84 protein-coding genes are annotated in these 55,573 nt (G+C 25.8%); 77 read left to right on the top strand and 7 right to left on the bottom strand.

Features of this window, described 5'->3' with window-relative positions; all coding sequences use genetic code 11:
• Positions 1-250: 250 nt before the first annotated feature.
• The 77 genes from tnpB (at position 251) to KGF41_RS13870 (ending at position 51,094) form a co-directional block, all read left to right on the top strand.
• Complete coding sequence (gene tnpB / locus KGF41_RS14240; protein ID WP_227856832.1) at positions 251-1,369, top strand: IS200/IS605 family element RNA-guided endonuclease TnpB; 1,119 nt, start codon at positions 251-253, stop codon at positions 1,367-1,369.
• 174 nt (positions 1,370-1,543) lie between these two features.
• Positions 1,544-2,281, top strand: a complete 738-nt coding sequence (locus KGF41_RS14235; protein ID WP_227856831.1) for a tyrosine-type recombinase/integrase — start codon at positions 1,544-1,546, stop codon at positions 2,279-2,281.
• Positions 2,282-2,432: 151 nt separating this feature from the next.
• Positions 2,433-3,326, top strand: a complete 894-nt coding sequence (locus KGF41_RS14230) for a hypothetical protein (RefSeq protein ID WP_227856830.1) — start codon at positions 2,433-2,435, stop codon at positions 3,324-3,326.
• 158 nt (positions 3,327-3,484) lie between these two features.
• Positions 3,485-3,823: a hypothetical protein gene (locus tag KGF41_RS14225; protein ID WP_227856829.1), complete on the top strand. Its 339-nt coding sequence runs from the start codon at positions 3,485-3,487 to the stop codon at positions 3,821-3,823.
• A gap of 171 nt (positions 3,824-3,994) precedes the next feature.
• On the top strand, positions 3,995-4,135 hold the full coding sequence (locus KGF41_RS14220) for a hypothetical protein (protein ID WP_009900685.1): 141 nt from the start codon (positions 3,995-3,997) through the stop codon (positions 4,133-4,135).
• Positions 4,136-4,145: 10 nt separating this feature from the next.
• Entirely contained in the window at positions 4,146-4,379 is a 234-nt protein-coding gene (locus KGF41_RS14215; protein WP_227856828.1) for a hypothetical protein, read from the top strand.
• 18 nt (positions 4,380-4,397) lie between these two features.
• On the top strand, positions 4,398-4,811 hold the full coding sequence (locus KGF41_RS14210) for a YopX family protein (RefSeq protein WP_227856827.1): 414 nt from the start codon (positions 4,398-4,400) through the stop codon (positions 4,809-4,811).
• A 9-nt stretch (positions 4,812-4,820) separates the two neighbouring features.
• Positions 4,821-5,015: a hypothetical protein gene (locus KGF41_RS14205; RefSeq protein WP_227856826.1), complete on the top strand. Its 195-nt coding sequence runs from the start codon at positions 4,821-4,823 to the stop codon at positions 5,013-5,015.
• Positions 5,016-5,221: 206 nt separating this feature from the next.
• Positions 5,222-5,764, top strand: coding sequence for an RNA 2'-phosphotransferase (locus KGF41_RS14200; protein WP_227856825.1), 543 nt, complete (start codon positions 5,222-5,224; stop codon positions 5,762-5,764).
• A 48-nt stretch (positions 5,765-5,812) separates the two neighbouring features.
• Positions 5,813-6,181 carry a hypothetical protein gene (locus tag KGF41_RS14195; RefSeq protein ID WP_227856824.1) on the top strand — a complete coding sequence of 123 codons (369 nt, stop codon included), beginning with the start codon at positions 5,813-5,815 and terminating at the stop codon, positions 6,179-6,181.
• 19 nt (positions 6,182-6,200) lie between these two features.
• Positions 6,201-6,977, top strand: coding sequence for a hypothetical protein (locus KGF41_RS14190; RefSeq protein ID WP_227856823.1), 777 nt, complete (start codon positions 6,201-6,203; stop codon positions 6,975-6,977).
• On the top strand, positions 6,967-7,371 hold the full coding sequence (locus KGF41_RS14185) for a hypothetical protein (RefSeq protein WP_227856822.1): 405 nt from the start codon (positions 6,967-6,969) through the stop codon (positions 7,369-7,371). The genes KGF41_RS14190 and KGF41_RS14185 overlap by 11 nt, the downstream gene beginning before the upstream one ends.
• Before the next feature lie 83 nt (positions 7,372-7,454).
• Positions 7,455-8,465 carry a DNA polymerase beta superfamily protein gene (locus KGF41_RS14180; protein ID WP_227856821.1) on the top strand — a complete coding sequence of 337 codons (1,011 nt, stop codon included), beginning with the start codon at positions 7,455-7,457 and terminating at the stop codon, positions 8,463-8,465.
• Positions 8,466-8,485: 20 nt separating this feature from the next.
• Positions 8,486-8,632, top strand: coding sequence for a hypothetical protein (locus tag KGF41_RS14175; protein WP_227856820.1), 147 nt, complete (start codon positions 8,486-8,488; stop codon positions 8,630-8,632).
• A gap of 53 nt (positions 8,633-8,685) precedes the next feature.
• Entirely contained in the window at positions 8,686-9,969 is a 1,284-nt protein-coding gene (locus KGF41_RS14170) for a hypothetical protein (RefSeq protein ID WP_227856819.1), read from the top strand.
• 25 nt (positions 9,970-9,994) lie between these two features.
• Positions 9,995-10,498: a hypothetical protein gene (locus tag KGF41_RS14165; RefSeq protein ID WP_227856818.1), complete on the top strand. Its 504-nt coding sequence runs from the start codon at positions 9,995-9,997 to the stop codon at positions 10,496-10,498.
• Between the two features lie 239 nt (positions 10,499-10,737).
• Entirely contained in the window at positions 10,738-10,938 is a 201-nt protein-coding gene (locus tag KGF41_RS14160) for a hypothetical protein (RefSeq protein ID WP_227856817.1), read from the top strand.
• Positions 10,935-11,522, top strand: a complete 588-nt coding sequence (locus tag KGF41_RS14155; protein ID WP_227856816.1) for a hypothetical protein — start codon at positions 10,935-10,937, stop codon at positions 11,520-11,522. The genes KGF41_RS14160 and KGF41_RS14155 overlap by 4 nt, the downstream gene beginning before the upstream one ends.
• A 21-nt stretch (positions 11,523-11,543) precedes the next feature.
• Positions 11,544-11,720: a hypothetical protein gene (locus KGF41_RS14150; RefSeq protein WP_227856815.1), complete on the top strand. Its 177-nt coding sequence runs from the start codon at positions 11,544-11,546 to the stop codon at positions 11,718-11,720.
• A 14-nt stretch (positions 11,721-11,734) separates the two neighbouring features.
• Positions 11,735-12,142, top strand: a complete 408-nt coding sequence (locus tag KGF41_RS14145) for a hypothetical protein (RefSeq protein WP_227856814.1) — start codon at positions 11,735-11,737, stop codon at positions 12,140-12,142.
• Positions 12,143-12,162: 20 nt separating this feature from the next.
• Positions 12,163-12,699, top strand: a complete 537-nt coding sequence (locus tag KGF41_RS14140) for a hypothetical protein (RefSeq protein ID WP_227856813.1) — start codon at positions 12,163-12,165, stop codon at positions 12,697-12,699.
• A gap of 20 nt (positions 12,700-12,719) precedes the next feature.
• Positions 12,720-13,064, top strand: a complete 345-nt coding sequence (locus KGF41_RS14135; RefSeq protein WP_227856812.1) for a hypothetical protein — start codon at positions 12,720-12,722, stop codon at positions 13,062-13,064.
• 31 nt (positions 13,065-13,095) lie between these two features.
• Entirely contained in the window at positions 13,096-13,317 is a 222-nt protein-coding gene (locus KGF41_RS14130; protein WP_227856811.1) for a hypothetical protein, read from the top strand.
• A gap of 51 nt (positions 13,318-13,368) precedes the next feature.
• On the top strand, positions 13,369-13,692 hold the full coding sequence (locus KGF41_RS14125) for a hypothetical protein (protein WP_227828928.1): 324 nt from the start codon (positions 13,369-13,371) through the stop codon (positions 13,690-13,692).
• Positions 13,693-13,718: 26 nt separating this feature from the next.
• Positions 13,719-13,952 carry a hypothetical protein gene (locus tag KGF41_RS14120; protein WP_227856810.1) on the top strand — a complete coding sequence of 78 codons (234 nt, stop codon included), beginning with the start codon at positions 13,719-13,721 and terminating at the stop codon, positions 13,950-13,952.
• 158 nt (positions 13,953-14,110) lie between these two features.
• The gene (locus KGF41_RS14115) at positions 14,111-14,254 is read left to right on the top strand and encodes a hypothetical protein (RefSeq protein ID WP_227856809.1); all 144 of its coding nucleotides are present in this window, start codon (positions 14,111-14,113) and stop codon (positions 14,252-14,254) included.
• Between the two features lies 1 nt (position 14,255).
• Entirely contained in the window at positions 14,256-14,444 is a 189-nt protein-coding gene (locus KGF41_RS14110) for a hypothetical protein (protein ID WP_227856808.1), read from the top strand.
• A gap of 14 nt (positions 14,445-14,458) precedes the next feature.
• The gene (locus KGF41_RS14105) at positions 14,459-15,982 is read left to right on the top strand and encodes a CCA tRNA nucleotidyltransferase (RefSeq protein ID WP_227856807.1); all 1,524 of its coding nucleotides are present in this window, start codon (positions 14,459-14,461) and stop codon (positions 15,980-15,982) included.
• A gap of 53 nt (positions 15,983-16,035) precedes the next feature.
• Positions 16,036-16,245 carry a hypothetical protein gene (locus tag KGF41_RS14100; protein WP_227856806.1) on the top strand — a complete coding sequence of 70 codons (210 nt, stop codon included), beginning with the start codon at positions 16,036-16,038 and terminating at the stop codon, positions 16,243-16,245.
• Entirely contained in the window at positions 16,238-16,420 is a 183-nt protein-coding gene (locus KGF41_RS14095; RefSeq protein WP_227821965.1) for a hypothetical protein, read from the top strand. Before KGF41_RS14100 ends, KGF41_RS14095 begins: the two co-directional genes overlap by 8 nt.
• Before the next feature lie 25 nt (positions 16,421-16,445).
• Positions 16,446-16,796 carry a hypothetical protein gene (locus tag KGF41_RS14090; protein ID WP_227856805.1) on the top strand — a complete coding sequence of 117 codons (351 nt, stop codon included), beginning with the start codon at positions 16,446-16,448 and terminating at the stop codon, positions 16,794-16,796.
• Positions 16,797-16,807: 11 nt separating this feature from the next.
• A complete protein-coding gene (locus KGF41_RS14085) occupies positions 16,808-17,260 on the top strand; it encodes a hypothetical protein (RefSeq protein WP_227856804.1) in 453 nt (150 codons plus the stop codon).
• Between the two features lie 99 nt (positions 17,261-17,359).
• Positions 17,360-17,644 carry a DUF5052 family protein gene (locus KGF41_RS14080; protein WP_032544662.1) on the top strand — a complete coding sequence of 95 codons (285 nt, stop codon included), beginning with the start codon at positions 17,360-17,362 and terminating at the stop codon, positions 17,642-17,644.
• Between the two features lie 11 nt (positions 17,645-17,655).
• Positions 17,656-17,823, top strand: coding sequence for a hypothetical protein (locus KGF41_RS14075; protein WP_165483977.1), 168 nt, complete (start codon positions 17,656-17,658; stop codon positions 17,821-17,823).
• A 17-nt stretch (positions 17,824-17,840) separates the two neighbouring features.
• Positions 17,841-17,975, top strand: coding sequence for a hypothetical protein (locus KGF41_RS20930; protein WP_255611433.1), 135 nt, complete (start codon positions 17,841-17,843; stop codon positions 17,973-17,975).
• A 26-nt stretch (positions 17,976-18,001) separates the two neighbouring features.
• Positions 18,002-18,169: a hypothetical protein gene (locus KGF41_RS14070; protein ID WP_227856803.1), complete on the top strand. Its 168-nt coding sequence runs from the start codon at positions 18,002-18,004 to the stop codon at positions 18,167-18,169.
• Positions 18,156-18,761 (top strand): class I SAM-dependent methyltransferase, encoded by a 606-nt coding sequence (locus tag KGF41_RS14065; RefSeq protein WP_227856802.1) that lies wholly within the window; start codon positions 18,156-18,158, stop codon positions 18,759-18,761. Before KGF41_RS14070 ends, KGF41_RS14065 begins: the two co-directional genes overlap by 14 nt.
• Positions 18,762-18,769: 8 nt before the next feature.
• Positions 18,770-18,979, top strand: a complete 210-nt coding sequence (locus KGF41_RS14060) for a hypothetical protein (RefSeq protein ID WP_227856801.1) — start codon at positions 18,770-18,772, stop codon at positions 18,977-18,979.
• A gap of 200 nt (positions 18,980-19,179) precedes the next feature.
• The gene (locus tag KGF41_RS14055) at positions 19,180-19,431 is read left to right on the top strand and encodes a hypothetical protein (protein WP_227856800.1); all 252 of its coding nucleotides are present in this window, start codon (positions 19,180-19,182) and stop codon (positions 19,429-19,431) included.
• Complete coding sequence (locus tag KGF41_RS14050) at positions 19,431-19,739, top strand: hypothetical protein (RefSeq protein WP_227856799.1); 309 nt, start codon at positions 19,431-19,433, stop codon at positions 19,737-19,739. The genes KGF41_RS14055 and KGF41_RS14050 overlap by 1 nt, the downstream gene beginning before the upstream one ends.
• Positions 19,740-19,814: 75 nt before the next feature.
• A complete protein-coding gene (locus KGF41_RS14045; RefSeq protein ID WP_227856798.1) occupies positions 19,815-20,951 on the top strand; it encodes a PcfJ domain-containing protein in 1,137 nt (378 codons plus the stop codon).
• On the top strand, positions 20,945-21,382 hold the full coding sequence (locus KGF41_RS14040; RefSeq protein ID WP_227856797.1) for a hypothetical protein: 438 nt from the start codon (positions 20,945-20,947) through the stop codon (positions 21,380-21,382). The genes KGF41_RS14045 and KGF41_RS14040 overlap by 7 nt, the downstream gene beginning before the upstream one ends.
• 17 nt (positions 21,383-21,399) lie before the next feature.
• Positions 21,400-21,555, top strand: coding sequence for a hypothetical protein (locus KGF41_RS14035; protein ID WP_227856796.1), 156 nt, complete (start codon positions 21,400-21,402; stop codon positions 21,553-21,555).
• A 43-nt stretch (positions 21,556-21,598) separates the two neighbouring features.
• On the top strand, positions 21,599-22,159 hold the full coding sequence (locus KGF41_RS14030) for a hypothetical protein (RefSeq protein ID WP_227856795.1): 561 nt from the start codon (positions 21,599-21,601) through the stop codon (positions 22,157-22,159).
• 11 nt (positions 22,160-22,170) lie between these two features.
• Entirely contained in the window at positions 22,171-22,824 is a 654-nt protein-coding gene (locus tag KGF41_RS14025; RefSeq protein WP_227856794.1) for a hypothetical protein, read from the top strand.
• 189 nt (positions 22,825-23,013) lie between these two features.
• On the top strand, positions 23,014-24,273 hold the full coding sequence (locus tag KGF41_RS14020; protein WP_227856793.1) for a hypothetical protein: 1,260 nt from the start codon (positions 23,014-23,016) through the stop codon (positions 24,271-24,273).
• A 37-nt stretch (positions 24,274-24,310) separates the two neighbouring features.
• Positions 24,311-25,270 carry an AAA family ATPase gene (locus tag KGF41_RS14015; protein WP_227856792.1) on the top strand — a complete coding sequence of 320 codons (960 nt, stop codon included), beginning with the start codon at positions 24,311-24,313 and terminating at the stop codon, positions 25,268-25,270.
• Positions 25,271-25,317: 47 nt separating this feature from the next.
• The gene (locus KGF41_RS14010) at positions 25,318-25,761 is read left to right on the top strand and encodes a hypothetical protein (RefSeq protein ID WP_227856791.1); all 444 of its coding nucleotides are present in this window, start codon (positions 25,318-25,320) and stop codon (positions 25,759-25,761) included.
• A gap of 7 nt (positions 25,762-25,768) precedes the next feature.
• Positions 25,769-27,247 (top strand): DnaB-like helicase C-terminal domain-containing protein, encoded by a 1,479-nt coding sequence (locus tag KGF41_RS14005; protein WP_227856790.1) that lies wholly within the window; start codon positions 25,769-25,771, stop codon positions 27,245-27,247.
• On the top strand, positions 27,223-28,338 hold the full coding sequence (locus KGF41_RS14000) for a DNA primase (protein WP_227856789.1): 1,116 nt from the start codon (positions 27,223-27,225) through the stop codon (positions 28,336-28,338). Before KGF41_RS14005 ends, KGF41_RS14000 begins: the two co-directional genes overlap by 25 nt.
• Entirely contained in the window at positions 28,322-29,470 is a 1,149-nt protein-coding gene (locus KGF41_RS13995) for a PD-(D/E)XK nuclease family protein (protein WP_227856788.1), read from the top strand. The genes KGF41_RS14000 and KGF41_RS13995 overlap by 17 nt, the downstream gene beginning before the upstream one ends.
• Before the next feature lie 28 nt (positions 29,471-29,498).
• On the top strand, positions 29,499-32,849 hold the full coding sequence (locus KGF41_RS13990; protein WP_227856787.1) for a PHP domain-containing protein: 3,351 nt from the start codon (positions 29,499-29,501) through the stop codon (positions 32,847-32,849).
• A complete protein-coding gene (locus KGF41_RS13985) occupies positions 32,849-35,116 on the top strand; it encodes an AAA family ATPase (protein ID WP_227856786.1) in 2,268 nt (755 codons plus the stop codon). The genes KGF41_RS13990 and KGF41_RS13985 overlap by 1 nt, the downstream gene beginning before the upstream one ends.
• 2 nt (positions 35,117-35,118) lie before the next feature.
• Complete coding sequence (locus KGF41_RS13980) at positions 35,119-35,421, top strand: hypothetical protein (protein WP_227856785.1); 303 nt, start codon at positions 35,119-35,121, stop codon at positions 35,419-35,421.
• Between the two features lie 169 nt (positions 35,422-35,590).
• Positions 35,591-36,730, top strand: coding sequence for a DNA sulfur modification protein DndB (locus KGF41_RS13975; RefSeq protein ID WP_227856784.1), 1,140 nt, complete (start codon positions 35,591-35,593; stop codon positions 36,728-36,730).
• Between the two features lie 137 nt (positions 36,731-36,867).
• A complete protein-coding gene (locus KGF41_RS13970) occupies positions 36,868-39,048 on the top strand; it encodes an adenosylcobalamin-dependent ribonucleoside-diphosphate reductase (protein ID WP_227856783.1) in 2,181 nt (726 codons plus the stop codon).
• 94 nt (positions 39,049-39,142) lie between these two features.
• The gene (locus tag KGF41_RS13965) at positions 39,143-39,460 is read left to right on the top strand and encodes a hypothetical protein (RefSeq protein ID WP_227856782.1); all 318 of its coding nucleotides are present in this window, start codon (positions 39,143-39,145) and stop codon (positions 39,458-39,460) included.
• 12 nt (positions 39,461-39,472) lie between these two features.
• Positions 39,473-39,604 (top strand): hypothetical protein, encoded by a 132-nt coding sequence (locus tag KGF41_RS20925; RefSeq protein WP_255611432.1) that lies wholly within the window; start codon positions 39,473-39,475, stop codon positions 39,602-39,604.
• 12 nt (positions 39,605-39,616) lie between these two features.
• On the top strand, positions 39,617-40,426 hold the full coding sequence (locus tag KGF41_RS13960; RefSeq protein WP_227856781.1) for a hypothetical protein: 810 nt from the start codon (positions 39,617-39,619) through the stop codon (positions 40,424-40,426).
• Positions 40,423-40,575, top strand: a complete 153-nt coding sequence (locus KGF41_RS13955) for a hypothetical protein (protein WP_227856780.1) — start codon at positions 40,423-40,425, stop codon at positions 40,573-40,575. Before KGF41_RS13960 ends, KGF41_RS13955 begins: the two co-directional genes overlap by 4 nt.
• A gap of 1 nt (position 40,576) precedes the next feature.
• Positions 40,577-40,771, top strand: coding sequence for a hypothetical protein (locus tag KGF41_RS13950; RefSeq protein WP_227856779.1), 195 nt, complete (start codon positions 40,577-40,579; stop codon positions 40,769-40,771).
• Positions 40,772-40,806: 35 nt separating this feature from the next.
• The gene (locus KGF41_RS13945; protein ID WP_227856778.1) at positions 40,807-41,061 is read left to right on the top strand and encodes a hypothetical protein; all 255 of its coding nucleotides are present in this window, start codon (positions 40,807-40,809) and stop codon (positions 41,059-41,061) included.
• 20 nt (positions 41,062-41,081) lie between these two features.
• Complete coding sequence (locus KGF41_RS13940; RefSeq protein ID WP_227856777.1) at positions 41,082-41,432, top strand: hypothetical protein; 351 nt, start codon at positions 41,082-41,084, stop codon at positions 41,430-41,432.
• Between the two features lie 34 nt (positions 41,433-41,466).
• A complete protein-coding gene (locus tag KGF41_RS13935) occupies positions 41,467-42,108 on the top strand; it encodes a metallophosphoesterase (protein WP_227856776.1) in 642 nt (213 codons plus the stop codon).
• 9 nt (positions 42,109-42,117) lie between these two features.
• Positions 42,118-42,372 carry a hypothetical protein gene (locus KGF41_RS13930; protein WP_227856775.1) on the top strand — a complete coding sequence of 85 codons (255 nt, stop codon included), beginning with the start codon at positions 42,118-42,120 and terminating at the stop codon, positions 42,370-42,372.
• Positions 42,356-42,694: a hypothetical protein gene (locus tag KGF41_RS13925; protein ID WP_227856774.1), complete on the top strand. Its 339-nt coding sequence runs from the start codon at positions 42,356-42,358 to the stop codon at positions 42,692-42,694. The genes KGF41_RS13930 and KGF41_RS13925 overlap by 17 nt, the downstream gene beginning before the upstream one ends.
• Positions 42,695-42,871: 177 nt before the next feature.
• Complete coding sequence (locus tag KGF41_RS13920) at positions 42,872-43,912, top strand: site-specific DNA-methyltransferase (RefSeq protein WP_227856773.1); 1,041 nt, start codon at positions 42,872-42,874, stop codon at positions 43,910-43,912.
• Positions 43,912-44,478: a guanylate kinase gene (locus KGF41_RS13915; RefSeq protein ID WP_227856772.1), complete on the top strand. Its 567-nt coding sequence runs from the start codon at positions 43,912-43,914 to the stop codon at positions 44,476-44,478. Before KGF41_RS13920 ends, KGF41_RS13915 begins: the two co-directional genes overlap by 1 nt.
• Complete coding sequence (locus KGF41_RS13910; protein ID WP_227856771.1) at positions 44,475-44,966, top strand: crossover junction endodeoxyribonuclease RuvC; 492 nt, start codon at positions 44,475-44,477, stop codon at positions 44,964-44,966. The genes KGF41_RS13915 and KGF41_RS13910 overlap by 4 nt, the downstream gene beginning before the upstream one ends.
• 9 nt (positions 44,967-44,975) lie before the next feature.
• Positions 44,976-45,845, top strand: a complete 870-nt coding sequence (locus tag KGF41_RS13905) for a DNA adenine methylase (protein ID WP_227856770.1) — start codon at positions 44,976-44,978, stop codon at positions 45,843-45,845.
• A 4-nt stretch (positions 45,846-45,849) separates the two neighbouring features.
• Positions 45,850-46,365, top strand: a complete 516-nt coding sequence (locus tag KGF41_RS13900; protein ID WP_227856769.1) for a deoxyuridine 5'-triphosphate nucleotidohydrolase — start codon at positions 45,850-45,852, stop codon at positions 46,363-46,365.
• Complete coding sequence (locus KGF41_RS13895) at positions 46,358-46,498, top strand: hypothetical protein (protein WP_227856768.1); 141 nt, start codon at positions 46,358-46,360, stop codon at positions 46,496-46,498. Before KGF41_RS13900 ends, KGF41_RS13895 begins: the two co-directional genes overlap by 8 nt.
• Positions 46,499-46,521: 23 nt before the next feature.
• The gene (locus KGF41_RS13890; protein WP_227856767.1) at positions 46,522-46,695 is read left to right on the top strand and encodes a hypothetical protein; all 174 of its coding nucleotides are present in this window, start codon (positions 46,522-46,524) and stop codon (positions 46,693-46,695) included.
• Between the two features lie 94 nt (positions 46,696-46,789).
• Positions 46,790-48,205 (top strand): cell wall-binding repeat-containing protein, encoded by a 1,416-nt coding sequence (locus tag KGF41_RS21035; protein WP_285894917.1) that lies wholly within the window; start codon positions 46,790-46,792, stop codon positions 48,203-48,205.
• Positions 48,206-48,337: 132 nt separating this feature from the next.
• The gene (locus tag KGF41_RS13880; protein ID WP_227856766.1) at positions 48,338-49,087 is read left to right on the top strand and encodes an NERD domain-containing protein; all 750 of its coding nucleotides are present in this window, start codon (positions 48,338-48,340) and stop codon (positions 49,085-49,087) included.
• A 287-nt stretch (positions 49,088-49,374) separates the two neighbouring features.
• Positions 49,375-50,487 carry a tyrosine-type recombinase/integrase gene (locus KGF41_RS13875; protein WP_227856765.1) on the top strand — a complete coding sequence of 371 codons (1,113 nt, stop codon included), beginning with the start codon at positions 49,375-49,377 and terminating at the stop codon, positions 50,485-50,487.
• 229 nt (positions 50,488-50,716) lie between these two features.
• Positions 50,717-51,094 carry a BlaI/MecI/CopY family transcriptional regulator gene (locus tag KGF41_RS13870; protein WP_227856764.1) on the top strand — a complete coding sequence of 126 codons (378 nt, stop codon included), beginning with the start codon at positions 50,717-50,719 and terminating at the stop codon, positions 51,092-51,094.
• A gap of 75 nt (positions 51,095-51,169) precedes the next feature.
• On the opposite strand, the gene KGF41_RS13865 is transcribed toward KGF41_RS13870, so the two are convergent.
• The 7 genes from KGF41_RS13865 to KGF41_RS13835 all read right to left on the bottom strand — a co-directional run bounded on the left by KGF41_RS13865 (position 51,170) and on the right by KGF41_RS13835 (position 55,342).
• On the bottom strand, positions 51,170-51,547 hold the full coding sequence (locus KGF41_RS13865; RefSeq protein ID WP_227856763.1) for a BlaI/MecI/CopY family transcriptional regulator: 378 nt from the start codon (positions 51,545-51,547) through the stop codon (positions 51,170-51,172).
• Between the two features lie 134 nt (positions 51,548-51,681).
• Positions 51,682-52,032, bottom strand: coding sequence for a helix-turn-helix domain-containing protein (locus KGF41_RS13860; protein WP_227856762.1), 351 nt, complete (start codon positions 52,030-52,032; stop codon positions 51,682-51,684).
• A 313-nt stretch (positions 52,033-52,345) separates the two neighbouring features.
• On the bottom strand, positions 52,346-53,281 hold the full coding sequence (locus KGF41_RS13855) for a site-specific integrase (protein ID WP_227856761.1): 936 nt from the start codon (positions 53,279-53,281) through the stop codon (positions 52,346-52,348).
• Between the two features lie 33 nt (positions 53,282-53,314).
• On the bottom strand, positions 53,315-53,626 hold the full coding sequence (locus KGF41_RS13850; RefSeq protein ID WP_227856760.1) for a hypothetical protein: 312 nt from the start codon (positions 53,624-53,626) through the stop codon (positions 53,315-53,317).
• Complete coding sequence (locus tag KGF41_RS13845) at positions 53,627-53,878, bottom strand: phage holin family protein (RefSeq protein ID WP_009895116.1); 252 nt, start codon at positions 53,876-53,878, stop codon at positions 53,627-53,629.
• 11 nt (positions 53,879-53,889) lie between these two features.
• Positions 53,890-54,507, bottom strand: a complete 618-nt coding sequence (locus KGF41_RS13840; RefSeq protein ID WP_227856759.1) for a glucosaminidase domain-containing protein — start codon at positions 54,505-54,507, stop codon at positions 53,890-53,892.
• Between the two features lie 10 nt (positions 54,508-54,517).
• Positions 54,518-55,342 (bottom strand): N-acetylmuramoyl-L-alanine amidase, encoded by an 825-nt coding sequence (locus KGF41_RS13835; RefSeq protein ID WP_227856758.1) that lies wholly within the window; start codon positions 55,340-55,342, stop codon positions 54,518-54,520.
• Between the last annotated feature and the right edge of the window lie 231 nt (positions 55,343-55,573).

Raw genomic sequence — 55,573 nt, 5'->3', positions numbered from 1 at the left:
TGTGCTTACATGAAAGTGTAAGAAGTTCATAAGAGAACTGCATAGGTAGTAGCGAACTTATGTGAACGACAACCTCAAAAATGATAAAAGTTAGGACTTACGATTCTTAAATATGTTATTTAGAAATAAATATAAAACCTTCGAAATAATTGTTTTAAATAATTACGTTTGTTAATATTATAATGAGTGATGAAAGATAGAAGTTACTCGGATATGTATATTAATAATCATAAAAAATAAGTAAAGTGAGGTGGTAGTAGTGGAAAAAGCTTATAAGTTTAGAATGTATCCAAATAAAAAACAGCAAGAGTTAATTAACAAAACTTTTGGATGTTGTAGATTTGTATATAATAAATATCTTGCTAAAAAAATAGAAGTTTATGAACACAATAAAGAAACTTTTACTTATAAGCAGTGCAGTTCTAATTTAACCGATTTAAAAAAAGAATTAGAGTGGCTTAAAGAACCTGACAAATTTTCACTACAAAACACCTTAAAAGATTTAGAAAACGCATATAAAAAATTCTTTAAAGAAAATGTAGGATTTCCTAAATTTAAATCAAAGAAGACGAATAGATTTTCATATAGAACTAACTTTACAAATGGAAACATTATGTATTGTGGTCAATATATAAAATTACCTAAACTTGGTATGGTTAAAGTAAGGGATAAACAAGTACCTCAAGGTAGAATACTTAATGCTACTATATCTAAAGAACCAAGTGGTAGATATTATGTATCATTATGCTGTACTGATGTAGATATTGAAGCATTTGAAAATACTAATAATCAGATAGGTTTAGATTTGGGAATTAAAGAATTTTGTATCTCAAGTTGTGGAGAATTTATAGAAAATCCTAAGTATCTTAAGAAGTCATTAAACAAACTTGCTAAATTACAAAGAGAATTATCGAGAAAAACAATCGGTAGTTTAAATAGAAATAAAGCAAGGTTAAAAGTTGCAAGACTTCAAGAACATATAGCTAATCGAAGAAATGATTTTCTACAAAAACTATCTACTAAATTAATAAAAGAGAACGATATTATTTGCATAGAAGATTTACAAGTAAAGAATATGATTAGAAATCGTAAACTATCTCGCTTAATTTCTGATGTGTCATGGTCAGAGTTTATTCGTCAATTAAAATACAAGGCTACTTGGCATGGTAGACAAATTGTAAAGGTAGGTAAATTCTTTGCAAGTTCACAAATATGTAATAAATGTGGGTATAAAAACGAGGAAGTTAAGAACTTAAATATAAGAGAATGGATTTGTCCTAGTTGTAATGAAACTCACGATAGAGATATAAATGCAAGTATAAATATATTAAAAGAAGGATTAAGACTAATAACAATTCAAAATAAATAACTTATGTAAGAACCGTAGGAACTATGGGGATAGCCTGTGGAGAATTAGTAAGACATATTTTAGTATGCAAAATTCTGTGAAGCAGGAACCCTGTGACTTTAGTCATGGGAGGTTCAGAAAATACTTTTTACAGATATACAAGAAAAATGGCTTATCTTATTAAAAGAAAAAGGAATGAAAGCAGCTACAATAAATAGAAAAAAAGTAGCTTTTAAAGCATATTGTAATTTTCTTAAAGCTAAAGGAGAAATTAAAGATAATCAGGTTAATTATGTTAAATCAATACAAGATAAAGTTCAATTTGAAAAGAAGATATTAACTAAAGATGAAATTATTAAGTTATTAGAAACTATAAATAAAGCATATATTAATAATAAAAATTATAATACTTGTAGAGATAATTTAATTATAAACATCCTTGTTTCAACCGGCATGAGAGTACATGAAGTAGAAAAGATGAATATTAGAGACATAAATTTTTCTAATGGAGATTTTGAAGTGGTAGGAAAAAGAAAATTAAAAAGAAATGTAAGTTTGAATAAACAAGTATTAAAATTATATAGAGAATTTTTATACTTTAGAAACCAAATTAAAGGTAAGGAAGATAACAAGGATAGTAAAAATGCTTTGTTTTTATCTAAAAATAAAACAAGATTAACAACAAGGTCGATTGAAAGACTTGTAGAAAAAGTATTGGATTTAGCTGAATTACCTCATGTGACTCCACATAGTTTCAAACATAATTTTATTTCAATAATGTGTGAAAAAGGTATGACACTAGAAGAGATAGGAAAGTTTACAGGCAACATAAGTCTACAGACAATGTACTATCATTATCTGCATCAAGATAAAGATAGTAATACAAAAAAAATGACTGAAGATAATCCAATATATAAATTATTTAAAATTTAAAATAGGAGATGTTAATTAATATTGAAAGATAAATTTTTTGCATTAGAAAATTATAGTACAATTAAGCTAAATAAAACATAATAGTATGTACTTATAGATTATGTTGTACTATAATTTATTATATACGCTTAAAAGGGAGTGAATTAAAAAAATGATTAATAAATTAGAAAGTACAATAAGAGAAGAAGAAGCTAGATATAATAGAATTAGTGGATATTTAGAGGAATTTATAAATAAGGCTAAAATAGATAAAATAAGTAATTTAAATGAACAAAATATAGATAGTTTTATAAAAGGAAGGCTGATAGGTGAATCTGCTACAACTGTATATACTAACTTAAGAATTTTAAGAGAGATATTAAAAGAAAATAATTGTAATATAAATATAGATACTAATAAATATTCAGATATGATAAAATTTAATGCTAATAAATATTTTACAAGAAATCAAATAAAAAATATATGTAGTGCATTTTTAAATGCTCAAGATAAATTTATAGTATATGCTCTCTTCAAAGGCATCATGGGAAAAGATTATACAGAATTAAGGAATTTGAAAGTGTCAGATATAGCAAAAGATTATTCATATATAGACCTGCCAGACAGAAGATTTATTTGTGATGATTATATGAAAGAAATATTAGAAGATGTTATTGTGGAAGATTATTATACTAAAAGCGAAATTAAAGGAAGTAGTAAAGAAACAGAATATAAATTTAACATGGCTTGTGAATATGTCATAAAAACTAGACCTACTAAACTAACTGATAATGGTATGAAGGCTATTAGTAAAAATGGAATACAAAATAGATTAAAAACTTTATCAGTAGCATTTTCAGACTTAGATATACATCTGACAGGTAAAACATTACAAAAATCTGGAATAATATACGACATGTATGAGCAAGAGGCATATGAGTGTGTGTCTTGGTCTATTCCAGAGATAAAACGATATTTAGAATTAAAATGTTTAAAGGGAGACGCAAATAATATATACAAAGCATATCATCAAAGATATCATAATTTAAAAACAAATCGGGAATAATAGGATTTTTATAAATGTGCTAAATATGTGCATTTATAAAAATTCCTAACAAGTGTATAAAATCAAAAATGAAAATTTCAATAAAAAAACTTAAAAATATACAGAACAGTAGTTCGGTATGCTATAATATAATTATATCAAATTAGGGGGAGAGGCAAATGAGTATAATAAAAACGACAAATAAATTTCAAGGAAATACTTTAGAAAGAAATTTGCAACGAATTGAGATGATAAAGCTTATAAAACAAGATATTAATTTGCTAACCAAAATTAATAAATTTACATATTGTATAATAGAAAATGATTTACATGGATTACAACATATAATAGAAGATGAACTCTTCTTTGAAATAGTACCAATAAATATAATAAATAAATATATAAATAAATTAAATAAGTTTGATAATATAAATGATGTTTTTGAAGCAGTTTACAAAATTAAAGGAGAGAATGGATTTAGAAGAACAATGGATTATTTAGTTAGAAGAACACAATGATTAAGTTACTTGATAGGCTATTCTAAGGCATTATTCTTTTGACTAAATTTTGTATCTTAGAATAGCTATTAAAAATAATTAAGAAAATATAGAAGAAACTATAATGAATAATGACTTTATATTTTGATTATAAATTTCAATAAATAAATAAAATGCAAAGTGAGTGATTAGATGGAAGAATATCAGTTTAACTTAATAAAAAAGCTTTGTGCTGAAAGGAAAATACACAAAGGTTGGTTTAGGAATATTGAAAAATGTGGTTGTGGTGGTAAATGTAATAAGAAAAATTGTAAGATGCTAGAAAAACTATAGGGAGGTATATATGGAAAATGAGATTGAATTAACACAGGCAGATATAGAAAAAACTTTAATTGCTTTAAATGATATTAGATATATTTGTATAAAATCTAAATGTTGCAAAAAATGTCCTCTTGGATATATGAAAAATCTTGATGAACATAATTGTATGCTATATCAATTAATAGACATGGGTTTACTGCCATGTGATTGGTCTGTAAAGAAAGTTACAAGATTGTTAGATACAGCAGTTGAATAAAACAAAGGAGTTGGTCAAATGGAGTTAGATTTCAGAATTTGGAATGGATTTAGAATGATACATGGAGAAGAATTAAGATTGCTAACAGAAGATATGTTTATAAAAAGTGGATATTCTGAACAATACCATAACCATATTTGCATACCAAGAATGGAAGATTTAAAAGTAATGCAATACATAGGACTAAAAGATTGTTTTGGAAAAAAGATATTTCAATATGATATTATTAAATTCATATTTGATGGTGTTTGGAAAATAAGCTTAGTGGATTTATCTTTAATAAAAGGAACAACAGTTGCATTTGAAAGTATAGGTGGAAAATATACTTTTAATTTAAGTGAAATATTTTCAAAAGATAGGAAATTAGAAATCATAGGTAATTTTTATGAAAATAAAGATGTAATCGAAAAATATAATCTTAGTATTGGATAGGAGAATAAAATGGATGAAATGATAATTAGGTTGAAAATGGGAGAACCATTACCAATGATAGGAAAAATAATCAAATGTACTACATGTTTAACTAATGAAGAAAAATGTTTTAAGGTTAATAAGATATGCAAATTAAGTTGGATTACTGATAGGAATAATGAAGGGTTAATTGTTGAATGTAAAGGTAAATATATTAAATATTAATAAGAATAATGAAGTTAAAATCAAGATTTTAATAGAAAAGGAGTGATTAAAAATGAAGAAAAATCCAATAAGAATTAAAAAATGTGACTGTGGTGGAGATGTATATGAACTTAATACACAATTAGGTACTATGTATCAATGTAAAAGCTGTGGCGAGATGTACAGATAGTGCTAAAACATTAGTTAAGGAAGATGGGGTGAAGTAAATGAGTAAAAAAGATAAGCTATCTGTTTTTATCAGTTTAATATTAAGACATAAACCAGAAACTATTGGAATTAAATTAGATAATTATGGATATGCAGATGTTAATGAATTGATTGAAAAAATAAATAATACTGGTAGAAATATTAATATAGAAATCCTTGAGCAAATAGTTAAAGAAGATAACAAGCAAAGATACAGTTTTAATAAAGATAGAAGCAAGATCAGAGCAAATCAAGGACATTCAATTAATGTTGAGGTTGAATTGAAAGAATTAGAACCACCAAAATGTCTTTATCATGGAACAGCTACTAGATTTTTAAAGAATATTAAAAAGGAAGGTATTGTTAGACAAAGTAGATTGTATGTACACTTATCAAATGATATAGATACGGCTGCTAAGGTTGGGAAAAGGCATGGTGTACCTGTAGTTTTAAAAATTAATACAGGAAAAATGTATGAAAATGGTTATAAATTTTACTTATCTGAAAACAACATTTGGTTATGTGAGTATATACCATTTGAATATGTAGAGCTTTCTGAATAGTTAAATCGAATTATTTAGTGAAATAAAAATGAATGAAGGTGTAATGAAATGAGTAGGTGTAAAGATTGTTTTTACTTTGAAAAAAACAATACAGAAGAGAGTGGTATATGTAATAAGAAAGAAAAAGAAGTGTATAAGGGAAATAGAAAATGTGAGCTTTATGAAAATAAGAAGTGGAAATCAATGACTACAGATGAATTTTGGATTGAAATGGAAAAGTGGACAAATGAAAAAGTAAATAGGTATATAATATATTTTTCTGAACATGACAGTATTCAGATTGACATTGTTCAAGACATTAATAGACCTAATAATCCTACTGATGATGAGATTATAGAAGAATATATTGAAAATAACTATGGATATGTAAAATATGAAATCATTAATTTTGATACTATGGAACAAGTTAGGTTGTAAAATTAGGAGGATATTAAATATGGAAAATATAGAATTAACACCTAGAGATTATTTTGAGGATATAAAAAATAGAAAGCAAAAGAATACAAATGAAAATCTTGATATAGTATATGAAAATTCTTTGATTCTTTTAAATAAATATATTATAACTGGTCAAAAAAAGGGTGCTAAGAAATTAATGTTTTTACTTGAATGTATTGAAAAAGAAAGAAATGTGATAGAGCTGGGAATAGATACATTTATATATAAAGAGGACATAGAAAAATATATTGATGATATCTCTAAAAATACAGTAAAAATAATAGAGCTTGAAAATTATGAAAGAGAGATACCAGATGAGATAGTGGGAGTTATAGAAAAAATAAAAGATGTATTTGATAAAATGTATGTTTTGTTTACTGACTATACAGGTAAAATTACAAAGGAAATAAGTAAAGAAAGAAGAGATAAAGACCCAATACTATTTGGAGTTTTTTCAGATGAGAAAAGCAGAGCTATTGTAGATAGATTTTATTATCTTGGAGATTGGGAAGATGAGTATTGTGATTTAACATTAGAGAAAATGATAAATGATTATAAGAAAAAAGGAAAACAAGACATATCAAAGCATATAATTACACCTAAATCATTAGATGAATTAAAAAAAGAATTAGATTCTTTAGAAAAAAATAATGATACATATAAGCAGCTTACCAATATAAAACCATTACCTAGGACAAATAACTCTAGTGCAGAACCACCTAAATTAAATATATTTAAAAAAATAAAAAATAGAGTATTTAAAAATGAAAAGTAATGTTGATTTAACAGAAAATAGGGATTTTAGAGATGTAAGAGTAAAAGGCATCAGTATTTTAGGTATTGAAGAGATACCAAATAGAATGTTGAATGGTTTTAGTGATTTTGGAATTGGACATCTTTATGGTAAAAATTTAGAATTTGAATTTAATAAAAATGAAGTATTTTTAACTGGAAATGCGAATGATAGAGAGGAAAAAAAGTTTCTTATACTTTGTGAAGAAAATAAGGTGTGTGTCAGATGTGGAGATGAATTAAAAGAGGGATGGGATAAAGTGAGCATAGAATTGTGTAATAAATGCTATGAAATGTTGGATGTTGAGTATAAAAATAAAAAGATAATTAGAGAATTATTTTTTAGAGATAAAGATGTAAATATAGAGTTGTTTTAAAAGATGTTTGTTAATGAAAACTAGTATTTTTAAAGATGACAACAGTATGACAAGAATAATGAGTATATAAAGGAGGGATTAGTTTGAACATTAAATCAAGGTTAGAATCAAAAGAATATAATTTTCTTAGAGAAGAAGAAAGATTAAAAAATAGAATGATACTTCTTACAACTGGAGGAAGTTTTGCATATGGAACTAATATAGATACTCCTGAGCATATATCAGATTTAGATATTAGAGGAATATATTTAAATTCAGCACAAGAAATATTAACTATGAATTGTATAAATAAGCCATATCAAAATAAAGAAACAGATACAGTTCTATATCCATTAAAACAAATAATAACATTATTATTAAATGTAAATCCAAATGTAATAGAAATATTAGGTACAAGAAAAGAAGACTTATTTGTTTGTACTGAAGAAGGGAAGCTTTTAAAAGATAATGTAGATTTATTTTTAACTAAAAGAGCTGCTAATAGTTTTGGTGGATATGCAATATCTCAACTAAGAAGATTGCAAAATGCTTTAGCGAGAGATAATTATGAACAAAAAGAAAAAGAAGAACACATAATGAACAGCGTAAAAAGGCAAATGAAAACATTTGAGGATAGATATAAAGTCGTATCTGAGGAAGAAATAAAATTGTATATTGAAGAATCTAAAAGAACAGATTTAGAAGAAGAAATTTTTATAGATGTTAATCTGAAAAAGTATCCACTCAGAGATTTAAAAGGTATGTGGAGTGAAATGAATAATATACTAAAAGATTATTCTAAATTAAATCATAGAAATAATAAAAAAGATGAATTACACCTTAATAAACATGCTATGCATTTAATTAGATTATTTTTAATGGGTATAGAAATCTTAGAAGGAAAAGGGATTAATACATATAGAGAAAATGATAAGGAACTTTTATTAGATATAAGAAAGGGAAGATATACCTATAATGAAATATTTGAGATGGTAAATGAATTAAATAAAAACTTTAAGTATGCAGAAAAGAATTCTTGTCTACCTAATTCTCCAGATATGAATAAAGTAAATGAAATGGTAATGTATATGAATAATAGAGTATTAAATAGATAGAGAGTTGAGGAGGTGTAAAGATGAGTAAAATTAATAAGGAAGAATTAAGAAATAAAGAAATTCATTTTTATGGAGAAAAAATATCTATTCCGAATAAACTTTGGATTCATTTTAATAAATGGTTGAAAACTAGTCAGTTTAAAGCACATGAATATATAGAAAAGTAATTAAAACAGATATTTTAATATGATTTTACCTAGTAGATACAAGGAGGTTTTTAATGAAAGAACTTTTAGAAGTAAAAAAAATATTTGATAGTTTAGCAACTACATCTAGCAGAAAAGAAAAAGAAAAGATATTAGAAGAAAATAAAAATAATGGGATGTTTGTTGAATGTTTGCAATTTCTTTTAGATCCATATGTTGTAACTGGAATATCTAAAAAGAAGATATCTAAATCTTTAAATAATGTTGCTTATAATAATTTAAATAATATATACGATATGATTGATTATCTAATTGAAAATAATACTGGTAAAGATACCGATATAAAAACAATACAAGTATTTGCAAATCGAGATAAAGAATTAAAAGATATGATAGTTGGATTGGCTACAAAATCAATTAAGATAGGAGTAACATCTAAAACTGTAAACAAGATAATGCCAGCTCTTATAGAAGAGTTTAATATAATGAAAGCTAAGAATTATAAAGAAAATAAAGAAAGTGTAATTGGGAAAGAATTTATTTTAACAACTAAATTAGATGGAATTAGAATTATTGTAATAAAGAATAAAAATAGTATAGATATATTTAGTAAGCAAGGTAAAATAGTAAAAGGGTTGGTTGATATAGAACAAGAATTTAAAAAACTACCTATGGGTGTATATGATGGAGAACTACTTGCAGAAGGAATCTATGAAAACTCTGAAGAAAGATTCAAAGAAACCCTAAGAAGATATAGTAAAAAAGGAATTAAAAATGGTCTAGAGATGTATTGTTATGATTATATTCAAAACATAGATAGTTTCGATATAGGTAAGGATGAAACATTATGCTATCTTAGAAAAGATAATTTAGAAAGTATATTAGAGAAATGTTCTTTTAAGACAAAATTTATAAAATATTTAGAACCATTATATCAAGGCAAAGATATTGAGATGATTAATAAACATTGGAATGATGCTATAGCCAATAAAGAAGAAGGTATAATGATAAATTTAGCAGATGCTCCATATGAATGTAAACGTGTAAAGTATTTACTTAAAGCTAAAGAATTTTATACATGTGATATAAAATGTATTGCTATAGAGGAAGGTGAGGGTAAATACAAGGGACTGTTAGGTAATATAATATGTGATTATAAAGGATATAGATTAGGAGTTGGTTCTGGATTTACAGATGAGCAACGTAAGTACTATTTTAATAATCAAGATAAAATAATTAATAATGTTGTAGAAATTAAATTTTTTGAGGAAACCAATAATGAAAAAGAAGAATTGTCTTTGAGATTTCCAACATTTTTAAGAGTAAGAGAAGCTGGAAAAGAAGTTTCATATAATTAGTAAAAACAGAGAGGGGAAGAATTAAATGACTGATAAAATAATAGTAGCAAATGTAGATGGTGAAGAAATGATATTTAGAACTGAGATGAAAAAATTGGAAAAGGGAGATAATCTTATAGTTTCTGTAAGTGGTGTAAAAAGATTAGCTATATTTATTAGATATATAGATAACTGTGAAGAATATATAGAGGACATAGCTTTTCAAAAGGTAGATGAGATGCTTTACAAAAATATAATTGCTAAAGAGGAAGAAAGGATTAAAAAGGAATTTAAAGATAAATGTATGAAAAATTACAAACCTATTATTAATATAGAAGTAGATTCTTATTTAAGGGAATGTGGATTCAATTATAATGGTAAGCAATTTTCAAAAACTATAGATGGAGCGAAAATTTCAATTTGCAAAGTTTATAATGCAAGTGTATTAGAAGTATTTAATAGAGGCTCTTTAATTAAAACAGTTATAATGAATGGTACTTTAATTGAACTTATCAAAACAATAAATAGCATTATATTAATGATTAGATAGTAAATAATAATAGAAAAAATATAAACTAAATAAAATGCAAAATAACTATTGCAATACTTGGGTAGGTGTGGTAATATTATATTAAAGCAAGAGATTCATAACACAGTACATTATAAACTAAATAAAATACAAAATAAAAAATGAGAAAATGTGATGAATATTTTCAGATGGATTGATGTTCTAATGTATTATAAATTAATTTTAAAATAAAAGGAGTGATTTAATGATAGGTATGGAATATGAATAAATTTTATTTTGCAAAAAATAGAAATACAGAGGATTTTTATATAGGAAATGGTAATAAAGTTGGATTTAAAACGATAGGAGCGTTAAAGTCTTCAATGGTACTTAAAGACAAAAAAATTGAGCAATATGATTTATATTATATAGATTTGAGCTTAAATATTTATAAATTCAAAGATTGGGAGAAAATAAAATGATAAATGTGACTAATCATGCATTAAGAAGATATATAGAAAGAATAAAAGAGTGTGAGAAAAGTTGTGTAGAGCAGAATCTTAATTTAAACAAAGAGCAATATCAAATAGATTTAAATAAGATGTTCGAACAAAGTAGATTGATTTATACAGGAAGATTTAATGATAAGTACACTGAAACAAATTTTAGACTAGTTGACAATATCATACTAATAACAGATTTGAGAGATACAAAAATAATAACATTGTATAGGGTTGAATATGGAATTGACAGAGAAACTGACTTAATGATAATTGAAAATTTATTGAGAAAGTTAGATAAAACCGAAAAAGAATATATTAATATAATGGATGAAATATCATTTGAAAAGGAGAAATTGTTAGCTGAAAGAGAAGGATTAGTATCTGAAATAGAAACGCTAAAAGGGACTTTAGATACTATGAATGAAAGTTTAAAAGTACTTAGTAAGTATATTGATACATTTTCCTATAAAGAAAAACAAGCTAAATCAGAAATGGAGATAATAGCAAAGAAAATAGTTTATAGCAGTATATATAGAAAAGAAATGTTAGAGTGTATAAATTAAAAAAGTATTTAGGAGCGATTTATGAAAACAATAGAGCTAAATCAAAACGAAATAAGAGCTATAGATGCTTATATGTCATCAAATCCTTGTCGTAGTGGATGTGCTTATGATGAAATGCAAAATTCAAGAAAAGATTGTGAAGAATGCGAACTTGAAAGTGCGAGAATAAGTATATTGGAAAAGTTGAATTTAATATAAAAAGGAGATGTTACATGTATTTTGAAATAGACATTATAAAAAATAAAAATATTATAAATCAAATAATTGAGTGTTGTGGTGGAAGTACCAGAAGATTAGAAGATTGGCTTAAAGAAATGGAAAATAAAAACATCAATAATTTAGAAGAATTAAAAGAGTATCCATTGAAAAGAAATTACATATTTGTGTTTTCAAAAGAGGAAGCTCCTAATTTAAATAAGCTTATAAAAATAAAGTTAAGAGAAAATTATTTAGAAAAACATGAGGTTTGTAGTTTAGAAAATCTCTTAAGTATGTTGTATGATGAGGTTATAGATTTTAATAAGGATGATATCTCTTATGAAGATAATATTGAATGGATTGAGAATTGTAAAAAAGAACTTATTAAATTAAAAGTAGGAAGTGTTTGTATAGATTGGTAAAAAAGATGAGGAGTGAGGTTATGAGATTTTGGTGTGAGAATTGTAATAAATACTTCAATGTAGAGGAAACATTACAAGAATATAATTATTTCTTAAATGAAGATATAGTAGTATGTCCTAGTTGCAAAAGAGATTTAATACCTATAAATAGGAAAACAGAATTATCATTAGGTTTTGATAGTGATACAAAACAATTAACTTATGTTGAATATGATTCTAGTGATTATAGTTTACTTAGAAAGGTAAACGCAGAGGTTGAAGATGTAGTAAAACCTATAATACATTACATAAAAAGTTTAAACAAAAAGAGCTTAGATTTAAATGGAATTACAATAACAATGAATGGTAATAGAGAGGGGAAAAGACTTGATGGATTAAATTATGAAGAAGGAGTGATTATGGACAATTTGATAAATGCATGGAATGGTTTTTGTAAATTAAAAAAACAACATCCTTCTGAATTTAATGATTTTCAAAATGCAATACATCAAGCTCAACAAGTATTAGGATTAAGAGTTTTAAGAAATGATTATCCAGAAGGTTGGATTAAAAAATAAATATAATAAGGAGTTAAACTATGTCTACAAAAACTATATTAAAAAATATAGATATAAAAGATAAGAAAGCAGCAGAAAGACTAATATCAGCTTTGAAAGAATCAGAAAATAAGCAAGATTCAGATTTAGATGATAAAGAATTAAAGTTATATTACATCGCAGAAGAATTAATTTGTAAAGGCGAATTTAGACATGTGTATATGCATAGGGTTTGTACAGAAAAAGGAGCTAAGAACTGGATGGATAGAATGAAAGAAGAGTCCATCGAAAAATTAAGAGTATCTGAAGAAGATATAAGCTCTTATTGGTATGAAGCAATTGATATAGTGGATGAATATAAAATAAATCTATCTAAATGCGATTAGAAGACAGATTTTAAAAAGAAAGGATATTATAATGGAGAATAAAATAGAAGTTGGAAGTATATGGGGATTAGAAGATTGTATAGCACAACCTCAATGTGTAGGAACAAAAGTTAAAGTGATTTCTATTTCATATATAGAAGAATTTAATAAAAGACTTGTAACGTTTATGGAAATTGAAGAAAAAGAAGAAGATACTTGGATAGATGCAAATTGGGAAGATGTTTTTTTAGATGATTTCTTTAAATTAGACTAATTAAAACAACAGTTTTAAGATGAATAAAATTTAAAAGGAGGATTAATAAATATGGATAACAAAGTATTGATACAGTTAACGAATGGAGCAATAGTAGACATAACAACAGAGCAAGGATACTCAAGTGGATGTGAAACATGTGACTATGGTAGCTGTTATACAACAGACTTAATAATAATATATAAGAATAAAAAGAGGGATATTATAAGAGATGAGTCGATGTATGATTATGGGATGTCTTTGTCGTCTATTATGAAAGTTGTCTTAAATCATCAAGAAGATATAGAAAAGTTAAAAGAAGAGGAGTTAGCAGAATTTATAAAAAATAAATTAGAAAATGAGCATGGTTGTGATGAATTAAAAATATTCAATTAAAATCTTAATTTTAAATGGAGGTACATATGAAATTTGAAGATAACATGATTAAACATTTTAGAGAGGTTAAAGTTGGAGACATTATACTTGCAGGTAATAACAAGTATTTAATAACATCAAGATTAGGTTATTTTGGATATGTGAACCTAGATACTGGTAATTATAGTTCTGATTTTATATCAATAGAAGAATTAATAGACCGATTCGACAAACAAACACGATTTATTCAAAATGATAGATTTAAATTAATATTAGATTAATATAACATAAAATTTTACTTTTAATAGGAGGCATTATGGGATGTATTAAATGTAAAAAAATAAACGCAATTTGCTAGAAAGTGATGTTGGATATATTTGTGCTAACTGTATGTATAAAAAAATTTTTATTAGAAAATTATTAAAAGGAGATATTTAAAATGAATAAAGAAATTAAAAACTATATGACAGCAGTAAATTACTTACTTGATAACTTAGAATATATGATGGAGGATGACGAATTTGATAATGAAAGGCTACAGAAAAGAATTGATGTGATTAGAGAATTTGAGGGAGAATTATAAAATGGAAAAGACAAGAATTGTTAATTATAGAAATGTCGCTGATTTTTTAGTTTGGTTAGGATTTGAATATACAAAAAACGAAGAAGGGAAGTACATATTTAAAAGAGATAGTAAATTTGATGGAGCATGGAAAGATTTACATTACTTAAGAGCTAAGTATAATAAAAGAGCCAATATAAATAAAAAATAGTAAAGGTGATATTTATGATTAATATAGAAATTCCTAAAAAAGTAGACTATATAATTAAAGAATTAGAAACGAATGGTTATGAAGCTTATGTAGTTGGAGGATGCGTCAGAGATTGTTTATTAGAACGAATCCCAAATGATTGGGATATAACAACTAACGCTAGACCAGAAGCAGTAGTAGAATTATTCAAAAAAACAATTCCAACCGGTATACAACATGGAACTGTAACAGTTATGATTGAACATGAACCATTTGAAGTAACAACTTATAGAATTGATGGAAGTTATAGTGATGGTAGGCATCCAGATTCAATAGAATTTACAAATGATATAGTTAAGGATTTGTCGAGAAGAGATTTTACTATTAATGCAATTGCATACAATTCAAAAACTGGATTAGTTGACCCATTTAATGGATATGAGGATATACAAAATAAGTGCATTCGTTGCGTTGGAAATCCAGTAGATAGATTTGAAGAAGATGCACTTAGAATGCTTAGAGCAGTTAGATTTTCAGCACAACTCAATTTTAAAATAGCTGAAGGTACTAAGCAAAGTATTCATAAAAAAGCAGATTTGATAAAAAATGTTTCTATTGAAAGAATCCAGACGGAGTTTAATAAAATATTAGTATCTAATTCATCTAAATTAAACTTATTAAAATCAACAGGTTTGTTGAAATTTATAATTCCTGAAATATGTGAATTAGAAGATGTTACTCAACACAATCCATATCACATCTATGATGTACAAAAACATACTTTAATAGCTACAGAAGTAATTGAAGATGAACTGTATTTAAAACTTACAATGTTTTTTCATGATTTAGGTAAAAAAGTAACTAAAACGACTGACAAAAATGGTATTGACCACTTTTATACTCATAGTAGAGAATCTGCAAAAATTGCAAAGAAGATTTTGAAGAGACTTAAGTATGATAATTATACTATTAATAAAGTTTTAATATTAATACAATATCATGATTATAGGATAGAACCTAAAAGGAAGATAATTAAAAAGCTATTAAATAAACTTGAAAATGTTGAACTATTTGAAGATTTATTAAAAGTTAAATGGGCTGATATACTTGCTCAGAATCCAAAATATATGAAACAGAGAATATTAAACCTTATTGATTGTGAAAAAGAATTTGAATATATTATAAAGCAAAAAGAATGTTTTAATAGAAAAAATTTAGCTATTAATGGTAAAGATTTAATATCTATGGGGATTGAACAAGGTAAAAATATAGGATATGTATTAAATAAACTACTTGAATTGGTTATTGATAGTCCAGAGTTAAATGAAAAAGAAATTTTAAAAGAAAAAGCATTAGAAATATTAGAATCAGTTTGGAAAGTTTATGTTGGAGGTGTTCTTCATTCTGTACATCGCTTTAAAATAAGTGCTGAAAATAGAGAGAAGGAATTGACTAAAATAGGTGTAAAGGGAGTAGTAGAAATTGCTTATGGTGATGAAATACCTGATTTCATGAAACTATGTAGTTCTATTAAAAAATTAGAACTTTATGAGTACTAATTATAAATCTTGGTTATAAAGTGTTATAAATTTAATATTTGATTGGAGGAGTTATGGATTTTAAGAGAAATGTTATATTAAAAAATGGCAACTTACAAGTTACGTTAGTTAATGATATAAAAACAGATAGTTATAGTATAGGTCTTAGGCAAATAGGAGGGAAACCAGAATTTAAGTATATAAGTAGAGAACTATATAATAAATTACTAGAAGAATTGTTAAATCAGGAGGAAGTTAAATTTAAAGGAGGCACTAATGATTAAGACAATGGCTTATGATATGAGGACTAATAAGGAGTATCCATCAAGCGACTTAAAGTATGTAACATTTTTTGATGAGGATGGTATACTTAGAGGTATTCAAGATTGGATAAAATTAAGATATGAATTAACTGTAACTAATGATGAAGGTGACAAGGTAGTAATAGAATTAAAATAAATATTTTAATAGGAGAAAAATAATTATGAAATTAATAAATGGAAACAGAAGTAGTGGGAAAACTACTGCATTAATAAAGTATGCTTATGAAAATAATGCACTTATATTATGTCATTCTATTGCTAATAAAAATTACATAATTAGTTTAGCAAAAACAATGAATTTAGATATAATAAACCCAAGAACATTTAAAGAATACATGTTTAATAGAACTAAAATATATGATACAAAAGCCATAAATGGAATATCTTTAAAAATAGACCCTCATATAAAAATAGTAGTAGATGATATAGATTGTTGCTTAACATCCATTCTTGGGCAACATATAGATTGTGCTACTGGAACAATTCAAATAGAAAATCTAAATAATATTTAAAGGAGAGCTAAATGATAAAATATTGTAAAGAAAAGTGGATAAAAAATAAAACAAGATTGTATGAAGCATTGTTAGAGTCTGATTTCATTAATCATGATAATTACTGTAGTTATAAAGATTTGGTTAAATTATCTGTAAAATATATTTTGAATGACAATATAAATGAAGACGATGAGTGGGATGTCAAAAATATAAGTGAAATAGATGATGGAGATTATCAGGGTACTTTATTATATTTAATACCTAAAAAAACATACCAACCTGATGAATATGAATATCTTATGACATATGTTGGTTATGGAAGCTGTAGTGGCTGTGATACATTAACAAATATACAAGAGAGTGATTCAGAAGATAACATCGAAGACTATATGTCTTTATGTAAAGACATAATATGTAATATTATAAAACCATACAATTTTGGATGGAGAGAAGATGATAAATATAATGTTGTAAATGATTAATCAAAATTTCAATTCTAAGAAATTCATTTAAGCAATTCAAAAATTGTAAATATGTATTCTTATTTACAATTCAATTAAAAATAAAGGAGTGAAATTATATTGAAAAGATTTTTATTAATAGGGGTATTAGGAACAATGTTAATAGGAATGTCTGGATGTACAGGAATACAAAGTTCAATGAAAGATGCTGAAAGTGATGTATCAGGACTTAATAGAACTGTAAATGTATATTCAGATAATGGCGAGGTATTAAAAACATATACAAGTAAAAGCATGAGAGTTAAAGATGGAGATGGTGGTACTATAACACTAGATTTTGATGGTAAAAGGGTGATTATATGTAATGCTCATGTAGTAATAGAAGAAAATTCATCTAATAAATAAAGGAGAGTTAAATGTTTAAAGTCTTAAAAACAATTCTTATAATAATTTGGGTAGTAGATATTTTAAACTTCCCACAATTTCAATTCTTAGACACAACATATCCAATCAATACCTTAGCATGGTTGTTAATCTGGATTCTTATACCATCAAGTAGTATATATATCAATAAAGAAGAATAAAAGAAAGGAGTATTAATTTGATTTTAAATATCGCTGCAATTTTTAATTTAGGCTGTATGGGAATTAATTATTTAGGGGGAGATACTAATGGAATAATAGTTGGTGGATTTTGTGCTATAGCATTATTATTATTGAGTAATAACTTAGATTAAAAGTATTATTTTAAGGAGATTAAAAGATGATAGATAAATTGAATTTTATTGAAATATCAAAAGGTATATCTGATGATGAGCTTAATGATTTGTTTGTAAAATACCCAGATGCAGTCATGTTTGTAGATGAAGAAACGATAGGTAAGTGGAATAAACTAAAAAATAAAGATAAAGGGGAAGATGTTTATAAGTAGTACAAATAGAAGTAATGCTAGAGATTTTCATGTAAGTGATTATTATAGAACTCCGATTCCTAAAATAAAAGAATTTCTAAGTGAGTTCAGTAGATATGAAAATATACTCAATTCAAATATAAGGATATTAGACCCATGTGCAGGTGGAGATAATACAAATCCAATGAGCTACCCAACTGCAATTCAAGAATTTTCAAATCAAGATATTTCAATAGATACAGTAGACATAAGAGATGATTCAAGAGCAAATCTAAAGCAAGATTATCTAAAGTTTCAATCCAAAGAAAAATACGATGTAATCATTACTAATCCTCCATTTAATATCAGTTTAGATATAATTAATAAAGCCTTAAATGATGTTAAAGAAGATGGTTTTGTTATTATGCTACTAAGATTAAATTACCTTGGAGGAAAAGTAAGACAAGAACTGTGGAAAAATAATATGCCTAAGTATATTTTTGTTCACAACAAAAGAATGAGTTTTACAGATGATAAAAAGACAGACAGTATTGAATATGCTCATTTTGTATGGCAGAAGGGGTACAATCCAAAATTTTCAAAGTTAAAAGTATTAATAAGTCAAAAAAATTGAGGTACAAAATGAAAATTAAATATGTGGTAATTGAAGGATATATTACATCAAAAAATGATGGCCAAAAACATTTTATAAATTTTAGAGATTTAATTAAACTATATGGAGTGTCTCCAAGAGAATGTATAAGAGCAAAGGATTATTACGAGAGAGATGGTTTAGACCTTAAAGATATAAAATTTCTATATCCAAGGAGTGATGGAAAATATAAACTATAAAATCATGGTTTTAAATGATTATAAAATGTCAGTTTTAAATAGAATTTATTAATTGGAAGGTTTTATAAAAGAAGACATTAATAATTAATGAAGAATAAAAAAATGACTCCATATACGACATTCTAAGGATGTATATAAATGACTGCTTGTGTTTATACCTTGCAATCTTAAAATGGCGTATATTGAGTCTATGAAGGGCAGTGATTTCAATACTTATAGATGAACAAAGACATCATGATTTATTAGAGGAAAACAGGGAATTAAATATTAAAATTAGTGAATTAAAAGAAGAAATATTATTTTTACAAGAAGAGAATAAAGACTATGAAGAAGCTTTGGAGAAGTGGCAAAATGTAAAAGAAGAAATTAAATCTGCATATGAAATTAGAAGAAGATTAAATAGAAAACATGGAAAGTTAGAAAAGGTATGGCATAAAATCGAGGATTTATAATGGATGCAAATAAAATATATGAAAAAAAAGAATATATTATTATCAAATCTAAAACTGGATATATTGTCTACAATACAAATAAAAAATTTGAAGAAGGTCATACTCATTTAAAAAGTTATAATGCTGCCAGAACAGCAATTGATTTAGTTATTAGAAAGAAGATACCAAGAAGTAATTCTATTTACTTTATAACAAGTCTTAAGAGAATTTCTAATGATATGAACTATATAAAATCTATAAATAAACTCATAGATACAAGGAGCGATAAAGGTTTAAAAGAAAAATATATAAATTCTAAGAAAATCTAAAATGATTATTACATTAGGTAGAAAGATAACTTATGTCATACAATTGTCATCAAGATATAAAGGAGTGATTAATATTTGAAGTCTTATAAAGAAAAACAGTTTTTAGTATTTGAATTTGAAGATGGGAAGAATGTAAAATATAATTTAGCAACAGGAGAATGTATTGGTAAATCTGGAAGAAGAGTGAAAGATATATGTACTCAACTTAGAGGTTACAATTTATTGGAAGTAATAGATTCTTTTGAAAATGATAATTATAAAAGATTTTTAAGCTTTGTAGATATGGAAGTAAATAGAAGTTTTAATGATAGTAGTATAAGGGTCAATAAAATAAGAAATATAGGAAGCTTTTTAAATAAAATCAAAGATTATTCTAAGTATGAACAATTTTTTTCAGCAGGAATAAAAAAGGTTAAATGTTCAATTTCATACAACATAAGAGAGATACCAAGAGGGCTTATACTTCTTTGTAAGAAATATAACTTAATTTTAAGTGAAAAACTAATTAGTAATTATAAAGACAATCCAAGTCTATATAATAATTTACTGGATTTAGAACTAAACTCTATAAGTAAAAAAGAATTATTAGTATTTATTAATTCTAATGATTATTGGGATTCTGATTATTTTTATAGACAAAAATTTGATGAATTAATAAATAGATATAAGTACAAACCTCAGTCACTTGTAGTATATTTAGATAATTTAATGACATATGAAGCATTATCAGGATTTAATTCCACGCTAAGAGAGCTTTATGATTATGTAACTATGATGAGTGCAATAAGTGATAAATATGAAAAATATCCAAGACATTTCTTAACAACTCATAAAATAGCGTCTCGAAATTATAATCGTCTTAAAACTCAATTTGAAGAAGAAGTATTTAATAAAAGAATAGACAAGTCACTAGAATATTCATATCAAGATTATAAATTCATATATCCAAAAAGCACAAGTGAAATTAAAGATGAAGCAGTACAACAAAATAATTGTGTGAGTAGTTATATCCAAAATGTTATAGATGGAAAGTGTCATATATTATTTATGAGAAAAAATGATAATCTAAGTAAAAGTTTAGTAACAATTGAAGTTAGAGATGACAAAATAGTCCAAGCTAAAGGCAAATATAATAGAGATGTCAATGAAAGAGAGCAAGAAGCAATTGATAAATATAATAGTAGAATAGGAAGGATGAAGAAAGTATGTTAATAGAAGGAACTAAAATAAAACTAATGAAAGAAATACAAGGCTTTAGAATGTTAGAAATAGGAGATATATTTGTAATTACATCAGTAGAAAATAACGGAAATATACATTTTAAAACAGATTATGGAATGGGATTCATGAATTATAGTGAATTTGAAAAGTATTTTGAAGTTGTGATAGATATTAAGAAAAAAGAACATATTTGGAGTGAATGGAAAACTGCGACTGTACTTGGAACAAATAAGACTTGTAAGTATAGAACAAATGGAAAGAAAGTAGAAGTTAGAATTGGGGATTTTAAAGCATCAGCTACTTGCCATGATTCAGATGAGTTTGAATACAATAAAGGTATTAAGTTATGTCTAGCAAGAATTGAAGTTAAAAAAGCAGAACATAAATTAAATTTATTATTAGATGAAATAAACAATAAATAAATTTAGGAGGATTAAAAATGAGTTGCAAACTTAAAGAAATATGTGAGAATAAAAATAGAGATTGCGATTATTGTTGTTATAGTCCAAATGCATATTTAGAAGATGCTTTTGAATGGAATAGAGAAGGGAGAAAGCCAACAGACGAAGAGCTAGATGATGCTCTTGCAGAATAAATAAGTATTTAAAATTATCATTTTAATATAATTGGAGGTATTTATGAGGTGGAGAAATATAGCAGTAACAGGAGCTTTGATAGTTGGTAGCACGATACATGTATTTGCTAATACAGAAGATGTTATTAATAATAATATGAATAAAGAGCTTATTAGAGATACAGCAAAGAACATTAATTTAATGTATAAGTATGAGTGGGAACAATATAAAAACACTAAAGAATACAAACTAGAAATTAAAAGAATTAATTTAGAAAAAGAGTTAGAAATAAAAATAGAAAAATTAATTCCTGTGAGATGGGTAGTGAGTTATTATACTTCTTTGAATTGTGAAAACAGTAAATATGGAGATGTTACAGCTACAGGAGAAAAGTTACAATATGGGTTTGTGGCTAATAATCATCTTAAATTTGGAACTAAAATATTAGTTGATGGAAATTTAAAGGTGGTTAAAGATAGAGGTTCTAATAGATATTTTGGTAGTTCTAATGCTATAGATGTATTTGTACCAAGATTAGATGGGGAGAGTGATTATAAGTATTATAAAAGGGTGAACAATATGGGAAGGCATTATAAAGAAGGTTACATTATTGTGGAAGGTTAGGAGTTGATAAATTGAATAAAAAAATGAAATTTGAAAACACATGTGTAAGTGGATTTTACTCTTCAATAAAAGGTATGAGAAATCCTATGAACAGCTGGAATATAAGTGATAGCACCTATTTTTTAAATTATATATGTAATGATAATATGAGATATGAAAATTTTCATATTGGGAAAAAAGACATGAATTTAGCAAGACAGTTGATAATGGCAGGTTCAGAACATGCTAAGTTTCTGAGACAAATACAAGTGTGGGTCGATATAACAATGCCTAGATACTGGTGGAGTGAGGCAGATACATATAAATTTGGAACAAAAAATAGTTGTTCAACGATGCATAAATTGTTTGACAAAAATAAAGAACTCACATTAAGTAACTTTATCTTTGATGAAAGAGATAAGGAATTCATAGAATTATTAATAAAGAAAATAAATAATTTAGCAAAAACACATTTTGAAGGTAATGGAGATGGAACAGAACTTGTAAGAGCTAAAAGAATATTGCCAGAAGGTTATTTACAAAAAAGAACATTAAATACAAATTATGCAGAATTAAGAAATATGTATCATCAAAGAAAGTCGCATCATTTAAAAGAAGAATGGCAAGACATGTTTTGTAAGTGGATAGAAAAACTTCCATATGCAAAACAGCTTATCATAGAATAATTCAAAATATCAGGTCAATTGCAATACTAATAATATTTGAAGTATTCTATTATGTAGGATTTTTAATTAAAATAAATAAAATTAAAAATAAGTATTGAAATAATAAATAGAACATGTTATTATAAGTATATGGAAAAATTGAGTATGATAACAACTAAATAAAATACAAAAATAAAAAGGAGAATATATATGGCGAAAAAAAATGAGTTAACACCATTAAAAAAAGGAAAGGCAGAATTTAATTTAATAGGAAAAATAAAGATTAATGATTTTACATTTAATTTAGATATAGAAAGTTCAAAAGAAAATTCAGATTGGGTTTATAATCGCTTAAATTTAGGTGTTGATTGTGGAGAATTTGGAATTATATATTGTGAAATGATGGGCGGATATGGAACAGATAGAGACAATGTAATATATGTACATGGGAAAAAAGATAATAATGGTAAAAAACAAGATGATTTTGAAAATAGATATACAATCGCATGGGAAGATAGAAATGATAAAGAAGTATTAAATGAAATTGGAGATATGTGTTTTAAAACTGTGGGACTTGAAAAAGATATGCAAGGTAAAACAGATTATAAAAAATTCTTAACTGAATATGATGCAATTGCTTATATGAATGATGTTCTTAAAGATGAGATGATAGTAAATATAAAAGGAACTCTACAGTATAATACATATAAAGATACAGTGCAAGTAAAGAAAAATATAACAAGTATAGTATTATCAAAAGTAGAAGATTCAAAGGATTTTAAAGCTACATTTACTCAAAGTATATTATTGGATAATTTAGCAATAGGAAAATTAGATAAAGATGCTCGAAGTATTCCTATAACTGCTATGATAATAGATAATGTTCAAAAATATGAAGATAAATTAATTACTAAAAAAATTAATGGGAGAGTATCTAAAGGTATTAATTTACCATTAATAAAAACATTCAATTTTTTAATAGGGGAAGATGAAAATAAGGCAAAACAAATGTTGAAACAATTTAAAGTTAAATCCTCTAAAAATATAACCCAATTAACAGTTGATGGATATTTTACTAAAGGAAATATATCTACTGTAGAAATTACAGAAGATGATATACCAGAAGATATAAAAGAAATGATTGAATTAGGATTTTTAGATAAGGAAGAAATAATAGGGAAAATGGCTAAAGCAAATGGAACAAATGGAGTACCAGAACAAATGATAATAAAGTCTCCTCATATAGTGTTTAGAGGAGAAGAAACTAGACTTCCAGTTATAGATAAGATAATAGATATATACACTTTAGAGGATGTAAATATACCATTAATATTGAAGAACTGTGATATAGAAGACACTGAAAACGAATTAGAAGATAAAGAACTAACAGATGAAGAAGCTTTAAATGTAGCTTTAGATAATATTGATGAAGAGGATGAAGATATGGATTGGTTAGATGATTTAAACTAAATAAAATATAAAAATATTAAAAAAGGAGATTGATAGAATGGGATTGTTTAAAAAAGCTGCTGAAACAAAATCAGGTATAAAAATTTTAGTATTTGGAGGTACTGGTACAGGTAAGACTTTATTTGCATTGTCTTTTAACAATGGAACTATATGTGCTATAGATACAGAAGATGGTATGAGTTATTATAAAAATTCTTGCTCTAATTTAAAATATATATTAAATACAACCTCTGCTGATGAAATAGAAGAAGCATTCGATGAAATAGAGGATGAATTGATTGATGAAATAGGAACTTTTGTTTTAGATAGTGTTACTAAAGTTTATGAAAATATGCAACATTCAGCTTTAAACGTAGCTGAAAGGAGAGCAAGACAAAAAGGTCAATCAGTTGAAGATAGCTCTCTTTCACCTAGAGAGTGGGGGAAAATTAAATTAATTAACAAAAGAATACAAGCAGCAAAAATAAAATTAGCTTCGCAAGGGATAAATGTAATTACAATAGCTCAACAAAAAGAATTGAAAGAAAAAAAAGGTGAAAATTACATAATAACAGGATATGCTCCTGATTGTGCAAAAGGTATAGAATATGACTTTGATGTTGTACTTAGATTTTTTACTGAAAAAGATGCTAAAACCAATGAAGAAATATATAAGGCAGAAGTATGTAAGGATAGAACTCAAACATATAAAAAAGGAGCAATAATAGAAAATCCTTCTTATGAGAATTGGAAAAAAGTTATAGAAGGCAAATCAGGGTTAAAAACAGAAATTATAGACTTTAAAAAGGATATACATAAAGATGAAAATAAAATTCAATCAGAATTAGAAGAATTGGATGAGTTATTAAATGAATTAAAAACAAATATGAAAACATTAGACAAATCTAATCAATCAAAAGTAGTTTCCTTTTCAAAAGATTTAGGAGTGGATAATCCCCTGAAATGCTCTGACTTAGAGAAAATGAGAAAAATAGTAGAATATATAAAATCGTTATAAAACTAAATAGGGAGGATATTCTCCCTATTTTTATAGGAGTTGATATTTTGACAAAAAAAGAAAAAGAACAATGGAATGAATTATATGAATATGTAAGATGTGAAATATTACAATATGAAAAAACAAAGTCTTTATCAAAAAATATAGTTTTAAGATTAAAAGGCTTAAAAGATGGTAAGTTTATGGCAAATAAGAAAGTCAAAGCATTAGGAGAATATGACTATAGCACTATTTTGATGACTTTTAAACTTTGTAAGTTAGATATATTAATGGGTTTGAAATCTAAAGAATTTAATAATGAAAATCATAAAATAAATTATGTGATGTTTATAATTGAAAATAAAATAAATGACACAGTAGATATGATTAATAGGAAGAAATTATCTGAAGAAAAAAGTAAGAATATTTATATAGATACAGATATAGAGAAAGCAATATATAAAAGAAAAACTAAGGATTTAAAAAATAAAAAATTAGATAATTTATGGTAGGTGAGATATGGCAAAAGCTGATAATAATAAAGAAGAATTAAATGCTCTAAAACAAATTAGAGAATATAAATTAATTTGTGAGTCTAATATTGTTTCAGCACTATGGAAACATCCAGATTTATATTTTATGTATGATAATTTAACTTTGGATATGTTTTCACATAATGAGTGGAAAGTATATTTTACTATAGGGAAAGATATTATAGTTACAGAGCAAAAGAAAGTACTTGATGAAATGACAGTTAGTTTATATCTAGAAAAACACCCTAAACTAAGAGAGAAATATATTGAATATGGAGCTTTCACATCTATAGAATTAGCAAAAGGATATATAGAAGTTGATAATATAGATGGATATGTTTCTGAATTAAACAAATGGAACACATTAATGAATTTATCTAAAAATAATTTTCCTATCAGTAAAAGATTAAAAGAATTCATAGATATGTCAGTTGAGGATATTTATAATGAATATGAAGCAGTATTAAATCACGTATTTATTAATGTTGAAGGCGAAGATAAAACTTATGATATAGCTGATGGAATAGATGAATTAATTGATAAATTAGATGAAGGTTTGGCAGTAGGATTAGAGTATTATAATTCTCCAATTCTTACAGAAGAAACTGGAGGTAGTTTATTAGGTAATATAACTCTTATAGGAGGAATATCAGGAGTAGGTAAAACTGCATTGGCAAGAAATTTATTATTACCATCTATAGAAGCAACAAATGAAAAGATAGTAATAATGATAAATGAAGAAGGAAAAGAAAAATGGCAAAGAGAGCTATTGATTTGGGTTGCTAATAATATATATAAGAAAGATATTCAAAAATATAAATTAAGAAATGGGAAATATAGTCCTGAATTTAAGGATTTTTTAAAGAATAAGTGTGGCAAATGGATAAAAGACCATAAAAAAATGTTTATATTAAAGCCATTTCAAAGATATTCTACTGATAAAGCAATAAAATGCATTAAGAAGTATGCTCATATGGGAGTTAAATACTTCATATTAGACACTTATAAACAAGATTCAAATGCTAGTAATGAACAAGTTTGGATGAATATGCAACAGAATATGGTCAAAATACATGATGTGATAAAATCAGAATCTTTAAACGTAAGTATAACAATAACATTTCAATTATCTAAAAATAGTAGTAAGCAAAGATATTATACTCAAGATAATACAGGTATGGCTAAAAATATAATAGATGTAGCAGCAACTTGTATAATGGTTAGAGGGGTGTTTGAAGATGAATTTGAAGGAGGGAAAAGAGAATTAAAAGTATACAAAATGGGAGGGAAAAGTGGAAAAAGCAAAATACCAGTTAAATTGAATCCTGACAAACATTATCAAATATTATTTATAGTAAAAAATAGAGAAGGAGCTAGTAATGAATATCAAATAGTTTCAGAGCATGATTTGTCAAGAAATACATATAAAGAAATTGGAATATGTATTGTTCCTGTAGACTTCTAAAAGATAGGAGAGGGATAATTATAGATGTTTGTGAGCTAAAACAATATATAATAAAAAATAAACTAATAACAAAAATCTTAGAAAGTATAAATTGTTATAAAATTAAAGAAAGCACAAATGAATTTAGATTTTCAACTCCATTTTGTGAAAACTCTACTGCGACAAGAATTAAAAAAGATACATTATCAGTAAAGTGCTATTATTCTAATGTAGAGTTTAAGGGGGATATCTTTACACTAGTAATGGAGATAGAAAACATAAACTTTTTCAATTCCATTAAAAGGGTGCATGAGATATTAAATATATCTTTTAATAATGTAAAAAAAAGAGAAACACCTAAAGTAGATTTATTAAGAGTTTTCAAGAAAGTAAAAAAAAGAAGTATCTGTAATCTTTATGATATTGAAATATACAATGAAGATATTTGTAGTGAGTATATAAAAATTCCTTATATTGATTGGGTAAGAGAAGGAATTTTACCATCTACTCAAAATGAATTTGGTATAGGATATAGCATTAAAACAAATAGAGTAGTAATCCCACACAAATATTGGTGTGGTAATGAAAATGATTACTTAGGCTTAATGGGAAGAACATTAAATACTAATTTTAACATACTAGAAATACCAAAATACTTTCCATTAAAATCTTTTCTTAAAAGTATGAACTTATATGGACTTAATGAAAATTATAAATCAATACAAGATGCAGGATATGTGAATGTATTTGAAAGTGAGAAATCTACATTGAAAAGACATAGTAAATTAGATAAAACAGGGGTATCTTTATGTTGCCATGAAATATCAGAAGAACAGGCAAAGATACTTATAAGTTTAAATGTAGATATAATAATACAGATGGACAAGGATATAGAATTAAATTTTGTAAGAGGGCTTTGTGAGAAATTTTATAGGATTAGAAATGTTTATTATGTATATGATGACTTTGGATTATTAGATTCTAAAGAAAGTCCTGCCGATAAACACAATAAAATATATAATTTTTTATGGAATAGAAAAGTTAAATATGATGAGAAGGAACATAAAGAATATTTAAAATGGAAGGAGGAAAAATTTGAGCAGAAAAAGTGAAAAATATTTAAATAAAATAAAAGAAAAATATCAAGTAAAGAACATATATAGCTGGAGTAGATACAATTTATATAAGACTGATTCATATTCATATTTATTGAAATATATTTTAAATAAAAAAGAAACAAGACAAAATATATATGGGGTTAGTGGAGGTTATTGTCATTCTATAATTGAAGATTTATATAATGGAAAAATAAAGTATGAAGATATGATAGCTAAATATGAAGAAAAGTTATTTGAAATGAATTTAAGTGGATTAAAATATAATCGTAGTGATGAAGAATTTAATACTAGAATTGCTAAGAAATATGAAGACAATATAAGGTTATTTTTCAAACAACATAACCAAATAACTTATAAGTCAAAACTAGAACAATTTGTGATTATTGAGGTTGGAAAGTACATATTTCAAGGATATATAGATTTTATATATAAAGATGAAAATGGAATATATAATATTGTAGACTGGAAAACATCTACAATATATACAGGTAAGAAGATAGAAAAAGAAAGAGGGCAATTAGTTTTATATGCTGAAAGTTTAATTCAAAAAGGCGTTCCTATAGACAAAATTAAAATTAAATGGAATTTTTTAAAATATTGTACAGTTACTCAAACCCTATTAAGCATAGATAAGGAAACTAAACAACATAAATCTAAAAATAAAAATTGTTTAAGAACTGAATGGGTAAAGGGGATAGAACCAACTTTAAGGAAATGGTTAAAAAAAATGAGTTTTGATGAATTAGAAGTAGAAGATATGATAATTACTTCAATAGAAAATAATAATTTAGATAGTATGCCTGATAATGTTAAAAATAAATTTAAATTATCAGATTGTTATGTTGACATACCCCTAAGCCAAGAAGTAATAGATGATTTGAAGCAAGATATAATATTTACATTAGATGAAATAAATAAGAAAACTGAAGAATATAAAGAAACTAAAGATGACAATTTATTTTGGACAGAAATAGATAAAAGTAATGAATTTTATTTTTCAAATCTAATGGGATATTCTAAAAATGAACATATGCCATATAAAGAATATTTAGATGATTTAAATATGTTTAAAAAAGAAATAGAAATAAAAGAAGATGATAGCATGGATTGGTTAAATAATTTATAAAATAAATAAAATTTATAAAGGAGGTAATATGAAAGAAATAACAAGTTTACCTTTGGATTTAGATTCATTTCTAAGTAAATTGCCATTTCAAAATTACCACAAACATACAAGCTATTCAAATAGGTCTACCCCAGATTCAGGAGCAATTAATAAAGATTATGTAAATAGAGCATTAGAGTTAAATCATACGATTGTAAGTAGCTGTGAACATGGATTTCAGGGAAATTATTGGGAGGTATATAGTTTAGTTGAGGATATAAATAAACAATTAAAAGAAAAGAGAGAAAATCATGAAAAAGACATTCCTAATGATTTAAAATTTATATTTGGAGCAGAAGCTTATTGGGTTAAAAATAGACATGAAAAAGATAAAAAAAATAATCATATTTGCATATTTGCTAAAAATGAAAATGGAAGACAGTGGATAAATGAAATATTATCAGAAGCAAATGAAACAGGATATTATTATAAACCTAGAGTTGATTTAGAATTATTATTCAAATTGCCTCCTGAAGATGTATTTATTACAACTGCGTGTATTGGATTTTGGGGATATGAGTTAAATGAAACTGTAAAAATAATAAAAGAATTACATGAATATTTTAAAGATAATTTCATGTTAGAAGTCCAATATCATAACACCTCCTCTCAAAAAAAATTAAATCAGAGTATTTTAAAAATAGCAAATAAATTTAATATAAAAATGATAATGGGATGTGACAGTCATTATATATATACTAATGAAAAAGAAGAGAGAGATTATATATTAGAATATAAAGGAATTCATTACCCAGATGAAGATGGATGGTATATGGATTATCCTTCAACTGAGGAAGCATTTAATAGATTTAAAAAACAAGGTATATTAAGTAATTTACAAATATTAAATGCTATAAATAATACAAATGTGTTTTTAGAATTTGAAGATATTTATCTAAATAAAGATATTAAATTGCCTTCTTTGTTTAAAGACAAAACACAAAAAGAAAAAAATAATATATATAAAAAAATAATAAAAGATAATTGGAATATATATAAAAAGGAAAATAATCTGAGCAAAGAAGAAATAGAGAAATATAAAGAAGGAATAAAGCAAGAAGTAAAAACTGTTATAGATACAAAAATGGCAGATTACTTTATAATAAATTATTATTTAGTAAAAAATGCAGTTGAGAAAGGGGGAATAATAACTAAAAGTGGTAGGGGGTCTAGTGTAAGTTATTTTACAAATACATTATTGGGATTTTCTGATGTGGATAGATTTATTGCCCCAGTTCATTTATATCCTGAAAGATTTATGAGTACTACTAGAATATTAAAAACTCAAAGCTTACCTGATATAGACCTTAATTTAGGCAATCCTGAAGTATTTGAAGAATCTCAAACTGAATTATTAGGTCATGGACATAGTTACCCAATGATAGCTTATGGAACTTTAAAAGATAGGTCTTCTTGGAAAATGTATGCAGGAGCAAATGAAGATAAGATAGATTTTGATACAGCAAATAAAATATCAAAGCAATTAGAACAATATGAATTCGATTATAATAATGCTGATGATGAAGAAAAAGATACAGTTGATGTTTATGATTATATAGATGAAAAATATCATCAATTATTTGATGAAAGTAAAAAATATAGAGGAATTATAATGGATTCTAAAAAAGCTCCATGTGGATATTTAATATATAGTGGAAATATAAGAAGAGAAATAGGTTTAATAAAATGTAAATCTGAATCAACAAAGAAGGAATATATAGTTGCTTTAATTGATGGGAAAATGGCTGATAAATTTAAATATCTAAAAAATGATTTATTAAAAGTTGATGTTTGTTTATTACATAGATTAACAGCAGAAAGAATAGGTATTAAAGAAATGACAGTCAGACAATTAATTCAAAAATGTAATAATGATAAGAAGGTTTGGGATATATATATAAATGGATATACTTTGGGAGTTAACCAGTGTGAGAGAAAAGGAACTACAACTAAAGTTATGAAATATAAGCCAACTAATGACGGAGAATTAGCAAACTTTATAGCAGCAATAAGACCATCCTTTAAATCAATGTACAAAACTTTTAGTAACAGACAAAGATTTAGTTATGGAATAAAGGCATTTGATGACATAGTACAAACAGAAACAATGAAAGATTCATTTTTAATATACCAAGAACAATTAATGGCAGCATTATCTTTTAGTGGAATACCTATGGATGAATGTTATGGATTAATAAAAGCTATTAGTAAGAAAGATAAGAAATTAATAAAATCTTATGAATGGGTATTTTTAAATGGATTTACAAAACGAATATTAGAAACAGAAGATATCCCAGAGAAGGAAGCATTAGAAAATAGTAAAAAAGTATGGGAGATAATAAATAATGCAGCTAAGTACGGGTTTAATGCATCTCATGCGTATTGTATGGCTTGTGACAGTCTTAGAGATGCTTATACTAAAGCGTATTATCCATATGAATTTTATGAAGTAAGATTAGAGCATTATTCGTTAAAAGGTAAAAAAGATAAAGTATCAGCATTTAAATTAGAAATGGGAAAAGCTTTTGGAATTAAGGAAGGTCAATTTAAATTTGGATTGGACAATAGAAAATTTACAGCAGACAAAGAAAATAAATGTATTCATCCCGCCCTACATGCTATAAAAGGAATAGGAAGAAATGATGCAGAAGAGCTATATAAACTCAGTAAAAATAAGAAATATGATAACTTTTTAGAACTATATAGAGATATTCTAAGTAAGACAAAAGTAAATCGTGGTAAAGTCCAGAAATTAATTATATTAGATTATTTTAATGAATTTGGAAAAACAAATAAACTAATACAAATGACTAAAATATATGATAATCTTTATGATAGAAAGCAGATAAATAAAAATGAAAAAGAATTTAAAAAGCTTGGGTTAAAAGAATCTTTAGTAAAAAAATATGCAGGAAAAGAAACAAAAAAATTATATAAAGATTTAAATATAATAAAAATAGTTGAAGAAATGACTAAAGATATAGAAGATAAAGATATAAATATTAAAGAAAAAATATCAATGGAAATAGAATATTTAGGATATCCAAATACTATTTTAAGTAATCTAAAAAGTGATTTATATTATGTGATTTTTATTAAAACATATAAAAACAAGAAGTCAATAACATATTATCCAGAATTATATAATATAAAAACTGGACAAAATAAAAAATGGAAATTAAAAGACTATATAACATTTAGTGAAACACCTTTTAAAGAAGGTGATTTGATAGAAATATATCACTATGATAAAGAAATAAAAAAACAAGAAATTGATAAAGGCAAATGGGTAGAAACAAATGAATTTAACTATGTTATTACTTCTTGGGAGGTGTTTTAGTGAGTGATAAATTAATTGAATTTAAATGTAAACTAATAAAACAAAGATTTAATTCAGATAGTTTTAAAATATATGTAGTAGATGTTGATTTAGAAAAATTCAAGCTATCAACAAATAGAAATAATGAAGTTGTCTTGGTTGGTGATATACCTAATCTCTTACCAAATGTAACATATACTGTTCAAGCTAGTACAGAAATAAATAAGACTTTTGGAATACAATACAAAGTGAAAAATATTAGGAGTGACAAACCCAATGATATAAATAGTTCTAAAACTTTTCTATATGAAGTAATTACAAGAAATCAAGCAGATACACTATTAGAAGCTTATCCAGATATAATAGATAAAATTATTAGGAATGATTTAAAAGACATAGATTTAAATTTAACTAAAGGCATAAAGGAAATTACTTTTGAAAGAATCAAAGAAAAAGTTATAGAAAACTTTGTACTAATAGATTTAGTTAATCTATTTAAAGGATATATTTCAATTTCTACAATAAGGAAACTATATGATAAATATACTTCTATTGAAATAGTCAGAAAAAATTTATCTGAAAATCCATATAAATGTCTTTGTGGTATTTCAAAAATAGGATTCAAGACATCTGATACTATATTGTTGCAGCTAGAAAGTTTAAATAAAGATAACCCCAATGATGAAATTATAACTTTTAGAGGAGATTTAAAAACTTCTAAACAGAGAATGTTAGCTTGCATTGATTATATATTATCTCAAAATGAATTAAGTGGAAATACAAAAATGGAAATACAAAAATTAAGAAATGAGTGTTTTAAATTATCTCCTGAATGTATAAATAAATTTGTAGAGATAATAAAGGAAAATAACAATCTTATACATGTAGACTATAAAAATAAATTTGTTTCTAGTAAAATAGCATATGAAACAGAAAAATATATTTGTGATACTATATTTCAAGGTTTAGAAAATAATAAGTTTTGGAACATAAATCCAGAAGCCTATAGACAATTGGATGGAATTACTTTGACTGATGAACAAATGGAATCTTTAAGTAATGTATGCAATTATAATATAAGTATATTAACTGCTCCTGCTGGAAGTGGTAAAAGTCAATCAATAAAGAATATTATAACTATGTTAGAAGAACATGGGAAGAGATTTTTATTATGTACTCCTACAGGAAAATCATCAGAAGTATTAGCTGATTATTGCAAAAGAGAAGCAGGTACAATACATAGACAACTAAATTATAATCCTAATAATAATCCTTCATGGGGATTCAATGAAGAAAATAAACTTAAAACAGAAATTGTAATAGTAGATGAATTTTCTATGACAGATATTTACTTAATGAAAAACTTATTAGATGCAATAGATATAAAAAGAACAAAATTATTATTAGTATTTGATAGTGACCAATTATCCTCAGTTGGTTGTGGTAATATTGCTCAAGATTTGTTATCTAGTGGATTAATTCCTACAGCTAAACTTAATAAAATCTTTAGATATAATGAAGGGGGATTGATGCAGGCAGCTACAGAAATTAGGAATAGTGAACAGTTTTTGCCATCTGATTTTATTGGAAATAAAATATTTGGAATCAATAAAGATTTTGTATATATGGAAACCTATCAAATAAAAATAAAACAACAAGTATTAAAGATATATAAAAAATTACTTACTGATGGATATTCAATAAATGATATTTTGATTTTAACATGTCAAAATAAAGGTGATTATGGAACAAAAATGATTAATTCATGCATACAATATTATATACAAAAAGATAAGAATAATCATTTTTTAATGAGAGGTAAAGATAAATTTTTTAAAGGAGACAAAGTAATTCAAATAGTTAATAATTATAAAGCATTAAATATTGATATGATGGAAGAGCATGTATATAATGGCAATACGGGAATAATAATAGATGTGGATTATAATGAATTAATTGTTGATTTTGGAGATAAAAAAATAATATACAGTAAAGAAGAATTGAATCAATTAGAATTAGGTTATTGTATAACAATACATAAAATACAAGGTTCTCAAGGAAAACAAGTTATAGTACTCGCTCCGAAATCACATAGTTTTATGTTAAATTCAAATTTATTATATGTAGCTGTCACTAGAGCAAAAGAAAGAGTTTATTTACTAGGGAATATAATTACTATAAACAGAGCTATTAAAAAGAAAGAAAATCTATGTAGAAATACATGGTTGCCAGATTTATTAAAAGAAGTCAAATATAAACTGAATAAAATTGAAAATAGTGAGGTGTAATCATGGGGTTGAGAATAGATTTAAATAATTTAGAAAATTGGACTAAGGAATATGCTAAATCATTCAAAGCATGTTTTACTATAACATATTCAAAAAAGTATTTAGAAAAATTTGCGAATGATAGATTTCAAAATATCGTAGATGAACAAGAGTTAGATTTGACTGATAAAGAATTTAAAAATTATAAAAAAATATTTATAAAAATTTTTATTGATACTATGATTGAATTAATAGAAGAGGAAGCAAAAAATTTAAAAAATAAGAAAAAGACAGAGGAAGAATCTAAGAAGAAAAAAAGTAATTAAAATCACTATTTTAATAGGATTATAAAACTTAAAAGTATGTATAAAACAAGGATGTTAGAGCCAATTATAAACTAAATAAAAGCACACAACTTTTGTAAACAAGGTTTTTATTTTTTTTAAAATGGTATATAATAAGAATAGAATAAAATATAAATAAGGAGAGAGTATATTGGCTATAACATTTGATAATATATACGATTCTAAGCAACATAAACTTACTGAAAATTACATATTCCAAAAGGTTGACCATTTATATAAGAATATGTGGACAATAAATATTTCTGCATACGAAATAGCAAAATTGTGGGATGAACAAAAAATAATATACTATCCAGCGACTCAGAGAGGTGTATTACCTAAGAAACAAGCAGATGGTACCTTCAAATATAAAGCAGTTTTTAATAAAACAAGAGTTAAAGATATACAAAAGAAAATATTACAAGAGAAGTACTTCCCAGACCAATTAACAATAAATATTTTGGACGAACATGGAAAAGAAGGAAATGTAATGTACAATGGAGACACTTCTCAATTGACTATAATACAAGGGTTAATGTGCATGCAAGATGGGCAACACAGAACAAAATCCATGCACAATATATATCAGGACGCTTCAGTCATAGGTGGAGAAGAAGGTAAAAAGATGATAAATATATTAAAAACACTTAAATTCCCTGTTTTAATAACCTGTCATGATATGGATACTGCAATGGAGCATTTTTGGCAATTAAATTTACATGAATCACTTTCTAAGTCACGAATTGAATCTTTTAATAAACAAGATGCAGTAAATCGCATTATGATAAAATTGAATGAAAAAGGTGCATTAAAGGATAAAATAGACATGGTTAAAACATCTATTGCTAAAAATGATATGATGAATATTGTTACATTAAATACACTTGTAACAGCCTTTAAAAATACTTTCAGTGACATCGAAGATAAAACTATGGAAGACGAATGTTTTAAATTCTTAAAAGAGTTTTTTGAAGAATTAGTCAAAATATATCCTGAAATGATGACCTATGAAGGAAGAATAATGTCTAAAGAGATTTCATTAGTATGTGAGAATTTCATGTTTTATGCGTACTTGGGTCTTGCACATAATTTATATTTATGGAGACGTTCTAATTGGAAGAAAAGAATGCAATGTATTAAATATATTGACCTAGATAAAGGAAATCCTATTTGGAGTAGGGTTATGAGACAAACAAGCAATGGCTTGAGTATTATTAATAATACAAGTACAAGAAGAACATTGAAAGATATATATTTAGAACAATTTGCAATTCAGCAGCAGAAACAATAGAGATAATACTAGATTTTAAAATGAAAATTTTTAAAATCTAGTATTGAATTTTATCTAGTTGAGTGTTATACTTATATTAAACTTAATTAAATTTATAAAATTTTTATAAACTAAATAAAATACAAAGGAGTGATTTAATGATAGGTTGGGAAATGAATGAAATGCAAAATGCAATATGGAATAATAAATATAGGAATAATAATGAAACTTTTGATGAATGGCTCAATAGAGTGTCTAATGGAGATAAAGAAGTGAAAAGATTAATACAAGAAAAAAAGTTTTTATTTGGAGGTAGAATATTAGCCAATAGAGGATTGCAAAAAGATGAAAGAAAAATAACCTATTCAAACTGCTATGTTTTGGCAACTGATGATTCTATTGAAGATATATACCAAACATGTAGTGATACTGCAAGAACATTTAGTTATGGAGGAGGGGTAGGAATTGATATATCTAAGTTAAGACCCAGAGGAGCAAAAGTTAATAACTCAGCTAAATCTACAACAGGTGCAGTCTCCTTTATGGATACATATTCTTTGGTTGCTGAAACAATAGGTCAAAGTGGTCGTAGAGCAGCATTAATGATATCTCTTGATGTTAACCATCCAGACATCGAAGAATTTATAGATATTAAAACAGATTTAAACAAAATTACTAAAGCTAATATATCTGTAAGAATCACAGATGAATTTATGCAAAAAGCTACAGGGATAGATTCAAATCCAATGTATAATTGTTCTTTTACAAGAGAAGAGACTGGTGAAATTATAGTTAAAGAAATAAATGCTAAAGAACTATTTAATAAACTATGTGAAAATAATTGGAATTATGCAGAACCAGGAATTTTATTTTGGGACAAAATAAATAATTATAATTTATTGAGTGAGGATGATGGATTTGAATATGCAGGTGTAAATCCCTGCGCTGAAGAGCCGCTTCCAGCAGGTGGTAGTTGTCTTTTAGGCTCATTTAACTTAAGCGAATATGTTAAAGAAGATAAAACTTTTAATTATAATGATTTTAGAAAAGATATAAAAATAGTAGTAAAAGCAATGAATGATGTTTTAGATGAAGGCTTACCTTTGCATCCATTGAAAATCCAAAGAGATACAGTTAGAGACTACAGACAAATAGGCATTGGAGTTATGGGAATAGCTGATATGCTTATAAAAATGAATGTAAGATATGGTTCAGAAATGGCTATTGAGTTATGTAATGTGATAGGTAAATGTTTAGCAGATGAAACACTAAAACAATCAGCCTTATTATCAAAAAAATATGGTACATATCCAAAATATAAAGAATGTATTTTAAAATCAGAATTTATTCAAGAAAATGCATCTCATGAAACACTAGAATTAATAGAAAGGTATGGTCTTAGAAATTCACAACTTTTAACAATAGCTCCAACTGGAAGTATATCGACTATGCTAGGAATATCTGGAGGAATAGAACCAATTTTCGCTTTTTCTTATACTAGAAAAACTGAAAGTTTACATGATAAAGAAAAATATTATAAAGTTTACACACCTATAGTTAAAAAATATATGAAAGAAAATAACATTGAAAATGAAAAAGCCCTTCCTGATTATTTTGTAACAGCAGAAATGTTAACTCCAAGAGAACGTATCTTAATGCAGTCATCTTTCCAAAAACATATAGATGCAAGTATCTCATCTACTGTAAATTTACCTAATGAAGTGACGATTGAACAGGTCAAAGAATTATATTCATTGGCATGGATTAATGGATTGAAAGGATTAACAATATATCGAACTGGATGTAAGCGTGAGGGAGTTCTTACAACTGATAATATTAATCGTACACAAGAACTTAAAAGAGGAGATTGGAAGCCTATATCTGGTGATTCTGTTTTATATAAAAGAAAGTTACATATTGGTTGTGGGAAATTAGTTTTATTTATATCTTATTCTGAAAAAGAGAAAAGTATACAAGAGCTGTATGTAAAAAAGGCTGGTTCAGGTGGATGTGAAAAACTTCTTGAGTCTACAACAATAGCAATGAGTGGAATACTTAGACTTGGAGGGACTTTAGACAATATAGAAAAAGCTTTAGAAGGTGTTAACACTTGCCCTAGTTTTGCTTCAAGTAGAGCAAAAGGTAGTGTATTGGATAAAGGTAATCATTGTGGAATAGCTATTTTAAATGCCATAAAAGATTTTCTTAAAGAAAAACAAGGAGAAAAAGTAGAAGAATCTAAAGAATTTAAGCCAAAATGCCCTGAATGTGGGTTAGAAATTCAAATGATGGAAGGATGCATGACTTGTCCTGATTGTGGGTGGAGTAAATGCAATTAATTTGAGAGGGATTATTCCCTCTTTGGAGGTGAGTTAAATAGAATTTAGTGACCAAATTATAAAAATTTTAGATAATTTAAGTGATAAAGTTGGGATGACTATAGACTGGTCTAATACTAATGTAATTCCATATTTACAAACATTAACTACTAAATATATTAATTATGAGGTAGATATAAGTATATTTTGGATAATTATATGTGTAATTGGAATAATTGTTGGTGCTTTATTAATTTATATAGATTGGAAATATGATGAAGATGATTTCCCTGTATATGCAACTGCTGGGTTACTTATTATAATCTTTTCTGCTGTTTTTATAATTATACAATCAATAGATATAATAACATTAAAGACATTTCCAGAAAAAATTATACTTAATTATTTGCTAGAAATAAAAAAATATATTTAGAGGGTGATTGTTATGACCAAAGAAGAATTTACTACTAAATTTCTTAAAGAGCAGCAGAGGAGAAGAAAAATATTAAAATATGATATTATAAGTTTTAAATCTGAAATTAGATTTAAAGCGTGGAAAAAATATAAAAGAAGATAAAGGAGAGGTATTATGTTGGATATCTTTAATAAAAAATATGGTAGAAATGTAAAAATAACAGAAGAAGAACCTCCTTCTCCTCCTCCCAAACAACCAAACTTCGATATGGACAATATGCAATATGATAAAGAAATGGAAAGAAAGCTATTAGAAATGGAAAAAATAAAAATAGACTCAGAAATGAAAAAAAATAGTGAAGAATGGATTTGGGTTGAAGGATATAAGGGTACAGATAGAGATATGAAATGTAGAAACTTTCAGTATGAACTAAATAAAACTTATAGTGTCAAAGAAATACATAGAGGAAATATAAATATATATGATTATGGATTCCATTTGTGTTTAGATTTAAAAGATGTTTTCAGATGTTATAATTTAGATTTAAGTAATAGATTTTTCAAAGTAAAAGCCTTAGTTAGAAGAGAGGATAAATATAAGTATGGGATGAAACAATCTTTTTCATCAATACGTCCAGGAGCAGAATGTAGTATAGGTGCTAAAGAAATAATACTTTTTAGAGAATTAACTTTTGAAGAATTAAAACAAGATATCCAAGACAAGTTTCCTAAAATAAACAATGAATTGGAATGGAATATTATCAAAAAATTAGGTGTTTATAAATATTACAATAAATTGTTTATAAATAAAATGAAAGAAATTGGTTATTCAGATATTTTTTCACAGGTTTTATTTGATGAATATCATCCATTAATAAATCCACATAGAACTATGAATATACTTGACAAGGCAATTGCATATTCAGAAGAAAATTTATCTAAAGATATGATAATATATTTACTTATGAAAGAAGGCTGTAGATGATAGTATTTGAATTATTAATAATAATATTTATTGCTATATTAATGGCAACTATATTTCTTTCATGTTTGCTTGTTTCAATTAGTATGATTCCTAAAATAATAGACGAAATAAAAGACATTATTGATAAAATTAAAAAGGAGAAAAAATAATATGGAGTTTAAAAAGGAATTAGAAGTTATGGAAGATTCAGAAATTAAATTTATACAAAGTTTAAATAGAATAAATAATAATATTCGAATAAATGAAGAAACAAAAATATGTTTGGGAAAAGAAATTTATGCTTCTTCTAGGGTTCTAAGTATGCTTTGTGATTTAAATGAAATATATTCTAAACAGAATAAATAACACATTAAAAAGTTAGTTTTAATAGGAGGATTAATATGGAATTTAAAAAAGAATTTTTGAAAGAACAAATCGAACATTCAGTATGCAATTCAGTAATAGATACATCTAGATGGAGTATATCTCATGAAATGATATTTGAATATAAAGGGAAGTTTTATAGAACATATTACTCTGAAGGAGCTACTGAGATGCAAGATGAAAGTCCTTTCGAGTATGAGGATGATATTATAGAATGTGAAGAAGTTGAATTAAAAGAAATTTTAGTTAAAAAGTGGGTATCTGTAAAATAATATAACAAGGAGATAAGAATATGAGTGTAGATTTTTATAACTGTACAGCATGTGGAGAAATATTTTGTGATTGTGGTGATTTTATAGGTTGTGATTGTGGTAAAAAATGGTGTAGTGAAGAATGTGCAAACGATGATGGATTTAAAAAAGAACAGTGCAAATTAAAAATTAATATGTATGACGATAAAGAAAAGAAGAATCATAATTGTCCAATATGGTGTTATGATTGTGTTAATTACACAGAAAATACTTGTAATTATTGCAGTGGTGAAATAATAGAAGATTATGAATTACTTAATTTTGCATTGAAGTTATTAAATATAGAATCTAAAGATGAATTAACTAAAAAATATAAAGAATCTAATGAATAATATTTTATGAGAGGTGATAAATATTAAATATGTAATGAGTGACCTGCATGGTATGTATGATAAGTTTATTTTAATGTTAGAGCAAATCAATTTCAATTCAAATGACCATTTATATGTCTTAGGAGATGTATTAGATAGAGGAGATAAATCTTTAGAGATTATAGATTATATAAGAAATCATAAAAATATAACACTTCTTAAAGGCAATCATGAGTTAATGTTTCAGGAAAACTGGAGAGATACTAATGATAGATATCTTTACTTTTATGGAGGAGATGATACTTTTTATAGATTGAAAAATAAAAAATTTGAATATAAAGAAAGTTTTTATAAATATATTAAAAATCTTCCATTTTTAAAGATAGTAGATAATTTTATATTGGTTCATGCTGGATTATACCTTCCAAATAACTATAAGAATCTTAATATAGAACAAATAATAGATATGCAAGAAGAAGATATCTGTGTATGGGATAGAACAATATTGGAATCTAATAAGTGTATAAAAGGATATGTAATTATTATTGGCCATACACCAACTCAAAATATTGAAAATTATGAGAAGGCTGAGATATATAGACAAGAAGGATTAATAGATATAGACTGTGGAGCATGTTTTGATAATGGTAAATTGGCTTGTTTAAGATTAGATGATATGAAAGAATTCTATATTTAGGAGGTATATATGATACAAGAAGTCAGACAAGAAATACTATTAAAAAATGGTTTGATTTTATATACAGGTGATTTGGTAGAAATAAAATACAAATCAGATGAAGATATAATAGAACACACTTGTAAGGGTAAAATTAAAGAAGCAAAAGAATTATTTATTAAATTAGATACAAGTAAGAAATATAAAACTTCTGAAAGAATGATTTATTCTTGGGAATTAAAAGAAATAAAAAAGGTGGATGATGAAGATGAAAAAGATAATTAGAAATAAATATAGAGCATTATATTTGATAATATTTTTTCTAATATTTAATTTTGGATATAGTTTATACTTTGGAAGAAATACCGAAATTGGATTCTATTCTAATCCATCCTGTATGGGAGAATATATATTAGACATTATAGTATTGATAGGAATATTCTTCTCAGTTATGTTAGCTGGTTTTGATATTACAAACAATTTTATTAATAATCTTAATAAAACAATAACAGAAAAAAGTATTGAAATAAATGCCACAATATCAGAAGAATTATATAGACAAATCAAAGATGAAATAGTGAAAGAAAATAGTACTGAACTAAAGTAAAACAGCTAAATTTCAATGACAAGAGTGTTTGGTGCAAAAGTGATGACAAAAGTAATCAGTAGAGAAAAGATTATAACACAAGGAAGATAAGGGGTTTAGAAAATCAAAATCATAATAAAATGTGAATTTTAATAAGATTGGAGAGTGATTTTTATAGAGGTAAATAAAATTTATAATATGGATTGTATAGAATACATTAAGACTATGCCTAATGGATGTATAGATTTAATTATAGCAGACGCACCTTATTATTCAACTAAAATAGAATCTGTGGGAGATAAACAATTTAAAAATGAAAAAGAATATATAAATTGGTTAATAGAACTTTTGTATGAATTTCAAAGAATACTAAAAAACAATGGTTCATTATATTTGTTTCACAATGATACAAATATAATGATTGATGTATTATACAAATTTAAATATGAATCCAATTTAGTTCTTCAAAATGAAATAGTATGGAGTAAAATAAACACACACAATAATTTTTCAAGAATAATTAAAACTTATGGTTCAAATAGAAGATATGGAAAAACATTTACTGAGTACATATATTATTTTACATTCGAAGATAAAACAGGATTGAGTAAAATAATGCTTGATACAAATAATTTTCGTTCTCTTAGAGATTATTTTGAGCGTATACAAAGAGAACTAAAATTAAATAAAAAGAATATATTGACTAAAATTGGAAGCAGAGCAGACCATTGTTTTAGATGGAAAAGTTCTCAATGGGACTTGCCAACAGAAGAAACATATAATGATTTAATAAAAATATTTAACATAGATAAATTTATTTTTTTTAGAGAATATAAAGATTTGAAACAGGAATATAATAATTTAAGAAATGAATATGAGTCATTAAGACAAGAATATGAAAGTAATAGATATTTATTTAATCAACCATATATGAATTTTAAAGGAACTAACATACAACAACAAAAAAGTATGATAAGACCATATACAAATATATGGGAATATAGTAAAGATGATATAAAAATAAACCATATGACACCTAAACCTGTTGATATGATTAAACATATAATAAAAACATCTTCTAATGAAGGAGATTTAGTTTACATTCCTTTTGCTGGTAGTGGAAGTGATATAGTTGCATGTATTGAAACAAATAGAAAATATATAGCAACAGAAACAAATAAACAATATATAGAAAAAATTATTTTTCCAAGAATAAAGAATTTAAAGGAGAGAGTTTAATGAATAAGATATTTGTATTTTTAGGATATTCAGGTTCAGGTAAAGATAGTATAGTAACAGAAATCTCAAAGCAATTCAATATTCCAATTCTAATATCACATACAACAAGACCTCCTCGTGGCCAATCAGAAATCATCAATAAAACATATCATTTTGTAGATAATAAATTCTTTAAGAAAGAAAAAAATAATTTTATAGAAATGAGAAAATATATAGTTCATGATGGCAGCACTTGGCTATATGGTATACATAAATCTGAATTAGAGAATAAAAAATATGCTTTGACTATAGTGGATGCAAGTGGATATAAGGCATTAGAAAAATATTTTATGGGAACAAAAACTAAGTTAATACCATTTTTTATAAATACAGATGAAAATATATTGAGAAAAAGACTTATTAATAGAGGTGATAATCCTAAAGAAATTGAGAGAAGATTGGGAGATGATAAGATAAAATTTAAAGATTTTCTAAATAATGAAAATTATATTGCAATACCAAATAATACTAATCTAATTAACGCAGTAAAACAAGTAAAAATACATATGAAAGAGGGAATTGAATGATTTTAGCCCTAGATATATCCATGTCCTCAACTGGATGGGCAGTTATAAATAGAAATAAAAAGGTATTAAAATATGGAAAAATAGTAACTAAAAAAGATAAATTCAAGTCTGAAGATGAGAGAATGTGTTATATCTGTAATACAATTCAAGAGATAATTACAACTCATAATATTCAAATAGTCTTAGTTGAAGACCAATTCACTTCTAGAAATTCTAAAACAATTCTTAGTTTAAGAAAACTCTTAGGTGCAATAATGAGAACTGTTAAATTAAATAATGTAGAGATTGAATATATGTATCCAGTCTCTATTAGAAAATATCTTATGAATAGTGGTAAAGCTAAAAAAGAAGAAGTAGCTGTTTATGTAAGAGAAAATATTATTGATATTGGAGAGTACATTGATAGGACTTGTAAAGCTAAAACAAGTGATATATATGATGCTATAGCACTTGGGATAGCTTATTTAAATAAAATTTATAAAAGTTAATGAAATGAGATGATAAACATAGAAAATTTAAATAAAAAACTAACTCCACCTTGTAGTTATCAAGGTGGAAAACAACGATTAGCAAAACAAATAGTAGATATAATTTTTGAACAAAATGAAATAAAAGAGAGTACAAAATTTTATGATTTGTGTTGTGGCAGCGGAGCTATAACATTGGAGCTTATAAATAGAGGTATATACCCTCAAAATATTACTATGATTGATAATGGTGTATTCGGGATGTTTTGGGAAAGTATTTCAAACAATAGATTTGATATAAATATATTTAAACAAGAAATAGATAAACTTCCAGAAGTACATAATATACAAAAATACTTAAAATACTTAAATAATAATACAGTGGTTAATAAAATAATTTATCACTATTTATTATTACAGAGTGGAAGTTTTGGTTCAAAACAAATATGTTTGAAAGAGAATAAATGGAAGAACAATTCATTTAGAAGTTATTGGAAACCAACAGAGACAAGTAATAGAAAAAGTCCTGTAAATCCCATGATGCCCATGCCAGATACTTTATTTAATAGAGTTAAAGATATAGCAGAACGTTTAAGTGGTAGTATAAATGCTATAAATATAGATATTGAAAATATAAAGTTTAATTTTAATAAAGATATGATTATATATATTGACCCACCATATAAAAACATGTCTGGATATACATCTTCTTTTAATTATGAAAAATTTATTATAAATAATAAAGATTTTACTAATATATACATATCAGAGAGTTATGAATTGGAAAGTGCAACAAATTCAATATTATTATCAAAAGGGAGAACTAAAGGAAATATAAACGGAAAAGTAAAAAAGAAGCCAGTAGAAGAATGGTTAAATATATTTAAAAAAGGAGATTAAATTAATGAGTATAAATGTAAAAGTAAAGAAATTAAATCCTATTGCAATAATACCATCTTATGCTAAAGAAGGCGATAGTGGAATAGATTTATATACATTGGAAAATACAGTAATTCCAGCTAAGGAAGCAGTAGCAATCTCTACAGGTATAGCGTTGGAAATTCCTTATGGATATGAAATGCAAATCAGACCTAGAAGTGGTATAAGCTTAAAAGGAATGTTATTTACAAGAGATGTGACTGTATGTGATAAAATGCAACCTAAAAAACAAATTAAAAAAAGTTTTGTAGTACATCCAGTTGTGAGATTAGGTACAGTTGATTCAGGTTATAGAGGTGAAATTAAAATAATTACATACAATGAAGAAGACTTCAAAATAGTAATTCCTAAACATACTAAATTAGCCCAAGGTGTATTTCAACAAGTGCCAAGAGCTGTATTGAAAGTTGTAGATGAACTGTCTAGCTCACAAAGAGGTAATAATGGATTCGGAAGTACTGGTATAAAGAGAGATGAATAAGTACAGAGTACTAGAAAAATATAATTATTACTATGATGACAAATGTATGACATTATATCATTTAGAAAATATCTATACAGGATTAAGATTTTCTATTGAAAAAAATGAATTAGAGTACTATAATATATCCTAGACTAACTTTGGGAGGAATATTAAATGTACAGATACGATGATTATGTAAATTTAATAAATGACTTAGAATTACCAAAAGAAATTAGGAATAAATGTGTTAGAGTTATAATGACACTAGGTAATATGCAGGATATTATGGTAGTACATAAGTTTAAGACTTATGTTGTTAATGAAAAATATATTGAAAAAGTAGCATAAATGATTGAGTCATCTATTAATTTAGATGACTTTTTTGTATTTATGTATTACTATTTAGGTAAAGGTTAATTTAAACAAATGAGGGGGATACACAATGAAATTACCAAAAAAATTATTATCACTAGGATTAGTTATAACAATGTTAATAGTTAGTTTTCCAAAACAATCTTATGCACTTAATTCAGTAGATGAGATTGAAGTATCTACAATATACGAAACAGCAGGACTTATAGCGGATAAGCAAAGTTATGATACTGCGATACTAGTTAATTTAAGTGATTCCATAGCAGATGGGTTAAGTGCTAGTGGATTATCAGGAACATTAAATGCACCAATGCTTTTATCTGAAAATAGTAGCATACCAAATGAGACAATGAAGAGATTAAGCAAAGTGAAAACAGTCTATTTGATAGGTGGGATAAAATCAATAAATAAATCTGTAGAGAATACATTAACATCAAAAGGATTCAATGTAAAGAGAATTGATGGGGATGATAGAATAAAAACTAGTTATAATGTTGCAAAGGAAATAAATTCTAAACAAAAAATTAATACTGTTATGTTAACAAATGCATATAAAGGAGAGCCAGATGCAATAAGTATAGCTTCTGTAGCAGCAAGAGATAAAGCAGCAATAATATTAACAGATGGAAAAAATGTGCCATTTTCAACTAATGAAGTAAAATCATATGCAATTGGAGGCACAACTACAATGAATGATACATTAGTTAAAAATACAAACTCAACAAGATTGGGAGGCTCTGACAGATTTGATACAAATAAAAAAATAATAAATCAATTTTATAATGGGATAAAAGAATTTTATATAGCTGGTTCTAGAAACTTAACTAATGCACTTTTAGCATCTTCTTTAAAGAGTCCAGTTGTTTTAGTTGATAATAATAGTAATAAGTCAATATTAAAAAATGCCACTAAAATTACAACAGTTGGAGACATAACAGAGGAGTTACTAGAAGAATGTTTGAATGTCACTAATGGGATAGGAGATTCTAATACTGGAGTAATTAAAAAAACTAGACTTGAAGAAGCTAAAGAATTAGCTAAAGATTGGTATAATTGTTATGAAGTAGGGGATATAAACAATATACCATATGATGGAGTATACTTAGTTGATGATAATTATAAAAATGGAAGTAATTATTATTATGTTTTTAGTTATGTGTCTGCTGGACAGGAGTATTCTGAGCGTCTATGTATAAATAAGAATGACATATCAGATTATAAACTTTTATATGAAGATTTACGTATGGAAAAAGTGGTTTCATTCAAAAATGCTGAGGATTTAGTTAGAGACTTATTTATGAAAGAACATGGATTTTTACCAAATCATATAGAAGCTCAAAATATGGAAGATGATATGTATATATATGTTCGCCCATTTAATACATATGTAGATATGAATGGTATAGAGCATAATGCAGGTGGATATACACCATATTTAGTCAATATTTATACAGGTGAAATATCAAAATATACATATACTGAATAAAGCAATTAATCAACTACTTTAATAGGTAGTTGATTTTATTTTAAATAATAAATTTATTATAGTAAGGTTTAATCACTTAAGACATATATAGCTGTTATAATTAAAGTATATGTTGAAAGGTAGATGGTGAGGATGTTTAAGGAGATATTTGAAAAAGTATTTATGTCAGAAGAACTTAGTAGAACTGCAAAAGAAGTCAATACTATTGTGAAAGATACTAAAATACAAGTAAAAGGTGGATTTGGAGAACTTAGATTAGATTTTATACTTAGCAGATTAGGCAAAGATTACATAATAATTAAAGATATTATTATACCAGGCTCAAATAAGACTACACAAATTGATAGTATTGTAATTTCTATATATGGAATATTTGTTATAGAATGTAAAAATTTTAGTGGCTATATTTATGGAAATGATAAAGATAAAGTATGGACTCAAATTGTAGGGAAAACTAAAAATACATTCTATAATCCGGTAAGGCAAAACTATGCTCATATTAAAGCAATAGAAAATGTAATAGGAGATAAATATAATATATATTCAATAATTGTTTTTTCAGACAAAGCTACTTTAAAAAATGTAACTATAAATGACAATAATGTTATAGTCAGAAATGAAAATGAAATATTAAGTACAATAAGTGAATATAAGACTATAACTATTGATAAAGAGGAAATAAAAATTATCAGAGATAAAATTTTTGATTGTATGAAAACTACTAATCAAAATACTAGAGAGCATGTTAGAAATTTAAGAAATATTACTGAAGAGAATAAATGCCCTAGATGTCAAATTGGACATTTGATTAAAAGAAAAGGTCAGTATGGTGAATTTTGGGGATGTAGTCAGTATCCAAAATGTAAATACACTAGAAAATAAAAAACGACCTCTTAAATTCGATTTTAAGGCTTTGTAAAAATTAATGCTTATAATTAATCCTATTTAGAAATTTGATTGCTTAAAATGGAAAATATAAAAAAATAATAAAATGCTAGTATAAGGCATAGAATGATGCATTCTATGCCTTATTTCTTTATAATTAAGTAATTTCAATAATTATATAAATAAAATAATTAAAAAAGTCAGTTGAAAGTCAGCTAAAATGACTATTTTTTGCTTCCTCTATATGTTATAATAAATATATGAATTTTGATAGGAGGGTAACTATGAACGCTTTTATAAGAAAAAGAAATAAAAATTATGTAGTGTACTTAGAATTTAGAGATGATGAATCAGGAAAAAGAAAACAAAAGAATATGGGAGCTTTTGATAAAAAAAGAGATGCCAACAAAAGATTGGCTGAAGTTAAGGACAGTATATATAAAGATAGTTTTCTTGTTCCAAATGAAATCACACTGTCTGAATTTTTATTAGACTTCCTTGAAAAATATAAAGATAATATTTCTGCATCTACATATAAAAGCTACATTGCTATTTGTAAGAATCATATTAATCCTTCTATTGGGAGATATCGTCTTCAAGAGTTGAGAAATATTCATGTACAAAATTATATAGATGACTTAGCTGGTAACTTAAATCCTCAAACTATTAAAGTACATATAAATGTATTGAGACTTGCCATCAAGAGAGCATATAGAATTAAGTTAATAAAAGAAAATATTATAGACGGTATAGAAAGTCCAAGAGTTAAGAAGTTTAAAAATGAAATTTATGATAAAGAGCAGATGTTAAAATTATTAGAGTTAGCTAAAGGGACTAATCTTGAGCTTCCTATTAGTTTAGCTATAGGTCTAGGATTAAGACTTTCAGAAGTTTTGGGATTAACTTGGGATAATATTGATTTTGATGAGAATACAATAACTATAAGTAAGATAACTAGCAGATTAGATGGCTCTGTTACACTTAAAGAGCCTAAGACAGAAAGTTCGATTAGAAAAATATTTGCACCAATAGAGCTTATGAATTTATTGAGAGATTATAAGTTAGAGCAGAATAAGAGGCTATTAAGAAGCGTTATTAGAAATGAACATAATTTACTATTCTTTGATAGAAAAGGAAATCCAATTGCTGAAGATGTAATGAGTAAGAAATTCAGAAGGTTCTTAGAGAATAATAATTTGCCACACATTAGATTTCATGATTTAAGACATTCACATGTTACTTTGCTTATAAATTCTAAAGTACCTATAAAAGTAATATCTGAAAGAGTAGGGCATTCAAATATTAATACTACACTTAATGTTTATTCTCATGTACTTAAAGAAATGGATAAAGAAGCTTCCGATAGAATATCTGAAAACCTATTTAAAGCTAATTAATAATTATTATCAATAAATATAAAATTAATAATAAAAATTAAAGGTATAAACACAAAGAGTAATTTTTATAAAGCCTTAGAATGGCATATAGAGCGTCGGATTTTAGATGATATTAAAATTTTATAAATACTTACTTATTGTTCTAATTATATGGTAATAATTGGATTTGATTGTATAGAATTATTGCTGTAATATTTAGTTAAATAAACAAATGATTGGGGCGATAATTATGTATTTAAGAAGATTATCAAAGTCAGAATTAACTGTAATGAAATTTATTTGGAATTTAAATACAAAAGTAAAATCATATGATGTTGTTAATTATATGAAAGAAAAATATAGTTGGTCAGAAAAAACAATACTAAAGACTTTATCTAAGTTATCAAATAAAAGATTCTTATATGTTCAAGAAACAAGCCAATGTACATATTATACAATTTCAATTAAAGAAGATGAGTATTCTGAGTTTATATCACAAAAAATACATGAACTTCTAGGTTCTAACTCTATAAAAAGCCTTTTAGCATCATTATGCCAAGAAGAATTAACAGATGAGAAGTTAATCTCATTAGAAGAATGGGTAAAAAACTGGGAAGAAGACGACTAAAGATTTCAAATATACTATTCTCTAAATGCGAATTTAAGGAACAATTAATATAATCCAAGCCAAAAACACACTTGATTAACTAAAGTCAAGTGTGTTTTTTAATTTAGTTAGATACATACACAACTTTTTAATGTCTTTTTCACTAAGTGTATCTAGCAATGATTCAATTAAACTTTCTAAAGAACCATCATGTATCTCAGTTAAAAATTGTTTTGTTGCAAAGTTTAAATAGGCTTTTTCGGTTATAATTATTTCGTAATATGTTATCCTTTTTACTCTTTCAGAATCTAAAAATCCTTTATTTATGAGTCTTTTTAAAACAGTAAATGTTGTTGTAGCTTTCCAGTAATATTCTAATTCCATAGCTTTAACAATCTCTTTTGATAGTACTAATTTATTTTTTTTCCAAATATATTTCATAACTTTTAATTCTGCTGGTGATATTTTTTGCATAATATATAAACATTCCTTTCTAATATTGGAATAACAACATATATAGACATTAAAATAATAAAATATATGTTATAAGTATATATTAACATAAAATAAAAGAAGATGTCTCAATCTTAAGATATCTTCTTTTATTTCTATTCTCCAAATTTTCGGTATTCAATTATTTCTTTTATTAGTTTAATCATAGCTCTTTGTTCTTTCACAGTTAAACTGTCGATTAACTCATAAGCTTCAAATGAAATAGTTTCAACATCTTTTTCATTTTGTATAATATTTTCAAACAAAATCTCAAGAGGCATTTCTAGAGCAGTTGCAATCTTAAAAATCGAACGAAGTGATGCCTTGCTTTCACCTCTCTCAATTTGACCTAAATAAGCAGGAAATAAACCAGCCTTTTTTGCTAAAGCTTCTTGACTGTATCCTGATTTTCTTCTATAATTCCTTATCCTTTTGCCAACTATATCATATATTTCATCTTCTAACATTTGCATCAGTCCTTATTAGATTATATTAACTTATTTATCTTAATAATATGCTATACACGTCAAAAATATACTTATATAACATATACTATTAGTAAATATATGTTATATATATTTAATTACTATAAAAAAAGTCATTGATTAATGAATAGAAATTTTTAAAACATAAAATTTACATAAAAGGTCATTATGGGCAAAAAAATAAAGCCCTCTAAAGAAAACTCAATTAAGAGTAATCCCTAGAGGGCTTATTATCTATCTCTTTTTCTTACCTTTTTTACGACCTTTACATGCCATGATATTACTTCCTTTCAATTTACATAAACTTATCATACTCTTCAGCTAATTTATTTTTATTTTCTATTGTATAGTGGTTTATAGTTACATCAACCCCACTATGTCCAAGCAATTTTGAAACTGTAGTTATTGGAACGCCTCTATCTTTCAAAAGATTAGACATGCTATGTCTAAGGTCATGATTATATCCACCTTCTATATCAATTAGCTTAAAAGCTTTTTTAACCCATGAACTTAAGACATTTGAATTGACTTGATTATATTTACCTCCATATTTTGTAAAGAATATATATGGATAATCTATATCATGTTGAGATAAATAATCCTTCCACTTTATTAGTAATTGCTGTACTTCTTCTGAAAATCTAAAATCTCTTGAGACGCCACCTTTGGCTGTAATACCATGAATCCATCTATTATCTAAATCTATATTGTCCCATCTAAATTGACTTATCTCATTACTTCTAGCCATTGTTGCTAAACCTAAATTTATATAAACTTCTAACTGTAAATTGTCTTGTTCTGAAAGCTTTTCTTTTAATTTACTTAACTGCTCTTCATTTAAAAAGGTTCTTTTTTGAACTTCTTCACCAGTTCCTGGTCTTTCTATCATTTCACACCAGTTGTCAGTAATTTTCCTCTTCTTCTTTAAAAATGATAGTAATGATGAAATTGAACTTATTCTACGTCTAATTCTTTTTTCATTATTTCCCTGTTCCATACAATAACCTATATAAGCTTCTATTTCTTCTTCATTTATATCTGTTAATAGTGCATCAAAACATTCTATATTTAAAAACTTAAAAAATTGCATTACATCACATTCATAGTTATATATTGTTTTTTCACTTTTCCCAGCTATTTGTTTTGCTCTTTTATATTGCTTCCATAATTTAATATTCTCTGGATTTGGTTCTCCAGTTATACTTATTCTCTTACTACGTTGTTTTGCCAATATATCACTTCCTTATAAAAAAGACTAGAGAAATTAATCCCTAGTCTCTAATTTATCTTTAATTTTTGTTATATCTGTTTCGACCCTTTCAAGCCTACTATTATTAGTATTAAGAGCTTCAGCAAACTTATCTAATTTATCGTCAAATTTGTCTATCGTACTTCCAAATAAAACTCTTTGCTCTCTAATCTCTCTTGAAAAATATGCTCTTTCTTTTTTTCTATCATCTTGCTCTAGCTGTCTATTTTTCTCTAAATATTTTCCAAGCCATAACATCAGTACCATTAAAAGTATGGCTGTATATCCATATTGACTTAGTAATTCAACCATTTCTTTTGATAACATCTATTTTTCCTTTCTATTCTGCACTTGTATTTGATTTATTCCTATAGATGCTCCCCAGCACAAAATACCTTCAAAGACAGCTTCTATTGATAGCTCTTTCATAAATAAACAACTGCTTATCATTGCTATAACTAATAATATGAAAGGTATGTATTTATTTTTAATATTAGATTCTTTTATAAAAGTTCCTAATATGTAAAGTCCACCTATTAGCATTATTAAATTTTCAGGTATAAATTGCATTATATCCATATAATTTCCTCCTATCCAAGAATTTCATTTAATTCTTTTACTTTAGTCTTTATTTGCTCTAATTTTATATCATTATTTTCTACTTTCATTGAACTTATCTTATTACATATGTTTACTATGCTTTGACCATAGTTCATATCTGGACACCATTTACCAGATAAACTTTCTACTGTTTTAGCTTCTCCATGTAAATATGGAAAATGTCTAGGGTCTAATGTAGTTCCATTTACTTTATATTCAACCTTACCAACTAATTCACTATACTTAGGATACCCCTTAGCTCCAGCATATAGTGCTAGATGGTCAATAAATGCTGATACTCCATTTTCCCAACAATTAAATCTTGTATGAGCTGTTGCGTCTAAATCTCCTCCACCTTTATTTCCTTTAAGTCCACATACATTGCAATAGGAAGGATTTAGAACTCTACCAAAATTAAAATATCCAGTTTCTACAAAAGCTTGAGCAATTGCAATAACTGGATTTACACCTTTTTTCTCTGCTTCTTTATATATAATTGGTACTATAGCTCTGCATAAATAATGTGGTGGATTAGAGTTATTTTTTAATGTATCTAAATATGCAAAGACTTGCTCTAGTGTTGCTGTTGATTTATCTAATATATTCAATTTATACCTCCTACTTACCTATAAAATTCAATACTTTATGAAGTGTAGCCCATCTATCATCACCTTGTAATTTAGTAAATCTCTCACTAGTTTTGATTTTGCTGGATGCTCCACCTATTACATATAGATTTTCACAATGTCCAGGAATATAATTTTTCAACTCGCACACATAGACTTCATTAGCTTTATAATTCATGGCCATTAATTGGGCTATAACTTTATCTACTTCCCCATCATAAACTATTGCGTATTTCACTTTGTCCTCTTGTGGTTTACTAACTACAGACTTATTAAATATTCCTTCAAAAATATCTATGGCCATATCTTTGGCATTGTAATTTTTAGTGTCAGATGTATCTACAAAGCAACACTCAACTAAAATTGACTTTGACTTTGTTCTTCTTAAAAATGCTAGAGTTTTCCTTTCTTTAACGCCTCTATTTTTAAAGTCCTTATCACCTTTTGTATGATAAGTTTCAGTTATTTTTTTACATATTCTTGAAGCTATTTCAACAGTTTCTTTGTCATTAAGATTATATACTAAAACTTCTACTCCTCTACCTCCACCTGAGTTAAAATGTATACTTACATTTAGATCAGTATTATATGAATTACATTTAGCTATAATTTTATTCAATATGTCACTTTGAGAAGTTCCATTATTACATGTAGTATCATAAACTTTACATTCTTTTTGAGCTAAATGTATTAACTCTTTTAGCACATTTCTTGCCTCTGTAGATTCTTTTATATTTCCTACTGCTCCAGAACCTACTTTACCATCTGGGTTGTGTCCTGCATGGGCTGTTAATGTTTTTATATTCAAAATTACCACTCCTTTTAAATAATTAATATAAAAAGAGCCTATAAAATAAGGCTCTTATTCACTAAATTTCTAATTAAAATTATGATTCTTATACATTATATTTGGAAACATAAATATGCTGTAAATTGAATTCTCATTTTCTTTTTTAGATTTAAAAGTTATTTTAAAGTTTTCTCCAAAATGCCTGTAAGATAATATTACTCTTATCAATCATTATTCTATCTCCAAAATTTAGCATAG

It is taken from the genome of Clostridioides sp. ZZV14-6150 (assembly GCF_020657875.1).
Classification (GTDB): domain Bacteria; phylum Bacillota; class Clostridia; order Peptostreptococcales; family Peptostreptococcaceae; genus Clostridioides.
The sequence above is the reverse complement of the archived record's forward strand: the minus strand, read 5'-3'. Positions and strand labels throughout refer to the sequence as shown.

Excerpts from the sequence above, each read along its gene's own strand:
- KGF41_RS14175 (WP_227856820.1), top strand. The coding sequence starts at position 8,486 with ATGAGTAAAATTAATAAGGAAGAATTAAGAAATAAAGAAATTCATTTT.
- KGF41_RS14060 (WP_227856801.1), top strand. The coding sequence starts at position 18,770 with ATGAAAATTAAATATGTGGTAATTGAAGGATATATTACATCAAAAAAT.
- KGF41_RS13945 (WP_227856778.1), top strand. The coding sequence starts at position 40,807 with ATGGAATTTAAAAAAGAATTTTTGAAAGAACAAATCGAACATTCAGTA.
- KGF41_RS14130 (WP_227856811.1), top strand. The coding sequence starts at position 13,096 with ATGGAGAATAAAATAGAAGTTGGAAGTATATGGGGATTAGAAGATTGT.
- KGF41_RS13905 (WP_227856770.1), top strand. The coding sequence starts at position 44,976 with ATGATAAACATAGAAAATTTAAATAAAAAACTAACTCCACCTTGTAGT.
- KGF41_RS13870 (WP_227856764.1), top strand. The coding sequence starts at position 50,717 with ATGTATTTAAGAAGATTATCAAAGTCAGAATTAACTGTAATGAAATTT.
- KGF41_RS21035 (WP_285894917.1), top strand. The coding sequence starts at position 46,790 with ATGAAATTACCAAAAAAATTATTATCACTAGGATTAGTTATAACAATG.
- KGF41_RS13965 (WP_227856782.1), top strand. The coding sequence starts at position 39,143 with ATGACTATAGACTGGTCTAATACTAATGTAATTCCATATTTACAAACA.
- KGF41_RS13960 (WP_227856781.1), top strand. The coding sequence starts at position 39,617 with ATGTTGGATATCTTTAATAAAAAATATGGTAGAAATGTAAAAATAACA.
- KGF41_RS14155 (WP_227856816.1), top strand. The coding sequence starts at position 10,935 with ATGATAAATGTGACTAATCATGCATTAAGAAGATATATAGAAAGAATA.
- KGF41_RS14145 (WP_227856814.1), top strand. The coding sequence starts at position 11,735 with ATGTATTTTGAAATAGACATTATAAAAAATAAAAATATTATAAATCAA.
- KGF41_RS14235 (WP_227856831.1), top strand. The coding sequence starts at position 1,544 with ATGAAAGCAGCTACAATAAATAGAAAAAAAGTAGCTTTTAAAGCATAT.
- KGF41_RS13920 (WP_227856773.1), top strand. The coding sequence starts at position 42,872 with ATGGATTGTATAGAATACATTAAGACTATGCCTAATGGATGTATAGAT.
- KGF41_RS13860 (WP_227856762.1), bottom strand. The coding sequence starts at position 52,032 with ATGTTAGAAGATGAAATATATGATATAGTTGGCAAAAGGATAAGGAAT.
- KGF41_RS14095 (WP_227821965.1), top strand. The coding sequence starts at position 16,238 with ATGATTAAGACAATGGCTTATGATATGAGGACTAATAAGGAGTATCCA.
- KGF41_RS14170 (WP_227856819.1), top strand. The coding sequence starts at position 8,686 with ATGAAAGAACTTTTAGAAGTAAAAAAAATATTTGATAGTTTAGCAACT.
- KGF41_RS14090 (WP_227856805.1), top strand. The coding sequence starts at position 16,446 with ATGAAATTAATAAATGGAAACAGAAGTAGTGGGAAAACTACTGCATTA.
- KGF41_RS14215 (WP_227856828.1), top strand. The coding sequence starts at position 4,146 with ATGGAAAATGAGATTGAATTAACACAGGCAGATATAGAAAAAACTTTA.
- KGF41_RS14075 (WP_165483977.1), top strand. The coding sequence starts at position 17,656 with ATGTTTAAAGTCTTAAAAACAATTCTTATAATAATTTGGGTAGTAGAT.
- KGF41_RS14105 (WP_227856807.1), top strand. The coding sequence starts at position 14,459 with ATGATTAATATAGAAATTCCTAAAAAAGTAGACTATATAATTAAAGAA.
- KGF41_RS14015 (WP_227856792.1), top strand. The coding sequence starts at position 24,311 with ATGGGATTGTTTAAAAAAGCTGCTGAAACAAAATCAGGTATAAAAATT.
- KGF41_RS14070 (WP_227856803.1), top strand. The coding sequence starts at position 18,002 with ATGATAGATAAATTGAATTTTATTGAAATATCAAAAGGTATATCTGAT.
- KGF41_RS14200 (WP_227856825.1), top strand. The coding sequence starts at position 5,222 with ATGAGTAAAAAAGATAAGCTATCTGTTTTTATCAGTTTAATATTAAGA.
- KGF41_RS13980 (WP_227856785.1), top strand. The coding sequence starts at position 35,119 with ATGGGGTTGAGAATAGATTTAAATAATTTAGAAAATTGGACTAAGGAA.
- KGF41_RS14020 (WP_227856793.1), top strand. The coding sequence starts at position 23,014 with ATGGCGAAAAAAAATGAGTTAACACCATTAAAAAAAGGAAAGGCAGAA.
- KGF41_RS14220 (WP_009900685.1), top strand. The coding sequence starts at position 3,995 with ATGGAAGAATATCAGTTTAACTTAATAAAAAAGCTTTGTGCTGAAAGG.
- KGF41_RS13955 (WP_227856780.1), top strand. The coding sequence starts at position 40,423 with ATGATAGTATTTGAATTATTAATAATAATATTTATTGCTATATTAATG.
- KGF41_RS13875 (WP_227856765.1), top strand. The coding sequence starts at position 49,375 with ATGAACGCTTTTATAAGAAAAAGAAATAAAAATTATGTAGTGTACTTA.
- KGF41_RS14030 (WP_227856795.1), top strand. The coding sequence starts at position 21,599 with ATGAGGTGGAGAAATATAGCAGTAACAGGAGCTTTGATAGTTGGTAGC.
- KGF41_RS13895 (WP_227856768.1), top strand. The coding sequence starts at position 46,358 with ATGAATAAGTACAGAGTACTAGAAAAATATAATTATTACTATGATGAC.
- KGF41_RS14225 (WP_227856829.1), top strand. The coding sequence starts at position 3,485 with ATGAGTATAATAAAAACGACAAATAAATTTCAAGGAAATACTTTAGAA.
- KGF41_RS13880 (WP_227856766.1), top strand. The coding sequence starts at position 48,338 with ATGTTTAAGGAGATATTTGAAAAAGTATTTATGTCAGAAGAACTTAGT.
- KGF41_RS14185 (WP_227856822.1), top strand. The coding sequence starts at position 6,967 with ATGAAAAGTAATGTTGATTTAACAGAAAATAGGGATTTTAGAGATGTA.
- KGF41_RS14165 (WP_227856818.1), top strand. The coding sequence starts at position 9,995 with ATGACTGATAAAATAATAGTAGCAAATGTAGATGGTGAAGAAATGATA.
- KGF41_RS14110 (WP_227856808.1), top strand. The coding sequence starts at position 14,256 with ATGGAAAAGACAAGAATTGTTAATTATAGAAATGTCGCTGATTTTTTA.
- KGF41_RS14160 (WP_227856817.1), top strand. The coding sequence starts at position 10,738 with ATGAATAAATTTTATTTTGCAAAAAATAGAAATACAGAGGATTTTTAT.
- KGF41_RS14065 (WP_227856802.1), top strand. The coding sequence starts at position 18,156 with ATGTTTATAAGTAGTACAAATAGAAGTAATGCTAGAGATTTTCATGTA.
- KGF41_RS13925 (WP_227856774.1), top strand. The coding sequence starts at position 42,356 with ATGAAAAAGATAATTAGAAATAAATATAGAGCATTATATTTGATAATA.
- KGF41_RS13970 (WP_227856783.1), top strand. The coding sequence starts at position 36,868 with ATGATAGGTTGGGAAATGAATGAAATGCAAAATGCAATATGGAATAAT.
- KGF41_RS13915 (WP_227856772.1), top strand. The coding sequence starts at position 43,912 with ATGAATAAGATATTTGTATTTTTAGGATATTCAGGTTCAGGTAAAGAT.
- KGF41_RS14000 (WP_227856789.1), top strand. The coding sequence starts at position 27,223 with ATGTATTGTTCCTGTAGACTTCTAAAAGATAGGAGAGGGATAATTATA.
- KGF41_RS20925 (WP_255611432.1), top strand. The coding sequence starts at position 39,473 with ATGACCAAAGAAGAATTTACTACTAAATTTCTTAAAGAGCAGCAGAGG.
- KGF41_RS13850 (WP_227856760.1), bottom strand. The coding sequence starts at position 53,626 with ATGTTATCAAAAGAAATGGTTGAATTACTAAGTCAATATGGATATACA.
- KGF41_RS13890 (WP_227856767.1), top strand. The coding sequence starts at position 46,522 with ATGTACAGATACGATGATTATGTAAATTTAATAAATGACTTAGAATTA.
- KGF41_RS14195 (WP_227856824.1), top strand. The coding sequence starts at position 5,813 with ATGAGTAGGTGTAAAGATTGTTTTTACTTTGAAAAAAACAATACAGAA.
- KGF41_RS14210 (WP_227856827.1), top strand. The coding sequence starts at position 4,398 with ATGGAGTTAGATTTCAGAATTTGGAATGGATTTAGAATGATACATGGA.
- KGF41_RS14150 (WP_227856815.1), top strand. The coding sequence starts at position 11,544 with ATGAAAACAATAGAGCTAAATCAAAACGAAATAAGAGCTATAGATGCT.
- KGF41_RS14040 (WP_227856797.1), top strand. The coding sequence starts at position 20,945 with ATGTTAATAGAAGGAACTAAAATAAAACTAATGAAAGAAATACAAGGC.
- KGF41_RS14125 (WP_227828928.1), top strand. The coding sequence starts at position 13,369 with ATGGATAACAAAGTATTGATACAGTTAACGAATGGAGCAATAGTAGAC.
- KGF41_RS13910 (WP_227856771.1), top strand. The coding sequence starts at position 44,475 with ATGATTTTAGCCCTAGATATATCCATGTCCTCAACTGGATGGGCAGTT.
- KGF41_RS14050 (WP_227856799.1), top strand. The coding sequence starts at position 19,431 with ATGGATGCAAATAAAATATATGAAAAAAAAGAATATATTATTATCAAA.
- KGF41_RS14140 (WP_227856813.1), top strand. The coding sequence starts at position 12,163 with ATGAGATTTTGGTGTGAGAATTGTAATAAATACTTCAATGTAGAGGAA.
- KGF41_RS14115 (WP_227856809.1), top strand. The coding sequence starts at position 14,111 with ATGAATAAAGAAATTAAAAACTATATGACAGCAGTAAATTACTTACTT.
- KGF41_RS14005 (WP_227856790.1), top strand. The coding sequence starts at position 25,769 with ATGGCAAAAGCTGATAATAATAAAGAAGAATTAAATGCTCTAAAACAA.
- KGF41_RS13865 (WP_227856763.1), bottom strand. The coding sequence starts at position 51,547 with ATGCAAAAAATATCACCAGCAGAATTAAAAGTTATGAAATATATTTGG.
- KGF41_RS13845 (WP_009895116.1), bottom strand. The coding sequence starts at position 53,878 with ATGGATATAATGCAATTTATACCTGAAAATTTAATAATGCTAATAGGT.
- KGF41_RS13930 (WP_227856775.1), top strand. The coding sequence starts at position 42,118 with ATGATACAAGAAGTCAGACAAGAAATACTATTAAAAAATGGTTTGATT.
- KGF41_RS14135 (WP_227856812.1), top strand. The coding sequence starts at position 12,720 with ATGTCTACAAAAACTATATTAAAAAATATAGATATAAAAGATAAGAAA.
- KGF41_RS14190 (WP_227856823.1), top strand. The coding sequence starts at position 6,201 with ATGGAAAATATAGAATTAACACCTAGAGATTATTTTGAGGATATAAAA.
- KGF41_RS13935 (WP_227856776.1), top strand. The coding sequence starts at position 41,467 with ATGAGTGACCTGCATGGTATGTATGATAAGTTTATTTTAATGTTAGAG.
- KGF41_RS14035 (WP_227856796.1), top strand. The coding sequence starts at position 21,400 with ATGAGTTGCAAACTTAAAGAAATATGTGAGAATAAAAATAGAGATTGC.
- KGF41_RS13950 (WP_227856779.1), top strand. The coding sequence starts at position 40,577 with ATGGAGTTTAAAAAGGAATTAGAAGTTATGGAAGATTCAGAAATTAAA.
- KGF41_RS14085 (WP_227856804.1), top strand. The coding sequence starts at position 16,808 with ATGATAAAATATTGTAAAGAAAAGTGGATAAAAAATAAAACAAGATTG.
- KGF41_RS14120 (WP_227856810.1), top strand. The coding sequence starts at position 13,719 with ATGAAATTTGAAGATAACATGATTAAACATTTTAGAGAGGTTAAAGTT.
- KGF41_RS13940 (WP_227856777.1), top strand. The coding sequence starts at position 41,082 with ATGAGTGTAGATTTTTATAACTGTACAGCATGTGGAGAAATATTTTGT.
- KGF41_RS14205 (WP_227856826.1), top strand. The coding sequence starts at position 4,821 with ATGGATGAAATGATAATTAGGTTGAAAATGGGAGAACCATTACCAATG.
- KGF41_RS14230 (WP_227856830.1), top strand. The coding sequence starts at position 2,433 with ATGATTAATAAATTAGAAAGTACAATAAGAGAAGAAGAAGCTAGATAT.
- KGF41_RS14100 (WP_227856806.1), top strand. The coding sequence starts at position 16,036 with ATGGATTTTAAGAGAAATGTTATATTAAAAAATGGCAACTTACAAGTT.
- KGF41_RS13990 (WP_227856787.1), top strand. The coding sequence starts at position 29,499 with ATGAAAGAAATAACAAGTTTACCTTTGGATTTAGATTCATTTCTAAGT.
- KGF41_RS13900 (WP_227856769.1), top strand. The coding sequence starts at position 45,850 with ATGAGTATAAATGTAAAAGTAAAGAAATTAAATCCTATTGCAATAATA.